This is a genomic window from Glaciecola sp. XM2 (assembly GCF_018595715.1).
Taxonomy (GTDB): Bacteria; Pseudomonadota; Gammaproteobacteria; order Enterobacterales; family Alteromonadaceae; genus Glaciecola.
Genome location: NZ_JAHEOJ010000017.1, coordinates 1 through 57,671, shown reverse-complemented (window position 1 = coordinate 57,671; position 57,671 = coordinate 1). Strand labels below are relative to the sequence as shown.

At 44.2% G+C, this 57,671-nt stretch carries 54 protein-coding genes and 1 other annotated feature (1 of these 55 running past the window's edge); of the genes, 39 read left to right on the top strand and 15 right to left on the bottom strand.

Going from position 1 to position 57,671, the window contains the following annotated elements:
• The 5 genes from KJ365_RS03400 to KJ365_RS03380 all read left to right on the top strand — a co-directional run.
• Positions 1 to 610 carry the 3' portion of a vWA domain-containing protein gene (locus KJ365_RS03400; protein WP_214450227.1) on the top strand. The gene continues 431 nt to the left of window position 1, outside the view, so only the last 610 of its 1,041 coding nucleotides appear in the window; the start codon falls outside the window, past its left edge; it ends in the stop codon at positions 608 to 610.
• Complete coding sequence (locus KJ365_RS03395) at positions 603 to 2,528, top strand: VWA domain-containing protein (protein ID WP_214450226.1); 1,926 nt, start codon at positions 603 to 605, stop codon at positions 2,526 to 2,528. The genes KJ365_RS03400 and KJ365_RS03395 overlap by 8 nt, the downstream gene beginning before the upstream one ends.
• The gene (locus tag KJ365_RS03390; RefSeq protein ID WP_214450225.1) at positions 2,528 to 4,243 is read left to right on the top strand and encodes a BatD family protein; all 1,716 of its coding nucleotides are present in this window, start codon (positions 2,528 to 2,530) and stop codon (positions 4,241 to 4,243) included. Before KJ365_RS03395 ends, KJ365_RS03390 begins: the two co-directional genes overlap by 1 nt.
• 19 nt (positions 4,244 to 4,262) lie before the next feature.
• Complete coding sequence (locus tag KJ365_RS03385; RefSeq protein ID WP_214450224.1) at positions 4,263 to 6,122, top strand: DUF885 domain-containing protein; 1,860 nt, start codon at positions 4,263 to 4,265, stop codon at positions 6,120 to 6,122.
• A gap of 385 nt (positions 6,123 to 6,507) precedes the next feature.
• Positions 6,508 to 7,557 (top strand): PLP-dependent cysteine synthase family protein, encoded by a 1,050-nt coding sequence (locus KJ365_RS03380; protein ID WP_214450223.1) that lies wholly within the window; start codon positions 6,508 to 6,510, stop codon positions 7,555 to 7,557.
• Between the two features lie 35 nt (positions 7,558 to 7,592).
• Here the strand turns inward: KJ365_RS03380 and KJ365_RS03375 are convergent, their stop codons facing one another.
• A complete protein-coding gene (locus tag KJ365_RS03375; RefSeq protein ID WP_214450222.1) occupies positions 7,593 to 8,999 on the bottom strand; it encodes an NAD(P)/FAD-dependent oxidoreductase in 1,407 nt (468 codons plus the stop codon).
• Positions 9,000 to 9,262: 263 nt separating this feature from the next.
• Between KJ365_RS03375 and KJ365_RS03370 the strand changes: the two genes are divergently transcribed.
• From KJ365_RS03370 to KJ365_RS03335, 8 genes are all read left to right on the top strand, one after another.
• The gene (locus KJ365_RS03370) at positions 9,263 to 9,817 is read left to right on the top strand and encodes a sigma-70 family RNA polymerase sigma factor (RefSeq protein WP_214450261.1); all 555 of its coding nucleotides are present in this window, start codon (positions 9,263 to 9,265) and stop codon (positions 9,815 to 9,817) included.
• Complete coding sequence (locus tag KJ365_RS03365) at positions 9,810 to 10,511, top strand: DUF3379 family protein (RefSeq protein ID WP_214450221.1); 702 nt, start codon at positions 9,810 to 9,812, stop codon at positions 10,509 to 10,511. The genes KJ365_RS03370 and KJ365_RS03365 overlap by 8 nt, the downstream gene beginning before the upstream one ends.
• 187 nt (positions 10,512 to 10,698) lie before the next feature.
• Positions 10,699 to 12,225, top strand: a complete 1,527-nt coding sequence (gene putP / locus KJ365_RS03360; RefSeq protein ID WP_214450220.1) for a sodium/proline symporter PutP — start codon at positions 10,699 to 10,701, stop codon at positions 12,223 to 12,225.
• 8 nt (positions 12,226 to 12,233) lie between these two features.
• Positions 12,234 to 13,457: an EAL and HDOD domain-containing protein gene (locus tag KJ365_RS03355; RefSeq protein ID WP_214450219.1), complete on the top strand. Its 1,224-nt coding sequence runs from the start codon at positions 12,234 to 12,236 to the stop codon at positions 13,455 to 13,457.
• A gap of 215 nt (positions 13,458 to 13,672) precedes the next feature.
• Entirely contained in the window at positions 13,673 to 14,269 is a 597-nt protein-coding gene (gene cysC / locus KJ365_RS03350) for an adenylyl-sulfate kinase (RefSeq protein ID WP_214450218.1), read from the top strand.
• Positions 14,266 to 15,063, top strand: a complete 798-nt coding sequence (gene cysQ / locus KJ365_RS03345; RefSeq protein WP_214450217.1) for a 3'(2'),5'-bisphosphate nucleotidase CysQ — start codon at positions 14,266 to 14,268, stop codon at positions 15,061 to 15,063. Before cysC ends, cysQ begins: the two co-directional genes overlap by 4 nt.
• 1 nt (position 15,064) lies before the next feature.
• Positions 15,065 to 16,474 carry a sulfate adenylyltransferase subunit CysN gene (cysN, locus tag KJ365_RS03340; RefSeq protein ID WP_214450216.1) on the top strand — a complete coding sequence of 470 codons (1,410 nt, stop codon included), beginning with the start codon at positions 15,065 to 15,067 and terminating at the stop codon, positions 16,472 to 16,474.
• A 128-nt stretch (positions 16,475 to 16,602) separates the two neighbouring features.
• On the top strand, positions 16,603 to 18,327 hold the full coding sequence (locus KJ365_RS03335) for an SLC13 family permease (protein WP_214450215.1): 1,725 nt from the start codon (positions 16,603 to 16,605) through the stop codon (positions 18,325 to 18,327).
• A 35-nt stretch (positions 18,328 to 18,362) separates the two neighbouring features.
• On the opposite strand, the gene KJ365_RS03330 is transcribed toward KJ365_RS03335, so the two are convergent.
• Together KJ365_RS03330 and KJ365_RS03325 are read right to left on the bottom strand one after the other, a co-directional pair.
• Positions 18,363 to 18,830 (bottom strand): hypothetical protein, encoded by a 468-nt coding sequence (locus KJ365_RS03330; protein WP_214450214.1) that lies wholly within the window; start codon positions 18,828 to 18,830, stop codon positions 18,363 to 18,365.
• A gap of 2 nt (positions 18,831 to 18,832) precedes the next feature.
• Positions 18,833 to 19,063 carry a hypothetical protein gene (locus KJ365_RS03325; protein ID WP_214450213.1) on the bottom strand — a complete coding sequence of 77 codons (231 nt, stop codon included), beginning with the start codon at positions 19,061 to 19,063 and terminating at the stop codon, positions 18,833 to 18,835.
• A 292-nt stretch (positions 19,064 to 19,355) separates the two neighbouring features.
• Positions 19,356 to 19,476: a sequence feature (His leader region), on the top strand.
• A gap of 75 nt (positions 19,477 to 19,551) precedes the next feature.
• On the opposite strand from KJ365_RS03325, the gene hisG reads away from it, so the two are divergent.
• Genes hisG through hisF form a run of 7 tightly spaced genes read left to right on the top strand, consistent with a single transcriptional unit; the run spans position 19,552 to position 26,073 of the window.
• The gene (hisG, locus tag KJ365_RS03320; protein WP_214450212.1) at positions 19,552 to 20,451 is read left to right on the top strand and encodes an ATP phosphoribosyltransferase; all 900 of its coding nucleotides are present in this window, start codon (positions 19,552 to 19,554) and stop codon (positions 20,449 to 20,451) included.
• Positions 20,452 to 20,468: 17 nt separating this feature from the next.
• On the top strand, positions 20,469 to 21,773 hold the full coding sequence (gene hisD / locus KJ365_RS03315) for a histidinol dehydrogenase (RefSeq protein WP_214450260.1): 1,305 nt from the start codon (positions 20,469 to 20,471) through the stop codon (positions 21,771 to 21,773).
• Positions 21,766 to 22,875: a histidinol-phosphate transaminase gene (gene hisC / locus KJ365_RS03310; RefSeq protein WP_214450211.1), complete on the top strand. Its 1,110-nt coding sequence runs from the start codon at positions 21,766 to 21,768 to the stop codon at positions 22,873 to 22,875. Before hisD ends, hisC begins: the two co-directional genes overlap by 8 nt.
• Positions 22,872 to 23,942 (top strand): bifunctional histidinol-phosphatase/imidazoleglycerol-phosphate dehydratase HisB, encoded by a 1,071-nt coding sequence (gene hisB / locus KJ365_RS03305; protein WP_214450210.1) that lies wholly within the window; start codon positions 22,872 to 22,874, stop codon positions 23,940 to 23,942. The genes hisC and hisB overlap by 4 nt, the downstream gene beginning before the upstream one ends.
• A 2-nt stretch (positions 23,943 to 23,944) precedes the next feature.
• On the top strand, positions 23,945 to 24,565 hold the full coding sequence (gene hisH, locus KJ365_RS03300; RefSeq protein ID WP_214450209.1) for an imidazole glycerol phosphate synthase subunit HisH: 621 nt from the start codon (positions 23,945 to 23,947) through the stop codon (positions 24,563 to 24,565).
• Positions 24,566 to 24,580: 15 nt separating this feature from the next.
• Positions 24,581 to 25,318, top strand: a complete 738-nt coding sequence (hisA, locus tag KJ365_RS03295; RefSeq protein WP_214450208.1) for a 1-(5-phosphoribosyl)-5-[(5-phosphoribosylamino)methylideneamino]imidazole-4-carboxamide isomerase — start codon at positions 24,581 to 24,583, stop codon at positions 25,316 to 25,318.
• Positions 25,300 to 26,073, top strand: a complete 774-nt coding sequence (gene hisF, locus KJ365_RS03290) for an imidazole glycerol phosphate synthase subunit HisF (protein ID WP_214450207.1) — start codon at positions 25,300 to 25,302, stop codon at positions 26,071 to 26,073. Before hisA ends, hisF begins: the two co-directional genes overlap by 19 nt.
• Before the next feature lie 52 nt (positions 26,074 to 26,125).
• On the opposite strand, the gene KJ365_RS03285 is transcribed toward hisF, so the two are convergent.
• Positions 26,126 to 27,553: a diguanylate cyclase gene (locus tag KJ365_RS03285; protein ID WP_214450206.1), complete on the bottom strand. Its 1,428-nt coding sequence runs from the start codon at positions 27,551 to 27,553 to the stop codon at positions 26,126 to 26,128.
• Between the two features lie 381 nt (positions 27,554 to 27,934).
• On the opposite strand from KJ365_RS03285, the gene hisIE reads away from it, so the two are divergent.
• The 12 genes from hisIE to KJ365_RS03225 all read left to right on the top strand — a co-directional run bounded on the left by hisIE (position 27,935) and on the right by KJ365_RS03225 (position 36,936).
• Complete coding sequence (hisIE, locus tag KJ365_RS03280) at positions 27,935 to 28,555, top strand: bifunctional phosphoribosyl-AMP cyclohydrolase/phosphoribosyl-ATP diphosphatase HisIE (RefSeq protein WP_214450205.1); 621 nt, start codon at positions 27,935 to 27,937, stop codon at positions 28,553 to 28,555.
• Positions 28,556 to 28,694: 139 nt separating this feature from the next.
• Positions 28,695 to 29,141 carry an Hsp20 family protein gene (locus KJ365_RS03275; protein ID WP_214450259.1) on the top strand — a complete coding sequence of 149 codons (447 nt, stop codon included), beginning with the start codon at positions 28,695 to 28,697 and terminating at the stop codon, positions 29,139 to 29,141.
• 325 nt (positions 29,142 to 29,466) lie between these two features.
• The gene (locus KJ365_RS03270; protein WP_214450204.1) at positions 29,467 to 29,961 is read left to right on the top strand and encodes a Na+/H+ antiporter subunit E; all 495 of its coding nucleotides are present in this window, start codon (positions 29,467 to 29,469) and stop codon (positions 29,959 to 29,961) included.
• Positions 29,958 to 30,287 carry an MrpF/PhaF family protein gene (locus KJ365_RS03265; protein WP_250884000.1) on the top strand — a complete coding sequence of 110 codons (330 nt, stop codon included), beginning with the start codon at positions 29,958 to 29,960 and terminating at the stop codon, positions 30,285 to 30,287. The genes KJ365_RS03270 and KJ365_RS03265 overlap by 4 nt, the downstream gene beginning before the upstream one ends.
• Positions 30,287 to 30,613, top strand: coding sequence for a monovalent cation/H(+) antiporter subunit G (gene mnhG, locus KJ365_RS03260; RefSeq protein ID WP_214450203.1), 327 nt, complete (start codon positions 30,287 to 30,289; stop codon positions 30,611 to 30,613). Before KJ365_RS03265 ends, mnhG begins: the two co-directional genes overlap by 1 nt.
• Positions 30,610 to 31,176 (top strand): DUF4040 domain-containing protein, encoded by a 567-nt coding sequence (locus KJ365_RS03255; protein ID WP_214450202.1) that lies wholly within the window; start codon positions 30,610 to 30,612, stop codon positions 31,174 to 31,176. Before mnhG ends, KJ365_RS03255 begins: the two co-directional genes overlap by 4 nt.
• Positions 31,166 to 31,588, top strand: a complete 423-nt coding sequence (locus KJ365_RS03250; protein ID WP_214450201.1) for a Na(+)/H(+) antiporter subunit B — start codon at positions 31,166 to 31,168, stop codon at positions 31,586 to 31,588. The genes KJ365_RS03255 and KJ365_RS03250 overlap by 11 nt, the downstream gene beginning before the upstream one ends.
• Positions 31,585 to 31,944 (top strand): cation:proton antiporter subunit C, encoded by a 360-nt coding sequence (locus KJ365_RS03245; protein ID WP_214450200.1) that lies wholly within the window; start codon positions 31,585 to 31,587, stop codon positions 31,942 to 31,944. Before KJ365_RS03250 ends, KJ365_RS03245 begins: the two co-directional genes overlap by 4 nt.
• Positions 31,941 to 33,434, top strand: a complete 1,494-nt coding sequence (locus tag KJ365_RS03240) for a monovalent cation/H+ antiporter subunit D family protein (protein ID WP_214450199.1) — start codon at positions 31,941 to 31,943, stop codon at positions 33,432 to 33,434. Before KJ365_RS03245 ends, KJ365_RS03240 begins: the two co-directional genes overlap by 4 nt.
• An 8-nt stretch (positions 33,435 to 33,442) precedes the next feature.
• Positions 33,443 to 34,912 carry a proton-conducting transporter transmembrane domain-containing protein gene (locus tag KJ365_RS03235; RefSeq protein ID WP_214450198.1) on the top strand — a complete coding sequence of 490 codons (1,470 nt, stop codon included), beginning with the start codon at positions 33,443 to 33,445 and terminating at the stop codon, positions 34,910 to 34,912.
• Positions 34,913 to 34,924: 12 nt separating this feature from the next.
• Positions 34,925 to 35,248: a hypothetical protein gene (locus tag KJ365_RS03230; RefSeq protein ID WP_214450197.1), complete on the top strand. Its 324-nt coding sequence runs from the start codon at positions 34,925 to 34,927 to the stop codon at positions 35,246 to 35,248.
• Positions 35,248 to 36,936, top strand: coding sequence for a Na(+)/H(+) antiporter subunit D (locus tag KJ365_RS03225; protein WP_214450196.1), 1,689 nt, complete (start codon positions 35,248 to 35,250; stop codon positions 36,934 to 36,936). The genes KJ365_RS03230 and KJ365_RS03225 overlap by 1 nt, the downstream gene beginning before the upstream one ends.
• Before the next feature lie 54 nt (positions 36,937 to 36,990).
• Here KJ365_RS03225 and KJ365_RS03220 read toward each other — a convergent pair whose 3' ends face one another.
• The 3 genes from KJ365_RS03220 to KJ365_RS03210 form a co-directional block, all read right to left on the bottom strand.
• Positions 36,991 to 38,136 (bottom strand): hypothetical protein, encoded by a 1,146-nt coding sequence (locus KJ365_RS03220; protein WP_214450195.1) that lies wholly within the window; start codon positions 38,134 to 38,136, stop codon positions 36,991 to 36,993.
• Positions 38,137 to 38,354: 218 nt separating this feature from the next.
• Positions 38,355 to 39,470: a cystathionine gamma-lyase gene (locus KJ365_RS03215; RefSeq protein ID WP_214450194.1), complete on the bottom strand. Its 1,116-nt coding sequence runs from the start codon at positions 39,468 to 39,470 to the stop codon at positions 38,355 to 38,357.
• Positions 39,471 to 39,532: 62 nt separating this feature from the next.
• Entirely contained in the window at positions 39,533 to 39,757 is a 225-nt protein-coding gene (locus tag KJ365_RS03210; protein ID WP_214450193.1) for a hypothetical protein, read from the bottom strand.
• Between the two features lie 243 nt (positions 39,758 to 40,000).
• On the opposite strand from KJ365_RS03210, the gene KJ365_RS03205 reads away from it, so the two are divergent.
• The 3 genes from KJ365_RS03205 to KJ365_RS03195 all read left to right on the top strand — a co-directional run bounded on the left by KJ365_RS03205 (position 40,001) and on the right by KJ365_RS03195 (position 42,508).
• Entirely contained in the window at positions 40,001 to 40,495 is a 495-nt protein-coding gene (locus KJ365_RS03205) for a DUF2244 domain-containing protein (protein WP_214450192.1), read from the top strand.
• 72 nt (positions 40,496 to 40,567) lie between these two features.
• Positions 40,568 to 40,816, top strand: a complete 249-nt coding sequence (locus tag KJ365_RS03200) for a DUF6482 family protein (RefSeq protein ID WP_214450191.1) — start codon at positions 40,568 to 40,570, stop codon at positions 40,814 to 40,816.
• 84 nt (positions 40,817 to 40,900) lie between these two features.
• Positions 40,901 to 42,508: a GMC family oxidoreductase gene (locus KJ365_RS03195; protein WP_214450190.1), complete on the top strand. Its 1,608-nt coding sequence runs from the start codon at positions 40,901 to 40,903 to the stop codon at positions 42,506 to 42,508.
• 85 nt (positions 42,509 to 42,593) lie between these two features.
• On the opposite strand, the gene adk is transcribed toward KJ365_RS03195, so the two are convergent.
• The 8 genes from adk to KJ365_RS16885 form a co-directional block, all read right to left on the bottom strand.
• Complete coding sequence (gene adk / locus KJ365_RS03190) at positions 42,594 to 43,241, bottom strand: adenylate kinase (RefSeq protein WP_214450189.1); 648 nt, start codon at positions 43,239 to 43,241, stop codon at positions 42,594 to 42,596.
• Between the two features lie 161 nt (positions 43,242 to 43,402).
• Positions 43,403 to 45,325, bottom strand: coding sequence for a molecular chaperone HtpG (htpG, locus tag KJ365_RS03185; protein ID WP_214450188.1), 1,923 nt, complete (start codon positions 45,323 to 45,325; stop codon positions 43,403 to 43,405).
• 139 nt (positions 45,326 to 45,464) lie between these two features.
• The gene (gene recR, locus KJ365_RS03180; protein ID WP_214450187.1) at positions 45,465 to 46,064 is read right to left on the bottom strand and encodes a recombination mediator RecR; all 600 of its coding nucleotides are present in this window, start codon (positions 46,062 to 46,064) and stop codon (positions 45,465 to 45,467) included.
• A gap of 181 nt (positions 46,065 to 46,245) precedes the next feature.
• On the bottom strand, positions 46,246 to 47,064 hold the full coding sequence (locus tag KJ365_RS03175; protein WP_214450186.1) for a class I SAM-dependent methyltransferase: 819 nt from the start codon (positions 47,062 to 47,064) through the stop codon (positions 46,246 to 46,248).
• Between the two features lie 97 nt (positions 47,065 to 47,161).
• On the bottom strand, positions 47,162 to 47,488 hold the full coding sequence (locus tag KJ365_RS03170; RefSeq protein ID WP_214450185.1) for a YbaB/EbfC family nucleoid-associated protein: 327 nt from the start codon (positions 47,486 to 47,488) through the stop codon (positions 47,162 to 47,164).
• 46 nt (positions 47,489 to 47,534) lie between these two features.
• Complete coding sequence (gene dnaX, locus KJ365_RS03165; RefSeq protein ID WP_214450184.1) at positions 47,535 to 49,739, bottom strand: DNA polymerase III subunit gamma/tau; 2,205 nt, start codon at positions 49,737 to 49,739, stop codon at positions 47,535 to 47,537.
• 6 nt (positions 49,740 to 49,745) lie between these two features.
• Positions 49,746 to 50,282 (bottom strand): adenine phosphoribosyltransferase, encoded by a 537-nt coding sequence (gene apt, locus KJ365_RS03160; RefSeq protein WP_214450183.1) that lies wholly within the window; start codon positions 50,280 to 50,282, stop codon positions 49,746 to 49,748.
• A gap of 30 nt (positions 50,283 to 50,312) precedes the next feature.
• Positions 50,313 to 50,441 (bottom strand): hypothetical protein, encoded by a 129-nt coding sequence (locus KJ365_RS16885; protein WP_284731244.1) that lies wholly within the window; start codon positions 50,439 to 50,441, stop codon positions 50,313 to 50,315.
• 645 nt (positions 50,442 to 51,086) lie between these two features.
• Between KJ365_RS16885 and KJ365_RS03155 the strand changes: the two genes are divergently transcribed.
• The 4 genes from KJ365_RS03155 to KJ365_RS03140 all read left to right on the top strand — a co-directional run bounded on the left by KJ365_RS03155 (position 51,087) and on the right by KJ365_RS03140 (position 57,420).
• A complete protein-coding gene (locus KJ365_RS03155) occupies positions 51,087 to 52,772 on the top strand; it encodes a two-component system response regulator (RefSeq protein ID WP_214450182.1) in 1,686 nt (561 codons plus the stop codon).
• 108 nt (positions 52,773 to 52,880) lie between these two features.
• Positions 52,881 to 55,241 (top strand): sensor histidine kinase, encoded by a 2,361-nt coding sequence (locus KJ365_RS03150; protein ID WP_214450181.1) that lies wholly within the window; start codon positions 52,881 to 52,883, stop codon positions 55,239 to 55,241.
• On the top strand, positions 55,228 to 55,650 hold the full coding sequence (locus KJ365_RS03145) for a response regulator (RefSeq protein WP_214450180.1): 423 nt from the start codon (positions 55,228 to 55,230) through the stop codon (positions 55,648 to 55,650). The genes KJ365_RS03150 and KJ365_RS03145 overlap by 14 nt, the downstream gene beginning before the upstream one ends.
• Before the next feature lie 30 nt (positions 55,651 to 55,680).
• Entirely contained in the window at positions 55,681 to 57,420 is a 1,740-nt protein-coding gene (locus KJ365_RS03140; protein WP_214450179.1) for a putative bifunctional diguanylate cyclase/phosphodiesterase, read from the top strand.
• Positions 57,421 to 57,671: the final 251 nt, after the last annotated feature.

The following is a 57,671-nucleotide window of genomic DNA, read 5'->3' as shown; positions in this document are numbered from 1 at the left end:
TTTACAAGCACCGCTGACCTTTGACCGCAGCACCGTGCAAACGCTGCTAGATGAATCAGCCATAGGGCTAGTGGGTGAGCGCACAGCCATTGGCGATGCTATAGGACTTGCGGTAAAACGTTTTAGTGAAAAAGAAGAGTCTAACCGCGTATTAGTGCTTCTAACCGATGGCCAAAACACCGCTGGCAATATCACACCAGAACAATCCTTGCAGTTAGCCAAAGCGAATAAAGTCACCATATACACAATTGGTGTCGGCGCCGACGAACAAGTGGTAAATAGCTTTTTTGGGCAGCGTACGATTAACCCCTCGCAAGAGTTGGATGAGAGATTACTGAGTTCGCTGGCCAGAGAAACCGGTGGGCAATATTTTAGAGCAAGAGATACACAAGAGCTCTTTAATATCTATCAATTGCTCGATACGCTCGAACCTATCGAGGGAAATTCTCAAAAAATGCGCCCGCAAAGCGCACTATTTTATTACCCATTAGCGCTGGCCATGGGACTAAGTGCACTCATGCTGATAGTAGGCATCGGTAAATCACTTTTACAGCATAAACGTCAAAGGCAAACGAATATCTCTGATACAAGAGGAGCACAAGATGTTTGAAACCTTTCATTTTTTGCGCCCGCTAGTATTACTGTTAATTCCAGTATTCATCATACTCGGTATTTTTTGGATGCGAGCCTCGTTTAAACGTAGCGAATGGCGCCAAATTTTGCCAATGCACTTGCATCAGCATTTGGTAGTGTCAAATGGCCAAACACAAAGCAAGCAGGCTTACATTTGGCTAATTTTAGCCTTCATCATTGCATGTTTCGCGTTGGCCGGGCCTACCTGGGAGAAGCTTCCCCAGCCCGTTTATCAAACAGATTCAGGCCGTGTATTGGTAATGGATATGTCACTTTCGATGCGCGCTACTGATGTGACGCCAAGTCGTCTCGCCAGAGCGAACTTTAAAGCCATAGACCTGATCAAAGAAATCAATGATGGTGAGGTCGGTTTGGTAGCTTATGCAGGAGATGCATTTACCATCAGCCCGTTGACCGAAGATATTGCAACGCTAGAAAACTTAATTCCAAGCTTACGCCCTGAAATTATGCCCTCTATGGGCAGCAACCCTGAATTAGGACTGTTGGAAGCCATACAACTGCTAGACAATGCAGGGTATCAGCATGGCCATATTTACTGGATAACCGATGGCATTAACTACAAAGATATCGCGCCAATACGCGCGTTAATTAATGAAAGCAGATACGAATTCTCCGTGCTCACTATTGGTACACAAGATGGCGCGCCTATTCAGTTAACTGACGGCACGCTGCTAAAAGATAACAGTGGTAATATCGTTATCCCTAAGCTAAATACCGACTATATAAACCAAGGTGTAAACGCATCAAATGCGAGAAGCACCCGAATGACCATTGATGACAGCGATATTCAGTCAATGTTGCTTAATAGCAATCGCTTAGATCAAATTAGGCAGCAAAGCAGTGAGCAAAGCACCGGCGATGCATGGCGCGATATGGGAGCTCTTTTATTAGTGGCTGCATTGCCAATTGTGGCCTTGTTATTTCGCAAAGGGGTTTTATTCAGTTTTGCATTTATCGCTGTCTTATCGTTTCCTGTGAGCAAACCGGCTATGGCTCAAAACTTATCGAGCGACGACGTTTCTCAGCAGCCTACTCCAAGTCAGGGGGGTGATGGTTTATCAAATCTATTTCTTAATGATAATCAAAAAGGTCAACGGGCGTTTGAGAATGGCGAGTTTGAGCAAGCTCAAAACATTTTTAATGATATCAACTGGCGCGCTGCCTCAGCTTATAAAGCCGGTGACTATCAAACGGCTTTAGAGCTATTTCAGCAAGGAGACGGTCTTCACAGCATCTATAATCAAGGCAACGCGCTTGCAAAACTAGGGCAATTGCAAGATGCCATTGATGCCTATGAAAAGGTATTACAAATTGACAGCGAGCACGAGCGTGCCGCGGCTAACAAAGCCTTGTTAGAAGAGTTGCTTGAGCAGCAAGAGCAACAAGACAACGAGAACCAAGAGCAAGACTCTCAACAAGACCAGCAACAATCTGAAAACAGCGACTCGCAACAAGAAGGTGACGCAGAGCAGTCTGAGCAAGAACAGTCACAAGATCAGCAGGGCGAAGGTTCACAGAATCAACAAAACAGTGATCCTGCACCAAGTGACAATTCTCAAGAGCAAAGCGATGAGCAAAACGACGCTCAGCAAGAACAGCAAAATGAACAAGGCGATGAGCAATCACAACAGCAAGACGCACAGTCCTTGGAGCAAGAGCAACAAGGTCAAAGCGATGAAAACGAACAACAACCTGTTCAGGCGATAAATCAAAGCGACTTAACACCGCAAGAACGAGAGGAATTACAACGTCTGCAAACCTTAATGAATAAAGTACCTGACGACCCAGCTTATTTGCTACAACGCAAAATGCTGATGGAAGCACAAAAACGCAGACAGTTCGCCCCACCACGTAACCAAGAGCAACAATGGTAATGAGATATTTTTATTGGTTTTTTCTGACTTTATGTTTAAGCGCCAGCCCCATCGTTGCGGCTGATGTCACGGAGCTAACCGCGACGGTAGATAAAAATCCAATATTAGTGGATGAATCTGTTTTATTGCAGGTTACCGCTGTTGGTGGTGCCGACCGCGACGATATTGACTTCACTGTGTTAACGCAAGACTTTCGTGTCAGCCAGCCATCGGTAAGTCAGTCTACGCAAATTATCAACTTTGACCGAACCACTACAACGACTTGGTCTTTGCAGCTATTCCCGCGGGCAACAGGGCAATTTACCATTCCTAGTTTTACGATTGATGGGCAAACCAGTAACGAGATTAACCTTACCGTTTTACCGGTAACGGAGGCAGCGCGCACCCAGCCAAGAGAGTTTTTCGTCACCGCCGAGGTAAGCGATGAAGTCGTCTATTTGCAACAACAGGTGCAATACACGGTTAAAATATTTCTCGCAGGCGATATTCAGCGCGGCAGCCTATCGGAGCCAGTGCTTGACGGCGCGGTAATTGAACAGCTAGGTGACGACAAAGAATATCAAGAATTGGTCAATGGCGTGCGCTACCGAGTGATTGAACGCAACTTTGCAGTATTACCGCAAGCGAGTGGCGCATACACCATCGACGGGCCCGTGTTTCAAGCAGAAGTACTCACCGCCACAAGACAAAGCTTTGCATACTTTAATCGCAGCAAAAGCATCAGTCGCGTCGCCCCTGTGCAAACCATTACCGTCTTACCTATCCCAGACAATTACCCATACACTTGGCTCCCAAGTGAGCAGGTACAAATTAGCGAAGAGTGGCCAAATGATATTGACGAGTTGATACAAGGCGAGCCAGTGACACGCATCGTCACCCTCACCGCACTTGGCCTAATAGAAGAGCAATTGCCGAGGATCGATGCCGTTTATCATCCGGATTTTAAAACCTACCCAGAACAACCTGTAAAGGCCACCATCAACCGCGATAGCAACCTCATTGCCCAAGTCGTGCAAAGCACCGCAATCATTCCAAGCCAGACGGGAAATTATGTACTGCCAGAAATACGTATCCCTTGGTTTGATGTAAATAGTGCAGAGACAAGATATGCGGTATTACCGGCGAGATCGGTTCGCGTTATTCCGCCTTTACAGCAAACAAATAGCGAGCAAGCGTTAGGCAATACTCCACAATCTAGTGCAGACGACGTTGCTCTATCGAAAGATGAAGCATCCTCATCTGCTCAAACAAGCTCTCGGTTTATACATGTTGCCTGGGGCTTGGATATCTTGCACATGGTGTTATTTTGCTTGGTTATATTCATGGGTGTCATGCTGTGGCTTAAACGTAAATTACCCCAAACACCAAATAGCGCGTCAAACGAGCATCAAGTGCCTGTCATCAATAGTGAAAACGAAGCATGGCAAGCGCTGGAATATGCAATTGAGCATAAAAATGTAAGCGAACTTCAGAAGTCTCTGAAAGTATGGTTAAACACAATAAGTGCAACGAAAGTTGGCTCAATTACCAACGCGCTAAACGCAATGGATGCGCAGGATGTTACACAAGCGTTTAATCAATTGTTAGCGCAAAGCTATGCTCATAATACCGAGAGCAGTGACTTTGCGCCGTTGAAACAAGCGCTACAGCAACTCCGACAGCAGCAATTTGAGCAGTATCAAGTGCGCACTCGTAGTAGTATGTACCCGATTTAGTCTTTCTTAAGGAACTCTTATGATTCGAAACCCTATTGTTTTGCTACCTTCACTGTTTGTCGGATTAGCGCTTTTTGCCTGCAGCCCTGCACCAAAAAAAGGTGATGGCGCCAGTGAAAGCGAAGCGTCAGGTACATCGTTAGTACAAACAGAGGCGCAACGTTTGGCGCAATTTTTTGCCGATTCGTATCAGCGAGACCTAGAATTATCTCCCATGCGCCAAAGCCGGTTAGGATTAAAATGGGACTATGATAAGTGGGATGATGCATCACCTGAAGCCTTGCAGGCAAATCGTGAGTTACTCGAGCAACGTCTGGCACAAAGCAATACTTTCGATATTGCTCAACTCAATGAACAAGAGCAATCAAGCCTCAGGCTTTATCAAGAAGATATTACACGCAAGCTTGCCAACGATGAGTTTAGATTTCATAGCTATATCCTCAATCAATTTCGTGGCCCGCACACCTCGGTACCTAGCTTTTTAATCAACATTCATAAAGTATCTTCAGTAGAAGATGCACAAGCCTATATTGCTCGCTTAAATGGCGTGAAGCCATATTTTGACCAAATAATAGAACAGTTAAAACTGCGCGAAGAAGCGGGTATTTTTCCGCCTCGCTGGGCATATGATCAAATGATTCAAGCCTCTGCTAACGTGATTAATGGCAATCCATTTTCAGAAGGCCGAGAAGATTCGACTATTTACGCTGACTTTGTATCAAAGCTAGATGCACTTGGTTTAAGCAATTCAGAAAAAGGTGGCTTGCTTGCGGATGCCCGTCAAGCGCTGACGCAGAGTGTCTTACCAGCGTATAGAGCTTTAATGACAGAGCTAGCTCGTCAACAAGAGTTGAGCCCGCCTGGCGACGGTGTATGGCGCTTGCCAAATGGCGATAAATGGTATGAAAACCGATTGTCGTGGTATACCACAACCGATTTAACCGCACAGCAAGTCCATGACTTAGGGCTTGAGCACGTGCAGCGCATTCATGGACTTATGCGCGATATCATGACGCAAGTCAACTTTGAGGGCGACCTGCAAGCGTTCTTCAAATTCATGCGAGAGGATCCGCAGTTTTACTATGAAAATACCGAAGAAGGCCGTCAGCGTTACCTCACTGAAGCGAAAGCATACATTGATGTAATGGAAGAAAAGCTCCCTGAATACTTCGGCTTGGTACCTAAAGCCGACATGATTGTAAAACGTGTTGAACCGTTTAGAGAGCAGTCTGCCGGCAAAGCCTTTTATCAGTCGCCCGCGCGCGATGGTTCACGACCCGGAACTTATTTTGCAAACCTGTTTGATATGAACAGCATGCCTATCTATCAAATGGAGGCGCTTGCCTATCATGAAGGGATTCCAGGTCATCATATGCAGCGCGCCATTGCACAAGAATTGGAAGGCATTCCTGAGTTTCAAAAGTATGTATCATTCACCGTATATACCGAGGGCTGGGGCTTGTATACCGAAACCTTAGCAAAGGATATGGGATTCTATGCAGACCCTTACTCTGACTTCGGACGTCTAGCGATGGAGCTGTGGCGCGCCTGCCGTTTGGTTGTAGACACTGGCCTGCACAGCATGCAATGGTCACGTCAAGAAGCAATTGATTACCTAATTGCAAACACCCCTAACCCACAAAACGACGCAGTAAAAGCCATTGAGCGTTACATTGCCCTTCCCGGTCAAGCAACCGCTTATACCATTGGTAAACTCAAAATTTTAGAGCTAAGAGCACAAGCAAAAGAAGCCCTAGGCGATAACTTTAGCTATGCTGGCTTTCACGATGAAGTGCTAAAACATGGTCCTTTACCTTTGAACATGCTGGAAGAAAAGATTGATGCTTGGGTCGCTAGAGAATCGGCCCCGAACGCTTAAGGATGACCCGCTCAGTTTAATTTGTGCCTATATCAAAGCGCATATAATGAAGAAATAAAAAAAGCCCACAGTTTGAAGTGACCCCATAAAGTTGGACTCATTTCTAAGCGGCAACCAAGGCCTGATTTCGATATTGTATCGGACTCAGGCCTTTTAGTTTCAGATGTTGCTGATATTGTTTATTTTGATATTGCCACCCTTGGTCTGAGTGTATACGTGGTTTCTCGTGTTTGAGTAGTTTGCTTCGACGTAGCCTGAGTCAGAACTTCCCCAACCAGATGCTGCAACGGCATAGTACATAAAAGTGGAAGATTGAATCAAAAGTAGTCACGGCTGAATTTTTATCAGATACTATTTGCTAGATGAAAGAAACAAAGAGAAGCGAATGGCAAGAGACTGGGTCAAATCTTCATTAAACAAAATTCAAGCTGACTTTCAAAGAAGCGCCGATACGCATCTAATTAAGCTAGACATGCTTACATTTCCCGATATTGATATCTATCTAAAAGACGAAAGTATCCATCCATCGGGCAGTCTTAAACATCGCCTGGCGCGCTCGCTATATCTGCATGCACTCATCAGCGGGTGGATTGGACCAGACACACCTGTTATAGAAAGCTCTTCTGGCAGCACTGCGGTTTCTGAAGCGTATTTTGCCAAGCTCTTAGGGTTAACATTTATCGCGGTGATGCCCAAAAGCACGGCCAAAAGTAAAATAAAACAAATTGAGTTTTACGGTGGGCAATGCCACTTTGTGGAACATACTCATCAAATTTATGAAGAAGCAGAAAACCTTGCGAGTGCGTTAAATGGTCATTACATGGATCAGTTTACCTTTGCAGAGCGCGCGACAGATTGGCGGGGAAACAACAATATTGCCAGTAGTATTTTTTCACAAATGGAAAAAGAAAAACATCCCATTCCCAACTGGGTAGTAATGAGCGCTGGTACCGGCGGTACAAGCGCAACAATAGGGCGATATATTCGCTACAAAGGTGTTGATACCAAATTACTGGTAGTCGACCCAGACAATTCAGCCTTCTATCCACACTTTAATAAGGAGAAAATTAACACCAATGCACCAGGAAGCAGAATAGAAGGCATTGGTCGGCCTAGGGTAGAGCCTTCTTTTATCCCGTCGGTTATTGACGAAATGCAGCACGTTCCCGACACCACAAGCATTGCGACCATGTTAATGTTAGAAGGCGTGCTTGGACGAAAAGTCGGCCCTAGTACAGGTACAAACGTGTACGGCGCACTTAGTAAAGCCATAGAGATGCGCGCAAATAATCAATCAGGGAGCATTGTGACTTTGTTATGTGACAGCGGTGAGCGCTATCTAGATACCTATTACAACACTGACTGGGTAACACAAAACATTGGCGACATTTCGATGGCACAACACGCATTACAAGCCCTGCTTGGCGATGTGTAAAACCTGCACCTAGGGGTAACTTGTGCGCTTAAGGTTTAAGGCTTATGCATTTGCAGTAGTTTCTGCGCATTACCTAACGCAGGCCTAATCAGTTCGGCAATCCCCTTTAACAACTGTGCATTTGCGGGGTCGGCCATCGCATTATCTTTAAATGCGGCATAGCTTGGGTTTAATCTGCAGGCATTTAACCAGGCGCGCAGGTCTTTATCTTGATTCCATTTATGTTGATTCATCATGTTTTGAGACGTGGAGATCAGCCATTCCATAGGGGAGTCTGCAAGTTGTACAGGCATGCACAGGGCATTTTTTTGCTCAATATCATCATAGTTTGCTTCAACAAACGCGATTATCGCTGCACTGTAAGTCACCAAAGGTGCATACGTGGCTTGCAGGATAAGTCTGTCCTCACTGAACACAGGCTGAGTTCTTTGCCCCGTAAAAACTGCAGCCGTCGCAGTGCAGTCGATATATAAGGTATTCTCTGGCATAGCATGAGTGGCATTGTTCGTCATGGTCATGCCCGCTTCTGATAACGCGGCAACGCGTTCATTTCGAATAATATGCTTGATGTTCGATAAGTGCTCAAGCTCACCTTCAGATATTGTCGCGTAATGAAACATAGTAGGCATGACACTTTTGTCTACACGCAACATATTCCCAGCTTCCTCAAGCTTTAAGAAAACATCTTCTACCGACTGAGCGTCTATCATCGCCTGAAATTGCTTTGCTACCGCACCTGCCGTACGTTTAAAAAAGTAACCGCCAGGTTGGGTTGTTGCGCGATTAATTAACCATGAATCACGTGGACACACCCAAGTAAGGGCATCACTAGACGCATTATGCGTTAACAACCAAACGGCAGCATCCATCGCGGTCTTACCGCCGCCCAAAATGACATAGTGAGAGAATTGATGAGCAATTTTAGGTAGCTCGTTAGGTGCTATGCATGTCACGTTTTGAGCAACGTCATACTTACGCGTGTGTGTTGAAGGTACGGAAGTGTTGAAGAATGTGCCATCCACCAACTTTTTGCGGATAGTGACTTGATATTCCTCTATACCAAGCAGTGACCGTACTTTTCCTGCTTGTGTGTATTCATGCATTGGCAAGTAGGTCACTCGGCCTGAGGCAAGCAAACGTTCTGTCATGACTTTTTCAAAATACGCCGATATTTCGGGCCCAGAGGCTAACTCTAAATAGCCCTTGTTTGGGCCACTCTCATCAATCCTGCCTGAGCCCAACTCAGTGGATGCCACGCCGTAAAGTGCAGAAGGTTGATGGAGTCTGACAAAAGAATAGGCGTCATTCCAATGCCCGCCTGGCATATGGTGTTTATCGACAATCACAAAGGTCGCATCGCTTTGGTCAAGCATGGTATCAACAAACGCCATGCTTATTGCGCCACTGCCGATTACCAAATAGTCCGTTTCTAATCTCTGCATTACCAGCCCTTATTCACAAATCACTCAATAGTAATAAATTTACGTGAATGCTGGTCGAAAAGCATCACTTTTGTCTATCACGACTAAACAATGCTCTACATATATTGTAAATTATCCATCCACTTAACAAATCCAGAAAAAAGCGAAATCTCTCCTATACTTATACTGCAGACAAAAAACATGAAAAACACATGCCTAACGATGTAGGCCGCATAAATATTGATTATTCTGCATTCATTTCCAAAAAAGTGAGATTTTTGCCCATGCTCGGAAAGAAAAGTGAAGAGTCCTCGGTCTCTATAGATATGATGACAAAACAAAGAAGATATGAGGCCTTAGTGAAAGCATTACATGCTGATGTATTTCGCTATGCTGTATGGCTGATAAAAGACCGGACCATTGCCGAAGATGTGGTACAAGAGACCTTCCTTCGCGCATGGAAATCATTAGACTCACTACAGGATGAAGCAGCAGCAAAATCATGGCTCATTACGATTTTACGTCGTGAAAACGCCCGTCGCTTTGAGCGCAAACAATTTGATTTGGTCGATATTGACGATGTCAGCGTAGCAGACCCTGTTGCGCCATCTGATGGCAATGTTGAGAATCGGGATTTGCGTCGAGCCATCGCATCATTAAGCGATGAGTATAGAGAGCCGATTGTGCTACAAGTCTTGATGGGCTTTAGCGGTGATGAAATTGCCGAACAATTGGGCTTAAACAAAAATACAGTGATGACGCGATTGTTTAGAGCGCGCAGTCAGATCAAAGAAATAATGACGAAAGATCATGAGTTGGGAGTATCCATAAATGGATGATATTACGTTTAGACGCATCATTTATACCGACCCTTTTACTACCGACAAAGAAGTGGTTGAAGCGGCAAAAAACGACCCTAAAAAGCAGGCTTTTTGGGAAGAGATTAGAGCGATGGAAAGTGCCATGCAAGAAGCGATGGACATTCCTGTACCAGAAGATTTAGCGGATAAGCTGATATTACGTCAATCGATGAATGACTTTAAACAGAAAAAGAAGCAGCGTCCATGGTATTTAGCCTTAGCCGCATCTGTTGTATTCGCTAGCGTGTTAACTATTGGCTTAATCGGTTCATCATCGCAAGGTCTAGCGTCAGATGTCTTTGCACACATGAGTCACATGGAATACGAAATTAACAAGTATGGTCCGACTGATCTTGCTTCTGTAAATAGCAAGCTAGCAACCTATAATGGTCAGATAAAAGAAGGATTTGGTGAAATAGTATCCGCAAACTACTGTTACCTCGATTCGATTAAAAGTCTGCATCTGATTATTAAGGGTGAAAAAGGTCTCACGTCACTTTTCGTTGTGCCATCTCAACTCGCAGAGCCCTTAGACGAAAGCTTTAGCAATGACGTTTATACAGGTTCGGCATTTCTATTGGAGTCAGCAAAAGTGATAGTTGTGAGTGAAGACCCTTCTCAAGTCAGTGCTATTACACAAAAAGCAAAAGAGTTTTTAAGCTTCTCGATTTAAACTATTTTCCATCCAATCAAATCATCTAGCAGGCCAACATTTGGCCTGCTTTTTTTGCACGAATTTTATTATTTTATCACGCATTCAAGACCATCGGTGCGTGCTGGTGTTACTTATTAAATAATCACTAGGGTATAGAATTTATCTCCAAACTGTTACCATATGCAAAAATTAACAAGAGGTATTCATGGAATTTGGTACATACATTTCACTCGGTCTTTATTTTGTCGCAATGCTAGGAATAGGTCTATACGCCTATAGAACAAACGAAGAAAGTGCCTCGGGTTACCTACTCGGCGGACGCAAGTTATCAGCCCCTGTAACGGCTCTTTCTGCCGGCGCGTCTGATATGAGTGGATGGATGTTAATGGGCGTGCCCGGAGCGATGTATGTGTCTGGTGCATCCTCACTATGGATTGTGTTTGGACTGTGCATTGGCGCTTGGTTCAACTACTTGTTAATTGCGCCGCGTTTACGCGTATTTACCGAAGTAGCCAACGACGCAATTACCTTGCCCGACTTTTTTGAAAATCGCTTTTTTGATAACAGTCACGTCTTAAGGATTGTGGCATCAGTTGTGATCATCATATTTTTTACCATTTACACCTCCTCAGGTGTCGTAGCGGGTGGAAAGCTATTCGAATCTTCTTTTGGCCTGAGCTATCATTGGGGCGTGCTCATCACCGCCGGCGTCGTCGTGGCGTATACCTTAGTTGGCGGATTTATGGCCGTTTCACTGACCGACTTCATTCAAGGTTGCATCATGTTCATCGCTTTGATTTTAGTCCCCACCGTGGTCATATTTGAACTAGGTGGCGTGAATCAAACCCTCGGTGCGCTTTCTGATATCAACCCTAACCTGCTTAAACTCTTCACAGATGCTGCTACCGGTGAGGCGCTGGGTATCATCGCAATCATTTCGCTGATGTCGTGGGGTCTCGGGTATTTTGGTCAACCACACATTATAGTGCGTTTTATGGCTATCAATTCGGTTAAACAAATACCTGCTGCCCGCCGCATCGGTATGACTTGGATGGTGGTATCGTTGTTTGGCGCGGCAATGACTGGGCTGTTTGGTTTAGCCTACGTCACGCAAACAAATGCAGCGATTGAAGACGGTGAGACTATTTTCATTATTTTATCCCAGCTATTGTTTCACCCGCTTATTGGTGGTTTTTTACTTGCAGCCATTTTAGCCGCAATTATGAGTACAATCTCTTCGCAACTGCTTGTAACGTCGAGCTCATTAACTCGCGATATATATGTCAGCTTTTTACACAAAGACGCCAGCGAAAAGCATCAGGTGCTAATCGGTAGAGTTTCAGTTTTGGTGGTCGCCATTGTTGCTGTCCTGCTTGCGTTTGGCGAAAACAAAACGATATTATCGTTGGTGAGTAATGCTTGGGCCGGTTTTGGTGCTGCATTCGGACCGCTAATCTTATTTACATTGTTTTGGCAGGGTATGACGCAAAAAGCAGCAATTGCAGGTATTTTATCAGGGGCAATCACCGTATTAATTTGGATTTATGCCCCACTTGGTGAAAATGGTGCAAGCCTTTCTGCGACATTATACGAAATCATTCCAGGCTTTATTATCTCATCGATAGTGATTATGACTGTAGGGAAACTGACAGCGGCCGAAAACAAAGATATAACCACGCTCTTTGATGAATATAAGCGTCAGTTGAAAAACACTGACTTTGGGAATGAGTAATCGCATAGATGGCTTTTTTTGCTGCTAGGCAGCCAATTTTAGATACAGATAAAGAATTGTTTGGGTACGAGCTTTTATATCGCAACAGTATGGAAAACGTTTTTCCTATGGTTGACGAAGAAAAGGCCACTTCCAATATGATTGAAAATTTGCATCTAAATCTCGGTCTCGACCGCATCGCTGCCGATAAGCAAGCTTTTATTAATTTTACTAAAGCCTCCATATTAAGTGGGCAGGCAAAGTTGTTGCCGCCGGATCAAATCGTGGTGGAAGTGCTTGAAAGTGTCAAACCAACCGCCGATATATATCAAGCAGTACATGCATTATTCGACCTCGGGTATACCATTGCCCTTGATGATTTTATTCACCACAGAGATTGGGAAAAATTTTACCCCTTATGTAAAATCATCAAAGTTGACTGCATGGACATTTCACAAGAGCAATTGCTTGACGTTGTGGATGTTACAAAGCGTCATCCCCACATACGCTTGTTAGCTGAAAAAGTAGAAACTGCAGAAGAGTTTGCCCATTATAAAGGGTTGGGCTTTACGCTGTTTCAAGGATATTTTTTCAGCAAGCCTGAAGTGGTGAAAAGCGTTGCCTTATCCACCTCACAATCGTTATTGAGTAGCCTGCTTAATGAAGTATCCAAAGAAAATACTGATATTTCTCAAATTGTGAAACTTATTGAGCTAGATGCTGCATTATCTTTTAAGCTGCTTCGCTACACCCAATCACCATTATTTAAGCGCCGAAATAAAATAGAAAGTATAAAACAGGCGGTTGTCGTGCTTGGTAAAGCGGAGCTTGAACGCTTTGTGATGCTCTTGTTTGCCGCAACCTTCTCTGAACAAAAACCCACAGAGTTAATGAAACTGTCTTTGCAGCGCGCTAAGTTTTGCGAAGCCTTCGCGAAAGCCACCGTGCATAGCGACAAGCTATCTTCTGCATTTCTGGTTGGGATGCTTTCTTTGCTAGATGCAATGCTAGATTCAAACCTTGCTGCCGTGATAAGCCAATTACCGCTGTCCACCGAACTTAAACTCGCGCTAGTTAGGCAGCAAGGTTGGTTAGCTGACTGTATTGAACTTAGCAAAGCGTTTGAAAAAGCTGACTGGGATGAAATTGCAAAACGGTGCGATGAGTATGCCGTTGACTTAGATACCATGGTACTTGCTTACGATGAAGCCATCGTATGGTCAGAACAACGTTCTGCCGTTTTTAAGAGCTAACCCCCCTTTACCGCCCCCTATTGAATAAGTTATCAATTAGTAATTACCAAGACCGAATTGTCATACTTGCTTTAATTTAAATATGCTAAAGTTCTATGTATATAGAGTTTTGATATATGTCTGTGAGAGCAATTCATGCGTATGACGCACACTTTGTTTCCACACAGTTCTCGCTGACATTTTCATTGAAAATGAAAAATAAAGGCTTATCTTGTATGACTAGCAACATAAAATGGCATGAAACCACAATCGATAAAGAACATAGGGCAAAGGCCCTAGGCCAAAAACCAAGTGTCATTTGGCTCACTGGCTTGTCTGGTTCGGGTAAGTCAACGATAGCCAATTTACTTGAGAAAAAGCTATATGAGCAATCCCATCACACCTATCTGCTTGACGGTGACAACGTGCGTCATGGTTTGTGTGGCGACCTTGGGTTTGACGACAAAGCACGTGTTGAAAATATTCGCCGCATTAGCGAATTATCAAAGCTATTTGTAGATTCTGGGCTGATTGTCATCACCGCGTTTATATCGCCTTTTAAAGACGACAGAGACTATTGCCGTTCGTTATTGCAGGCAGGTGAGTTTGTTGAGGTGTTCGTCGATACGCCCCTTGCAGTTTGTGAGCAAAGAGACCCCAAGGGACTATATAAAAAAGCACGTCAGGGTGATATTAAACATTTTACCGGCATTGATTCAGCTTATCAGGCACCGACCGCACCAGAGATTCACCTTAACTTTATGGATGAACCGCCCACCGCAACCGCACAAAGACTGTACGAACTATTAAAACAAAAAGGGTATGTGTCATGAGTATATTTGAAGTCAACCAAACGTTGGTAGATGAAATTATTCGCATAAGCCAAGAAGCCGGCGATAAAATTCTTGAGATTTACGAAAAGGATTTTGCCATTTATGAAAAAAATGATGCATCGCCACTTACAGAAGCTGACTTAGCCGCGCATTTACACATTATCGAAAGCCTTGCCAATATTACTGACATCCCCATTTTATCGGAAGAGTCGGCTGATATAAGCTGGGAAACGCGAAAATCTTGGAGTCGATACTGGCTGGTAGACCCGCTAGATGGTACGAAAGAGTTTATTAAGAAAAACGGTGAATTTACCGTCAATATTGCGCTTATTGAATACGGCGAACCCACTCTCGGTGTAGTGCATGCACCGGTGCTTAAATCGACCTATGTTGGATGGGTGGATAACGAAGCTTACAAACTTCATGATGGGAAGCGTAGCGTGCTTAAAACGCAAAAGCACAAAGAGGGGGATGTGTGGAAGGTGGTTGGTAGCCGCTCACATCAAAGTCCAGAAATCAATACTGTACTCTCTGCGCTTGGCGGCGAGAACGAATTAATCGCCATGGGAAGCTCATTAAAGTTATGCTGCGTAGCAGAGGGCACGGCCCATGTGTATCCGCGCGTAGGCCCCACCAGTGAGTGGGATACAGCCGCAGCTCATGCTGTTGTGCTAGCTGCAGGGGGAAAGGTAACCGTTCTGGAAACCAAAGACCCGTTAAGCCCCGACGCTCATCCACTTCGATATAATCAAAAAGATTCAATTTTAAACCCCTTTTTCATGGTAATTGCCTGATATGAACGACGAGACCACACTTTTGCAAACCGACATTACTGAGTATTTAGAGCAACACGAGAAAAAAGACCTTCTTCGGTTTTTAACCTGCGGTAGCGTAGATGATGGCAAAAGTACTTTGATTGGCCGCTTGTTACATGATTCAAAAATGATTTATGAAGATCAACTCGCCGCTATCACGCAAGACAGTAAAAAGGTAGGGACAACTGGCGAGAAAGTTGATTTGGCTCTGCTGGTAGATGGTCTGCAGTCAGAACGCGAGCAAGGCATCACCATTGATGTTGCTTATCGCTATTTTAGCACCGACAAACGTAAATTCATCATCGCCGACACACCCGGACACGAGCAGTATACAAGAAATATGGTTACGGGTGCCTCTACGTGCGACCTGGCAATTATCTTAATTGATGCAAGAGCGGGTGTAAAAACGCAAACTAAACGTCATTCTTTTTTAGCGTCTTTACTGGGCATTAAGCACGTCATCGTCGCGGTCAATAAAATGGACTTAATGGACTACAAAGAAGACGTGTACAAAGCCATTAAAAAAGACTACCTAGAATTTGCGAAGGCATTAAACATTCCCGACATCCGTTTTGTGCCACTGTCGGCGCTAGAGGGTGATAACGTGGTCAACCGCAGTGAAAAAACGCCTTGGTTTGAGGGCGAATTACTTATGGAACTGCTAGAAGGTATTACCATTACCGACCAAAACGATGAAGATTTCAGGTTTCCTGTGCAATATGTTAATCGTCCTCATCTGAACTTTCGGGGGTTTGCAGGCACTATTTTATCTGGCGCCATAAGCGTCGGTGAAGAGCTCACCGTCTTGCCCTCTGGTAAACGCTCTAAAGTAAAAACCATCACCACTTTCGACGGGGATTTAGCAGAAAGTGAAGCCCCTAACGCGGTCACCATTACCCTTGAAGATGAAATAGACATCTCTCGTGGCGACATGATGGTAAAGGCCAACAGCATGCCTCTGCACGGTAATTTATTTAAAAGCCATATGGTATGGATGTCTGAAGACGCCATGATCCCCAATAAGCAATACAACTTTAAGTTTGCAACTAAACAAGTAAGCGGCAGCATTGCCAATATTGATCATAAAATTGACGTTAACACCATGGCTCATAGCGAAGCGCTACACTTGAATCTCAATGAAATTGGTGTGGTAGATATTCGCTTAACGCAAAGCGTCGCTTGTGATGCGTATACCGATAACCGAGCTACAGGCGCGTTTATTGTGATTGACCGACTAACAAACGGTACGGTGGGTGCAGGTATGGTGATTGCTCAAAATGAGTCGACCTATAGCGCATCAAAATACTCAGAATTTGAGTTAGAGTTTAATGCACTTGTCAGAAAACACTTCCCGCATTGGGGTGCTGCAGATATTACGCAGCTCAAATAACAGGCCATATCTTAAAGATGGGTATGTTTATGCCCATCCTTTTTGTTCTAACTCATGACCAAATGCGCCTAGACTAATTGACCAATAGGTCTTAGTCTTAACGCAAATAATAACGACGCTATGCCTAAATGTTAGTAGACCAATTCATTGTTGTTGCCGTTTTCTTCTTCACTATCGCAAGCTTAGTGTTTACGAATCGTCGACCTGCAGGCATCTTCGGCGCATGCACACTGGTGTTATTACTCACACAACAAATTACCTTTGATAACGTTTTAAAAAACGCGACAAACTTAGGCCTTGTGACGCTAATTTTACTGCTATTAGTCAGCCACTCTATTGATAAAACCGCCTTTGTTAAGAGACTAGGCAGAGCGATTATATCTGCCTCATACACGCGCAGCTTTATACGGATGTTTGCGGTGACATTTGGCTCTTCAGCCCTTTTAAATAACACCGCAGTAGTCGCAAGCTTAATAGGGCCAATCAAGCAAAATACCCAGCATGCTCCCTCCAAATTATTAATCCCGCTTTCATACGCGGCGATTCTAGGTGGCACAGTCACACTCATCGGCACCTCGACCAATCTTATTGTAGACAGTTTTTTGATTGAACATGGGCATCCAGGTTTTGCCTTTTTTGACTTCACGCTGTTTGGCTTAACGGCAGGCTTGTTATGTGGAGTTTTATTGTTTTTTATGCACCCGCTTCTACCCGAACTAAAAGGTGCTAAAGATAATTATGCTAGTTACTTGTTGGAGGCGGACGTTGAGGCTGACTCCGAACTGATTGGCAAAACCGTTGAGCAAAATCATCTGCGTAACTTGCCAGAACTGTTTTTGATTGAAGTGGTCAGGCAAAACAAGGTGATTTCGCCTGTCTCGCCCAACTTTACAATCCAGCAAGACGACAAATTGATTTTTACAGGTAATGTACAAAAGCTCGATAATATTGAACACATAAAAGGTTTAACGATGTTTGCTGAAGCCGATGGCCTGCTTCACGACAATCTCACTGAAGTGATCATTTCCAATCGCGCACCCATTATTAACAAGACACTAAAAGAAGTAGGTTTTCGTGCACTGTTTGACGCAGCGGTGGTGGCCATTAGGCGAGACGGTGAGTCTATTTCAGGCAAGATTGGAGAATTGAAGCTTAAAGCTGGGGATTTCTTACTCCTGGCTACGGGTAATGATTTTCAGCAGCGTTCTAATATCTCGAAAAACTTCTTTGTTGTCTCTGAACAAAAGATGACGCGCAAGCTTAAACCTTGGCAAGAGTATTTCACCCTAGCAGGGTTTCTTGGCACGATTGTCTTAGCGGCAATGTCGCTTGTTCCTCTTGCGGTGGGGCTTTTATTCTTGACTGCTGCATTAGTGCTGGCAAACGTGTCGTCCCTAGCCGATATCAAACGCAGTATTCCGCTTAACTTGATGATTGTGATCATTGGCGCCTTATCTCTTGCTGCTGCTCTAGAAAACTCAGGAGTGATAAGCCACTTAACTGAGTCCATTAGCCCTACCCTCGTGCAAATGCACCCGATTTATGCCCTTATCAGCGTCTATTTGTTGACTGTTCTGCTTACTGAGTTTGTCACCAACAATGCGGCAGCGGCACTGATGTTCCCGTTTGCTTATGGCATGGTGATAGCTATGAACCTGCCGGTGATGCCTTTTGCCCTCGCAGTCGCATTTGCTGCCAGCGCGAGCTTTATCTCACCTTATGGATATCAAACTAACTTGCTTGTTTTTAGTGCGTCAGAGTACAAATTTTCTCACTTTATAAAAATGGGACTGCCCATATCTGTGCTCTATTCAAGTGTGGTGCTTACCCTGCTAAATATCGTTTACTTCTGATCAGCGCTAAGCTTATAAAGTAAGCGAAAGGTTGCTCATTGCTTGGGCTTTGAGGGTTTTTTATCAATGATGATATCGGCGTATGTTCTCAGCTTGTCTTTTTCACGCAGGTGCGCAAAGGGGTCATCACTTCTATCTACTTGCTCATCAGATGGGTTGCGCTCACGCTTATTTTGCTCCTCCTCTGGATGCGCTTTTTTCCAACTTAAGATGCGTTGCAAGGTTGAGTTATTATCCTTCACATCCACTTGCGCTTGTTTCTTATTGTTGTGCCAATTGTTCAACGCAAAAAACACAACAACCGCGACTAGCCAAGATAACCATTTGATTGCAAAAGACCAACCCACACTCACCGAGTCGGTGCTTTGTGCGTAACTTAAATAATCTTGGTGCAGTTGACCACTTAGAAAAATAAAAACAATCAACACAAGCAAGCTCACCAATAAAAACTTATAGCGGCGCCACAGTAACCCAGACAAGATGATGTTTATCAGTTTATTCATAACTATCCAAAAATATTCAAGCCGAGCACTGCAAGCACCGCCAACAAGCCTTTTTCTTTAATCGCAGAATAAATCTTACTTTCTTCCTCCTGCACAATTACTTCAAGCTCATCTGGCTCGAAGTCTTCAGGCTTTTTTTGCAGCAATACAATTCGCGTCTTAGCACGCTGTATCGCTTTATCTCTAATGGCTCGTTTTGCTTTTTGATTGAGCGTTTTAAATGGATTGTTCACTCGCACCTCATGTTAAACCCTCTGGGCGTTGCCTCGCTCGACCTTGAGGTCTTCTTGCGCGAAGTCTACTTGCATGTTTTGCGCAGCTGCACAAGACCTCTTCAATATGGCGGCTATATTAGCATATTGCAATTACCTCTTAACATTTGCTTACAAAGTGTGGTGATTCACGATGCCCCAAAACACCACTATGTTATAAGTTATTCAGCCCTAACTATTGATTATACGCCGTGGTTTATATACTATCGCGTCATCAAAGCGCCGGACCATTTATGAACAATACAAATTTCATTCATCATCACCATCACAACACATAACCTTTCAGGTATGTGCCTGGAGGGTTGTATGCCTTCCGGGTCGGCGAATGTAGAAATTTGAAGCCCTCGGAAGGAAACTTTCGGGGGTTTTTCCTTTGTAAAAATGCAAAACCTTCAAACAACTTTCATCCTGCTTTGATTGATATGAATGAAACACTTAAGGGATAACAAATGAGCAACAGCAACAGACTTAGAATAGCCGTTCAAAAATCTGGACGTTTAAGTGATGACAGCATCGCTATGCTAAAAGCCATTGGCATTAAACTTCAAATTCGCGACCGCCTATTAATTGCTCATTCTACTAATCAGCCTATTGATTTATTGCGCGTACGCGATGACGACATCCCAGGCTTGGTAATGGATGGCGTAGTGGATTTGGGCTTTATCGGCGAGAACGAGCTTGAAGAAAAAATGCTCGAGCGCAAAGCCGCAAACAAAAACTATGAATACAAAACACTACGTCGCATGGACTATGGTGGCTGTAGACTTTCTATCGCCGTACCTAGTGAAATGCCTTACTCCTCAATCGCATCGCTTGAAGGTAAAAAAGTCGCCACTACTTATCCATTTTTGCTGGAACGCTTCTTTGCTGAGAAAAACATTCAAGCACAAGCGGTTATGCTCACAGGCTCAGTTGAAGTAGCACCACGTGCTGGCGTTGCTGATGCCATCTGCGATCTTGTGTCCACAGGTGCAACACTTGAAGCAAACGGCCTTAGAGAAGAAGACGTAGTATTTGAGTCAAAGGCCGTTTTCATCCAAAAAAGTGAGCCATTAACGGAAGAAAAACAAGCGTTAGTAAGCCGCCTTCTTCCAAGAATAGATGGTGTAATGCAGGCAAAAGAAAGCAAATACATCATGTTGCATGCGCCTACCGAGTATTTAGAGCAAGTCAAAAGCCTGCTGCCCGGTGCTGAAAACCCCACCGTATTACCATTGTCAGGTGTTGACGGGCGTGTTGCCATTCATGTTGTGAGTTCTGAAACATTGTTTTGGGAAACCATGGAAAAACTCAAAGCACTTGGCTGTAGCTCAATATTAGTGCTACCCATTGAAAAAATGATGGAGTAAATATGAGTATAGGGTCGATGATTAAATGGGCTGATATAAGCGCAGAAGAACAAAGCACTGCGCTCTCCCGCCCGGCTTTAAAAGATAATAAACTGCTTAAAGAAACCGTCAGTACCATTATCCATAAGGTGCTGAGCGACAAAGACGATGCGGTTTTAGCGTATACCAAGGAATTTGATGGCGCTGACTTAAGCTCACTGCGATTACCGGTTGAGCAAATTGCGCAAGCACAACGCAATATTAGCGATAAAGTAAAAGCCGCCATTGACCTTGCTTATAGCAACATTCGTCGCTTTCATGAAGCACAAATGCCCAGCGACATTCGCATTGAGACGCAGCCTGGCGTGGTTTGTGAACAAAAGCATGCACCGATCTCTCGAGTAGGCTTGTATATCCCTGGTGGCAGCGCTCCTTTACCATCAACCGTTTTAATGCTCGGTGTGTGTGCTCAAGTGGCCAAGTGTGAGTTACCTATTTTATGCACACCGCCATCAGCAAGCGGTACTGTTGCTCCCGAAATTTTATATGCTGCCAGTAAGTGCGGCATTGAACATGTGTATTTATGCGGCGGCGCGCAAGCGATAGCGGCGATGGCTTTTGGTACGCAAAGCATTCCTAAAGTTGATAAAATTTACGGCCCCGGTAACAGTTTTGTGACCGAAGCGAAACAGCAGGTCAGTCAGCGCGTAGACGGTGCGGCAATCGACATGCCAGCAGGTCCTTCAGAGGTACTCGTTTTGGCAGATGCCGATGCAAATCCATCGTTTGTCGCATCAGATCTTCTTTCACAAGCTGAGCATGGTCCTGACTCTCAAGCGGTATTGGTGAGTGATAGTGAAGCCTTAATCAAAGCCACTCAACAACAAATTCTACATCAATTAGCGCAGCTTTCACGCAAAGACATTGCTCAGCAAGCGATTGAAAACAGTCGTTTTATATTAACCACTGATATGGCCGAAGCGATTCGCGTGACTAACGCCTATGCCGCAGAGCACTTGATTGTACAAACACAAAACGCAAGGGCCTTACTGCCTGAGCTTGCCAATGCAGGCAGCATCTTTTTAGGTAAATATTCACCCGAATCAGCAGGCGACTATGCCAGTGGCACTAATCACGTACTGCCCACCTATGGCTACGCGAAGAATTATTCCAGTTTAGGCCTTCTTGACTTTATGCGTCGATACACCGTGCAGGAGCTAAGCGCACAAGGCATTCAAAACATTGGTCCTGCAATTATGGATTTAGCTGAGGCTGAAGGACTCGATGCCCACAGGCAAGCCGTGGCATTGAGACTCGCAGAGTTGGAGTCTACCGATGAGTAAGTGGCTCGAGAACATTACCAATGATCATGTTTTAGCATTAACGCCATATGAGTCTGCGCGCCGCTTGTTTTCATCTGAACAAAATCAAAGTGCTGGACAGGTATGGCTGAACGCCAATGAAGCCCCAAGCGCGCAAGATTATCAAATCGATAGCACCTTGTTTAATCGCTACCCTGATTGCCAGCCACTTGAAGTGATTGGTGCTTATGCGAAATATAGCGGCTTAAGCAAACAGCAAATTGTCGCAACTCGCGGTGCTGATGAAGGTATTGAGTTAGTCATTCGCGCCTTCTGTGAGCCTGGAAAAAGCAGCGTGCTTGTTTGCCCTCCTACCTATGGCATGTACGCTATTAGTGCACAGACCTTTAACGTGGGTGTAGAGAGAGCGCCATTAAATCAAGATTTCTCCTTAGATCTGGCAACCATAGAAACATATGTCGGCAAGGTCAATGTTGTGTTTTTATGTTCGCCAAATAACCCTACCGGTACTCGCCTTGCCCAAGCTGATATCATCGCTGTACTAAACATGTACAAAGATAAAGCGCTGGTGGTGCTAGATGAAGCCTATGTAGAATTTGATAGCGACGCCGAACAAACGCAATTGCTTCAGCAATACGATAATTTGCTTATTTTACGCACCCTATCAAAAGCTTTTGCATTAGCGGGAATACGCTGCGGGTTTGCCTTAAGTAGCGCGGAGATTTGTACCACCCTCTTGAAGGTGATTGCGCCCTACCCAGTTCCGGCGCCGGTTGCTCAAGTTGCTAGTGTAGCGCTAAGCGAAAATGGAGTTATTGTGATGCGAGAGCGAGTTGCCTCTTTGCAAACAGGCATCGAACGCATAAAAAGTGAGCTTGCCAACATCCCTAACATCACATTAGTGGGTGACGCCAAAGCCAATTTTGTCTTATTCAAAAGTGACGAAAACCCACAACTTATGCGCTTTTTGGTCGAAAATGGCGTAATCATTCGCGACCAAAGTAAACAGCTAAATTTACAAAATTGTTTGCGTATTACCGTAGGAAGCGACGCTGAAAACACGAAGCTTCTTAGCCTAATTCAACGCTTTTTCGACCAAGCAGCAGTAAGGAATGCATCATGAGTCAGCAAGCCATTTTATTTATCGACCGTGATGGTACCCTCGTAGAAGAGCCGCCAGTAGATAAACAATTAGACAGCTTAGAGAAGCTGGTCTTTGAGCCAAATGTCATCCCCGCGCTGCTCAGTCTTCAGCACGCTGGGTTTCGCTTAGTCATGGTATCTAACCAAGATGGCTTGGGCACCGATAGCTTTCCTCAGGCTGACTTTGACGCTCCGCACAATGCGATGATGTCGGTCTTTACCAGTCAAGGCATACATTTTGATGATGTATTGATTTGTCCTCATTTTGACCATGAAAACTGCAGCTGCCGCAAGCCTAACTTAGGCTTGGTCAAAGACTACTTGCAACAAGGCAAAGTTGATTTTGCTCGCTCATTTGTTATCGGTGATAGACAAACCGACGTACAATTAGCCGAGAATATGGGCATTACCGGCATTTTATACAATCCTACGAGCAACAACTGGGACACCATTGTTACGCAGTTGACTACGCGCCCACGAGTGGCTCGCGTTGAACGCAAAACGTCTGAAACCGATATTTTGGTTGAGGTGAATCTCGACAGTAAAGAGAAGTCGGATATCAGCACCGGCATTGGCTTTTTTGACCACATGCTCGACCAGATTGCCACGCACGGCGGCTTTTACCTCAATCTGCAAGTGAATGGCGATTTGCATATCGATGATCACCACAGCGTTGAAGACACCGCCCTTGCCCTTGGCGAAGCATTGAAAAAAGCATTGGGTGACAAGCGCGGCATTGCACGTTTTGGTTTCGCACTGCCTATGGATGAGTGCAGAGCCGAATGCCTGATGGACATTTCGAACCGCCCTCATCTAAAATTTGAGGGTGAGTTTAGTCGCGATGCAGTAGGCGAGATGGCCACTGAAATGGTGCCTCACTTTTTCTATTCCATTGCGCAATCTATGGGACTGTCTCTGCATTTATCGACCACTGAGGGTAACGCACACCATCAGGTAGAAAGTTTGTTTAAGGTGTTTGGACGTGCCCTACGTCAAGCCATAAGCAAGCAGGGTGATGCGATGCCAAGTTCGAAAGGAACGCTGTAGTTATGTCTGTCAGTGCAAAACATATCACCATTATTAACACCGGTTGTGCCAATATTTCATCGGTACGCTTTGCTTTTGAGCGTCTTGGGGCCAATGTTACGGTGACCGATGATGTAAACACCATTGCAAAAGCTAGCAGAGTGATATTGCCAGGCGTAGGCAGTGCACCAGCTGCCATGAAAAGCATTAAGGCAAAGCAACTGCTTGAGTGTATTAAAAACCTAGAGCAACCGGTTTTAGGTGTGTGCTTAGGCATGCAATTAATGGTTACCTCTTCTGAAGAAAACGATTTGGGCAATGCCAAATCTACTCCCTGTCTAAATCTTATCCCCGGGGAAGTAAAGCGCATGCGAGTAGGTGACTTACGTTTGCCGCACATGGGCTGGAACCAAGTTAGCAGCGTTAAAGCAAACCCGCTGTTTGCCGGAATTGAAGACGGCGCACACTTTTATTTTGTGCATAGCTTTGCGGTAGATAACTATCAATATACGCTAGCGCAATGCGATTATGGCTCAACCTTCTCGGCGGCCATACATAAAGACAACTTCTTTGGCGTACAATTTCACCCCGAGCGCAGTTCAGATGCTGGTGCGCAACTACTGACTAACTTTTTAAATATTTAAGGCAAGAGAGCTTTCATGATTATTCCCGCAATTGACCTTATTGATGGCAAAGTCGTCAGGCTTTATCAGGGTGACTACAACCAAACCACTGAGTACAAGCTTGACCCAATAGATGTGGTCAAACAATATGCCAGCGCAGGCGCTGAAGTTTTGCATATTGTTGATTTAACCGGGGCAAAAGATACCAGCAAACGACAGCTGACCTTAATCAAAAGCATGGTAGCCACAGGTTTGATGCGCTTTCAAAGCGGTGGTGGCATTCGCAGTGAGCAAGACGTGCAAGACTTATTAAGCGCGGGTATTGAGCGTGTCGTGATTGGATCGAAGGCGGTGTCGGATCGTGAAACCGTCGCACAGTGGTTTGAAACCTATGGCGCACAGCATATCGTACTGGCTCTCGACATCAATATAGACGAGCAAGGCAATAAGTTTGTGGCCACCCATGGCTGGCAGCAAGACTCTGGAGTAAGCATTGAAGAACTCATTGCATTTTACGGGCGCGTTGGCCTTAAGCACGTATTGTGCACCGACATTAGTCGAGATGGCACCTTACGTGGCGCAAACGAATCATTATATGCGCAGCTAGTGGTACAATTCCCACAGATTCAGTGGCAGGCTTCTGGCGGTATCGGTTCACTACAAGATATTCAAAACTTGATCCCAACAAAAGTACAAGGCGTGATTTTAGGCAGAGCGTTATTAGAAGGTAAGTTTACCTTGCAGGAGGCAATCGCATGTTGGCAAGACGCATAATTCCTTGTTTGGATGTTCGAGATGGACTGGTCGTAAAAGGCGTTAAGTTTCGTAACCACGAAATTATTGGCGAAATTGTACCCCTGGCGCAAAAATATGCCCAAGCGGGCGCAGATGAATTGGTTTTTTATGACATCACTGCATCTAGCGACCAGCGTGTTGTAGATAAAAGCTGGGTGAGTAAGATTGCGCAAGTTATTGATATTCCGTTTTGTGTCGCAGGCGGCATTAAAACGGTCGAAGATGCAGGCCTCATTCTAGAGATGGGAGCAGATAAAATATCGGTGAATTCACCTGCCCTAGCCAACCCAGAACTCATTACTGCGCTTTACAACACCTTTGGTCAGCAATGCGTAGTAATAGGCATCGATAGCTTTTTTAATGATGAAACGAACACTTACGACGTTTATCAATTTACCGGTGACGAATCACGCACCCAAAAAACACAGTGGCACACAAGAGACTGGGTAAAAGAAGTGCAAAGCAGAGGCGCAGGTGAAATTGTACTGAATTGCATGAACCAAGACGGCGTGCGCCAAGGCTACGATATTGAGCAATTAGCGGCCATACGCGAAGTGTGTCATGTGCCATTAATTGCATCAGGCGGCGCAGGGGAAATGCAGCATTTCGCTGATGTGTTCAAGCAGGCTGATGTAGACGGTGCATTAGCGGCGTCTGTATTTCATAAATCGGTCATCGATATACAAGAGTTGAAGACCTTCTTGCGTCAGCAAAACATAGCGATGCGAGGTTAAGTCAATTCACACCTGAGTAAGCGTTGGGCGAGCTTTGCTAGCAACACGGGCGTTAGTCGATGGCTTTAACGCAATTACGCCCGTCATGTTTTGCTTGGTAAAGGGCTTGGTCAGCGCGCTCAATCCAAGATGCAATGCTTTCACCCTTGCGATATTGCACGACACCAACACTGATGGTCAAAGATAATTGCGATTCAAACTCATGCTTGCGCACGGCTTTCATTAACCTAGCAGCTAAAAACATAGACTGTTCTTTGGTGGCCTTGGGTAGCAAAATCATAAATTCCTCGCCGCCCCACCGTGCAGCGACATCTCCGGATCTTAAGATCCCCGTTAGTATGTTTGAAAACTCCACAAGTACTTTGTCACCTGCGACATGGCCATACTTATCATTAATTTGTTTGAAGTAATCGATATCAATCATCAACATAGCCGACACACTGTCTTGCCGTGAGAGTTGGTTAAAATGGTCCTTTAGCGTCGACATAAAATAGTGACGATTGTATAGCTGTGTTAAATGATCATGAAAAGATAAGTGCTCCAAACGTTCATTGGCTATTAACAGCTCTTCTTTCATTTTCTCTAACTCAGCATTTTTGCCACTTAACGCACTGACGACTCTTACTGAAACCATATGTCGCCATAAAAACACCAAGAGTAAAAAACTTGTGAGCGCAGAAAGATAATAAAAGAGCGTAAAATCGCGCTCTTTAACAATCTGAACATTGCTCCATTTGTTCAATATATCGTTGTGTTGACTGCTTGAGATATCATCAATGGCTTGATTCAAAACCGGAACAATTGCTTCGTGTTTTTTGACAATGCCGATACGCAGCTTATCTTGAATGGATACCCAACCATTAATTTTTAACGATGTGAGGCCAAGCTCTTCAAGTCGAAGATTAATGGAATAAAGCGAACCAATATAAACATCGATGTCGCCATTTTCAACAGCCTCCAAACCCTCTCGTTCTGATGCTACCGTGGTGATGTTTACACCTGGATAATAAACAGGAATCTCCTCTACTAAGCGATACCCAGACACCACACCGATAGTCATATCGCCTACCGAGGTAATATCTTGCATAAATGGCAGGTCACTTTTACTAACAATCACATTTGGCCCGAAAAAATAAGGAATAGTAAAGCTCAAGTAGGTTTCACGCTCTACAGAGCTGTTTAACATGAGACTAAGATCACACTCGCCCGATTTTAACTTTTCAATTGTCTGAGACCATGACGCAGTGGGTATCATATTGTATTGATAGGGAGTAAGTGATTGAAATAGAGCCAAGTAGTCACTCGCAATGCCCGTGTGATTACCCTCAATAACCCCTTCGAACGGCATCCAATCTGGGTCAACGCAAAAATTGAGATTCACGTTGGTGTTTTGCGCCTGAGCGTGAACCGACAGCAGGCAACATAGATAACACAATGCGCGACTGGCTTGTACTAGTTGTGTCAAAGTGGCATTAAACACATATGTTCCTTTACAAAATTCACTAAACGTAGCAGCTCACAACAAAATATAGTATTAACTGAAGGCTACATCCGACTACCTCGGGCGATTTCGTGTGTGCAGGCTTGTAAATAAAGGGCGACTACTTCTGATTATCAGTAATAAGGTGATCACGCACTTGAAGTCTCTCAAACGCTTAAATTTTATACAAGCAATTTTTATATCGGTTATTTTTGATAAATGATAAATGCTAAGTTGTGTGACAAATAATGCGTTACATCGCAGCTTTTATAGGTCTGAACACTATTTCAATACAAGCAAAAAGACATTGTTATCTATTTCTGATAGCATGCGCAGCATATTTCACGCGGATATTGATACCCACCAGCGAATAAGACTCAAATGAAGATAACTCAAGAAAATACCTCGACCTTAGCCTGGGAAAAAGGCGATGGTTTACTCCCTTGTATTGTTCAAGACGCAAGGTCTGGACAATTACTTATGCAAGGCTTTATGAATCAAGAGGCGCTTGAGCATACGCTTAAAGCTAAACAAGTTACTTTTTTCAGTCGCTCTAAAGCACGCTTATGGACTAAAGGCGAAAGCTCAGGCAATACGCTTGATCTCGTTGATATTAGCGCTGATTGTGACCTTGATAGCATTTTAGTTTTAGCTAACGCTAACGGTCCTACTTGCCACAAAGGAACAACCTCGTGCTGGAACGATGCCGAACAAAGCAACTATTCGTTCTTAGCTGAGCTAGAGCGCGTACTTGAGTCGCGCAAAGGTGCAGATCCCGACTCTAGCTACACTGCGTTTTTGTATCAAAAAGGTATTAAACGAATTGCGCAAAAAGTGGGTGAAGAAGGCGTAGAAACCGCGCTTGCGGCTACCGTGCAAGATTTAGATGAGCTTAAAAACGAATCTGCCGACTTGTTGTATCATTTGATTGTGTTACTACAAGCAAGCAACCTATCAATGTCTGATGTAATTGATGTTTTAAAACAAAGACATACAAAATAATTTAACTTTTTTTCTTGAATTTCTATTAAGTAGTCCTACATATATGTTGTCGGCGCCGAAAGGGTCGACAAAGATTGTCGCCGAATAGTCGGGACAAAACTAACTTTTATACATATTGCTTAATAGGAAGGATATGAAAATGCGTACTATCGATCTATCTCCACTTTACCGTTCATTTATTGGTTCTGATCACCTTGCATCTATGATTGATGCGGCAGCTCGCCAAGAAAAACAAACCAGTTATCCGCCATACAACATTGAGTTGACGGGCGAAGACAAATATCGCATTACAATGGCAATCGCCGGCTTTGCAAAAGACGACGTCACTATTGAAGTGCAAGAGAATACTCTTAAAGTTACTGGCGCCAAAGAAGGCGTAGACAACGATGAGGGTGAGAAAAAGTTCCTTCACAAAGGGATTTCAGCGCGAAATTTTGAGCGCAAATTCCAACTCGGTGATAATGTCAAAGTCCTCGCTGCAGATTTGGAGCATGGCCTGTTGCACATTGACCTTGAAAGAGTGATTCCTGAAGCGCAAAAGCCGCGTAAAATTGAAATTGGAAGCAATCTCATTGAGAACAAGTAACTAAAAATCATGTTTCCCTAACATTATGATTTCAAGGCGCTCTAACGAGCGCCTTTTTTGATCATGCACATCAAACTTCCTGTTGTGACATGTGTTACATAAATAACCGATACATTTGTCGTAAATTAGCCCTCAAAAGCCATCAAAATCTAGTCCTTTAGTAGTAATTTTAACAAAACCGCCCGTTTCTAGGGGTTTTGGGCTATTTGGCAGATTGTATTGCCAAAAACTAATTGATACATTAATGAAAGAGCACGTTTTCATTCACAGTGTTTATGGGGCAGTTAATGCTTTTAAAAACAATGACTAACATAAAGGTGGCAGGGTGAATTATAAAATTAGACTCGCCATTGTTTTGGCCTTAATTTGGGTGTTGTTGTCAGGCATGTTTAAACCCTTGATGTTAGGGTTTGGTGCATTTTCTGTGGTATTTGCCGTTTGGATGACATCCAGAATGCAGCATATTGACCATGAACGTTATCGCTTCTTCATTACCCTCAGTTTTATTCCTTTTTTTATAAAACTCGGCATCAAAATAGTACAATCCAACATTGACGTATGCGCACGCATTTTAGGCTTTAGACCTGTCGAGTCGACATTTATCACTATCAAAATGCCCTATAAAGATGACGTTGCGAAAGTCTTGTACGCACATGCAATCACCCTAACACCCGGTTCGTCGAGCATAGCCCTAGATGATAACACCTTGCTGGTCCATACCATCAGTGAGCAAGGTGCAAGAGACCTTGCAAACGGCGATATGTTTGACATTATGCCCAAGCAATACGCATTAAACGATAATGATATTGGGCCGTCATGAATAGTTTTATTATCGCATCTTCTGTCGCCATTATGGTAACCATGTCGATGGCACTTTGCCGAGCCTTGCTAGGCCCCTCGGTTTTTGACCGTATTTTAGCAGTGAATATGTTTGGCACTAAGGCCGTATTGTTAGTTGCCGTGTTCTCATTTTTTACCGGTCGGCACGATATTCTCGACATTGCACTGCTCTACTCATTATTAAACTTTGTTGGTGTTATCGCGGCCCTTAGATTAGTAGAGCGCGGAAAATATTTTGCGAATGACAAGAAGAATATCTCACTGCCAGCTGACGATGAAGCCGTAACATCTGAGGATGCAAAATAATGCTTGATATCCTCAGTATGGTATTCATTGGCGTGGGATGCGCACTTGGTCTAATCGGTGGTATTGGCTTACTGCGCTTACCTGATACATATGCTCGTCTTCATGCGGTTGGCGTAACCGACACGCTATGCACCTTTCTCATTCTGTTAGGGCTCGCTTTTCAAGCTGAGAATTATATTGTCGTTGCAAAGCTTGCGCTTATTTTTATGTTTTTAACCTTTTCAAGCCCTGCATCCTCCTATGCCTTAGCTAATAACGCTTGGCGCTGGGGCTTAAGACACAAGCAAAAAATACATGTACAGTCACTCGATCAGGAGGATACATGAGCCTACTGATTAACTTTGTGTTGCTGATATTTTTACTCGTCATCGCTATTGCCATCTTAAAAACCCGTCACTTGTTTGCTATGGCCATGCTCTTTGGCCTATATAGCCTATTGGTAGCAGGGCTATTTGTTGTGCTAGACGCACCAGATGTCGCCTTTACTGAAGCTGCGGTGGGCACCGGCATCTCCACCGTATTGATGTTGGTCACCCTCGCTGCAATAAAAGATGGCCACGCAGGCAAACGAGAAGGTAAATCGCGCACCGCTCCGTTTTTAATATGCTTCCTAATGGGCGGGTTATTAATTTACGGGACCCACGATATTGCTGAGCTAGGCGATATTAACAGTGCACCAAACCAGCAAGTTGCACTGAGATATGTCGAGCAAGGTCAGGCGGAAACCGGTGTACCAAACTTAGTAACTGCGGTGCTAGCAAGTTACAGAGGGTTTGACACCCTAGGTGAAGTAACCGTTGTGCTAACCGCGGGTATCGGCGTATTGCTGCTTCTAAGCAACCGCAAGAAACATAAACTATCCACAAAAGGAGCCAACGATGGGAAATGATTTGGTGCTGCGCGTGGTTAGCAAATGGCTCTCTCCGATCATTATTTTGTTCGCTTTTTACGTGCAATTTCATGGCGACTATAGCCCCGGCGGCGGCTTTCAGGCCGGCGTAATATTTTCATCCGCAATTTTGCTGTATGCACTCACTTTTGGCATTGATGCCGCCGTAAAACTGATTCCTGAAAAGGCGTTGCGTTTATGCGCAAGCTTTGGGGTGCTCCTTTATGCTGGCGTGGGTGTGCTGTCAATGCTCAAAGGCGGTAACTTTTTAAACTACAGCGTATTGGTTGAAGACCCCCTTTTAGGACAACATATCGGTATCATCGTCATTGAGCTAGGCGTGGGTATTACCGTTGCCTCTGTCATGATTTTATTGTTTTTCACCTTTTCAAGAAGGGTGTCGCCCGAATGATTGAGTACATCCTTGGGCACTTCAACTACTGGCTAATCATCACGGTGATGATGGTCGGGTTGTATACTTTGATCAGTCGCGCAAATTTGATGAAAAAATTGGCCGGGCTGGCCATGTTTCAAACCGCTGTTATCTTGTTTTACGTCAGTTTAGGCAAGGTAACCGGTGGCACAGTGCCCATTGTAGATGATCAATTCACTATCTATTCCAACCCGCTACCACAGGTACTTATGCTCACCGCAATTGTAGTTGGGGTAGCCACGACAGCCCTAGGCTTTGCGCTGGTTATTCGTATTAAAGAGGCTTACGACACTGTCGAAGAGTATGAAATCCAGAAAATGGATAGCGACTCATGACTGAACAAATCACCATACTGTTAGTCATCATCCCGCTTTTGTGCGCGCCGATTACCGCCATCTTTAAATCGCATAAAATAGCTTGGGCAATCACATTTTTCGTGTCCCTTTGTTGTTTGCTAATTTCAAGCTACATATTGCTTCAGGTTATCGACGGCTCACAGGTGATTTATGAATTAGGCGGGTGGCAGCCGCCTTGGGGAATCGAATATAAAATTGACTCGTTAAACGCCTTTGTCGCGCTGATTGTGAGCGTTATGGCTGTGGTTTCTACCGTATTTGCTTATGCAAGCGTGCAGCGCGAAATAGACGATGATTTATATGGCTTATTTTACGCAGCTTTCCAGCTATGCCTATTAGGCTTGCTTGGCATTGCGCTGACCGGCGACATCTTCAACCTCTTCGTCTTTCTAGAAATATCATCGTTATCAAGTTATGCACTCATTAGCATGGGCAGTAACAGAAAAGCGCTTACCGCTGCCTTTTCATACCTGATACTTGGCACTATTGGCGCCACCTTCTTTTTGATTGGCGTTGGTTTTTTGTATGCTGCATCCGGTAGTTTAAACATTTTTGATATTGCATCTCGGTTTGAAACCTACGAAAAAATGCAGTTAGTGACCACCTCGTTCATCTTCATCATCTTAGGTATTGGTCTGAAAGCCGCTATTTTCCCCCTCCACTCTTGGCTGCCAAATGCCTATGGGTACGCACCGTCTGTGATTAGCATATTTTTGGCCGCTACTGCCACAAAGGTCTCTATTTACGTGCTCATTCGCGTGTTATTTGACGTATATCCAATGGAATATTGGAGCAAGCTATTGATACCACAAGTGTTGCTTACCCTTGGCTGCGTTGCTGTGATTTATGGCTCTGTGCGCGCATGGCAACAAAATGAAATTAGGCGCTTGCTGGCCTTTTCAAGTGTGGCGCAAATTGGCTATATCATTATTGGCTTGGCCTTGCTTAGTCATAGCGGGATCACCTCAGCCATCATGCACATGTTCAACCATGCCGTCATAAAGGCGACCTTGTTTATGGCAGCGGGTATGATTTTATACCGCGCTCGCTCGACTACCCTTTCCGACCTAGGCGGTTTTGCCGTTAACATGCCGTGGACGTTTGCCGCGCTATTTATTGCCGGCTTAAGTCTAATTGGTGTGCCAGGTACCGCTGGTTTTGTGAGTAAATGGTATTTATTAGAAGGCGCGGTGGCGCAACAAAAATGGTTTGTTGTTATATCTATCGCCTTAGGCTCAGTGTTTGCTGTTGCCTATCTGTGGAAAATTGTCGATGCAATGTACTTCAGCGCACAACGGAAAATTCATATTACCAAGGTCAAAAGTGGTGATATCAGTTTAGCTGTCGCTCCTAAAAGCATGTCCGTTGCGCTATGGACTGGGGCCATTGCTTGTATCTACTTTGGCCTTTTCACCAAACTCCCTACAGACGCGGCTAAGTCGGTAGCGACTGCTCTACTAGGCTCATAGGGGGCGTGATGACGATAACCACTGCACTCATCTTCACCCTGGTTATTCCCCTTGTAGGCGCAATCGCTATTTCGCAGCTGAAACGCTATGAAAACCTGCGCGACGGCGCGACCCTAGTGACAGCGCTTTGTCTATTCGCTGTAAATGTCTATTTGTTTGTTAATCGGGACTTAATTACGGATGAGGCCAACTTTACGCTCGTAGAGCCCATCGATGGCCTAGCCATCGCATTTTCACTTAACAGTTTTGGTTTGTTGTTCGCGTTAGTGGCAAGTGGTTTGTGGATTGCGACCTCAATCTATGCCATTGGCTACATGCGAGCGCATCATGAAAAGCATCAGACTCGCTTTTTCACCCTATTTGCTGTGGCAATTTTTGGCGTCATGGCGGTTGCGTATTCTGATAATCTTTTCACGCTTTTCTTATTCTATGAATTTTTAACCGTCTCTACATACCCATTAGTGACGCATTCAGGCACGCAAGCAGCAAAAAGAGGCGGGCGAACCTATATTTTCATTCTCATGGGTACATCTATTTTATTCTTCCTGCCCGCGATGATCATCACATGGTTTACCGCTGGCACGCTGGATTTTGTGCAAGGCGGTATTTTGCAAGGCAAGTTAGATTCAGCCGCGCTATTGCCGCTACTTCTGCTATTCATATTGGGAATAAGTAAAGCGGGTGTTATGCCGTTTCATAAATGGCTACCCGCGGCCATGGTGGCGCCTACGCCTGTAAGCGCCTTACTCCATGCTGTGGCGGTGGTAAAGGCGGGTGTATTTTCAGTCGTGAAAATTGTGGTCTTTATTTTTGGTACAGACTTTATTAACGACGTGCATGCAAACGATTGGCTGATTTACCTGCCTGCCATTACGATTTTAGCCGCTTCATTAATTGCGCTAACCAAAGACAATTTGAAAGAGCGCTTGGCCTACTCTACCGTCAGCCAACTTAGCTATATTGTGCTAGGCGCGATGCTCGCTAACAAGTATGCGATCATCGGGGCCAGCATGCATATCGCCATGCACGCATTCGCCAAAATTGCTTTATTCTTTGCCGCAGGCGCCATCCTCGTCACCATGCATAAAACTAAAGTAAGTGAACTCTCGGGGCTGGGAAAACGCATGCCCTTTACCTTTACAGTTTTCACCATCGGTACCTTGAGCATTATCGGGTTGCCATTTTTTGGTGGTATGTGGAGTAAGTGGTACTTGCTTTCGGGTGCACTCGACTATCAGAGTATTTCTATCACCTACTGGTTTGTACTGAGTACCTTAGCAATAAGCTCCATGCTCAATATCTATTACTTGTTGAGTATTCCAATGAAAGGATTTTTTGGCGCATCTGACGGCAATACCAGCATCCAAGAAGCGCCAACCGCATGTTTAATTGGTATGGCAATACCTACGCTATTCACCCTTTATTTATTTTTCGACCCTAGCATATTTTATGTGCTCAGTGCAGCTATAGCGCCATAATGGGAGCATGATATGACCACGCCAAACCCATCACCTAAGCAAACAAGCACTCCCTCATTTTTTGATAACCCCAAAAATGTTAGATGGATCCTGCGTATTTTTTACCTGTTGTGCATTGTTTTGGTGGCGCTCGATTTTATCGTTCACCGTCATATTTATCTGTCTTTTGAAGAAATACCTGCTTTTTATGCTATTTACGGGTTTATTGCATGCGTCGTACTCGTGGTACTGGCCAAGCTTATGCGCCTAGTGTTAATGCGAGATGAGCACTACTACGATAAACAAGACGGTAACAACGATGACTTAGCATCGACCTCTAAAGAAGGTGAAAGCTAATGTTGACCTATAGTATTCCTGCTTTCTTACCCTTCTTTGCCGCTGCAGCACTTGCGCTAGTGTTGCCCCATCGTTTGCGCTACCTGCTTATTTTAGTGCCGCTTATAAACGGCGTATTGCTGTATGCAAGTGGGCTGCAAACCACCGAGTTTACTGTAAGCCTACACACGCTTAACTTGTTGTTAGTCAATGTAGATAAACTCAGCTTAATGTTTGCGTACCTTTTTCATATTGCATGCTTTATTTGCCTGATTTACGCCATGCATTTAAAAGACAGATTGCAGCTGGTAGCCGGTTTAACCTATGCCGGTAGCGCGGTTGGGGCCGTTTTTGCCGGGGATTACCTTACCCTCTTTGTCTTTTGGGAGCTGTTGGCATTAACCTCCGCCTTTTTAGTGTTTGCTAGGCGCACCGCATCTGCCCAAGCAACAGGGCTTCGCTACTTGATGATTCAAGTACTCTCAGGCGTTGCGCTGCTTGTCGCTGCAATTATGTATTTTAAGCAAAGCGGCTCGCTCGAAATAACCACCATTGAGCTAAAAACAACTGCCTCATATATATTCTTGTTTGCCTTTGGCATAAAGGCGGCGTTTCCGTTTTTGCATACGTGGCTCACCGATGCCTATCCGCAAGCAACGCCTGTTGGTACCGTTTTTCTATCGGCGTTTACCACAAAGGTGGCCATTTACATGCTCGCGCGCACCTTCCCGGGCGAAGAGTTACTAGTGTACATTGGTGCGGCAATGACCTGCTTTCCAATCTTCTATGCGGTAATTGAAAATGACCTGCGTAAGGTACTCGCATACAGCCTTATCAACCAACTGGGTTTTATGGTGTGTGGCATAGGCATTGGCACTGCCCTAGCGCTAAATGGCGCTGTTGCACATGCCTTTAACGACGTTATTTTTAAAGGGCTACTGTTTATGACCATGGGCGCAGTACTTACTCGCGTAGGGCATGTGAATGGCTCTGACTTAGGTGGCCTACATAAAACCATGCCCAAAACAACGCTATTTTGTATAGTAGGGGCGGCCTCCATATCGGCCTTCCCGTTGTTTAGCGGCTTTGTCAGCAAGAGTATGGTCATGGCGGCAATGATTGAAGCGGGTCATGAGTATTTATGGCTTATGCTGCTATTTGCATCTGCCGGGGTATTTCATCATGCCGGTATCAAAATTCCATTTTTCGCATTTTTTGCACATGACTCAGGATTACGTCCAAAAGAAGCCCCCACCAATATGCTTATTGCGATGGGCATTGCATCGATACTGTGTATTGCCATTGGCAGCTACCCAGCCATTGTTTATCATTTACTACCGTGGGATAACAGCTACCAACCCTACGATCTGACCCACACGTTAACCCAATTACAATTGTTGTTCTTCTCTGCGCTGGCCTTTGTTTGGCTCAACAAACAAGGGCTATATCCGCCTGAGCTTAGGTCGGTCAATATTGATGTTGAATGGATATATCGAAAGGCAATTCCGAACTTAGGAGCCGCTATGTTCGCGTTATCAAACGCGGTGCTGAGTGTCGCAAAAAGTGGCTTTATTGCCGCAAAAGCGCTTATCCCCAACAAAGGCAAAGATGCCGATGCTAGCGCCGCGACTATGACCTATAGAATGGTATTAGGCTTTGTTTTACTTGCGATTGTTGCATTTGTTAGCGAGTTGGCGTCAACGTTATAAGTCATACGAGTAAAGCAAGCGGTCTCACATTTGAATAGACATCGAGAAAATCTTCTATTTGCCACAGTATGCTTGCCCAATGTAACGTGAAACCTTTCTCGCCTCATCTATGAGTGCTTGAGTCGCTGCACTCTCTCCCATACTGTCGATATTTACCAACCATTGCCGCATTCTTTTTTCATCGTTCATCAGAAGGTCAAAGGTCTTTGCTGAATCATCAGGTTCGTACATATTTCTAATGGATGTTGAACGTTGCTCTAACTGTTCAATTGCTTCAAAATTTTGCTCTGCCTCATACACAAACCGTTGTATAGCAATACCAATAAGTTTAAAGATTGCTTCTTTTCCCCTGCTCTCCATATTCCTACCCAAACTTAAACAAGCTGAGGCCTTTTGCACTTCATTCGCCCCCTCTTTACACCAGTTTGTGATGGGTGCAAAACCTAAAGTACGCGCGGCTTCAATGCCAAGGCCATGCATGAGATTGCGTGCAAAATGAGAAGCAGGCGACGCTGATAACGCGTCTACAAAGACGGTAATTCTTTCACCACGCCGCTCATTAAATACATTCGCCTTTTCAATACCTGCAATCATCTCAAATACGCCGTCATCATTGCCTTTAGATGCGTGTAGCAATGCTGCATTGAACCACATTGCGCCATTCTGATAATCTGCTGATATCGCATATTCAACAAACTCATCCGTGCATTCGGGGCGCAGACTTGTAGCGCATATGTTTAGCGCATCCATAAGCACCAAAGGCGTCTGTGGAAAGGATTTATCAAAGTTAATCAACAAGGGAAAGCGGTCAGCTTCGTTTGCGAGCGTTTGATAATCACCAAAAAGTGTGTAGGCTAGTTTTTGTTCATACATCACCGCATTATCAAGCGCGTTCAAATAGTCTGCGACCATTACATGATAAGCTTCATCTTGCTGCTGTGGCTCGATGCCGCACACTAAAATATCTTGGCTAGCTTCTATTTCTACTTGGGTGTGAGCCTCTGGAGCAGGCTTTGCACTATTCTTTGTGAGTTCGTTGGCAGGTCCGTCAGAGGCATCATCCGAGCTTTGCTCCTGCTCGATGATTTCAGCCTTGCCTGGACGCGTTTGGTTCAGGGCGTGAGTGCTCAGTTTATACACGAGTAAAAGCACAATTATGATTATGCTACTTACTACAAAAATGAGCTTTGCTTTGGGCATCGTGCGTCCGTTCCATTTTCAGGTTCAAAGTCATGCTGCAAATAAGTAATATATATTTAATCATGCATCAATCTATCGGCTATGCAGATTACTTATCGCGCTTCAGTATTTGCTAATGGAGATGTTGCACGGAGCAGCACTATTAGTAAGTGTTGAGGATTCTGATGGCAGTGCTTATACGCAAACAATAGAGATAGCGTATGAGGCTAAAAGTATATTTACAAAATCTCAGCGAGCGCACGCTCAATATCTGCTAGCAAATCTTCAATATGCTCACATCCCACACTTAGTCGTACAAGGCCAGGCGAGACATCATCTGTTCCCCATCTCGCCCTGCGCTCTGCCATTGTGTGCACGCCGCCAAAGCTCGTGGCTTGAAAAATTAGGTTGGCATGCTCTAAAAATAATTGAGCCGATGTTTCATTGCCTAAATCAAAACTCACAATGAAACCAAAATTATACATTTGTTTGCACGCAATCTCATGTGATGGGTCATCTTCTAAACCTGGGTATCTCACCATTTTCACTGCTCGATGCGCTGACAACATTTGTGCAACCTGCATGGCGTTTTTGGTCATGCGCTCTAATCGCACATCGAGTGTGGCAAGACCTCTGTGTACCAACCATGTTTCCATGGGGCCTGGAATATTGCCAGCCAACTTACGCCACAGCCTTACACGTTCAATAAGGACTGCGTCTAAACATGACACATGACCAAACACCACATCACTGTGGCCGTTAAGAGCTTTGGTGTCGGCGCTCATAGAAATATCTGCGCCAAGCGAAAGCGGCCTTTGCCCAAGCACGGTGAGCGTTGTGTTATCAATCGCTAATAAACCGCCCTTGGCGTGCACTTTTTGGGCTAGCGCTGAAATATCGACCACATCTAGCAATGGGTTACTCGGCGACTCTACAAAAACCAAGCGTACATCGGTATAGTCGTATTCAAGCAGTGCATTGGTGGGTACTAGTTCGAGCACGATGCCGTTTGGCACTAAAAAGGTGTCGGCATAAGCGCGTGTTGCGTAGTAGCCGTCGGCAGGTACTACTATTTTCTCCCCCGACTTCACCAAGCTGCTCATAATCGCTGCGGTTGCCGCCATACCTGATGGGAAAATCACCGTTTCACCACCTTCAAGCTCTGCAATCCCCTCTTCTAAGGCTGTCCATGTAGGGTTGCCAAACCTTGCATATTGATATTCAGCGCTATCGATATTGCCTTGCAAATGAAAAGTACTCGCAAAGGTAGGTCCATCCATAAAGGGCCCACCTGGTTTGGCTTTTGGTAAACCCGCATGAACGGCTTTTGTCGCTAACTTTGATGGCTTGGACATGTTTTGCTCTTATATAAAAGTAATAAAGTAATGACGCTACCTGACTATAAACTTAATTTACGCTAAGCGTCTATCTCAACGCCGCCGTATTGCCCCGCTAAATCATCAAGAGTCGACAACGTGCTATCAAATTGTTGGGATTGCTCAAGCTTGTACACAATGCGCACCTTGTCTCTATCAAACAGCTTGGCTCGTGCATCTTGAAGCGCATCGTTGGCGTTTACATCGTTCATAAAACGATTTGCAGTGGGAGCATCATTAAACCCATACACGATTGATAACTGCACTGACTTCTCCTGCCTTGGTTTTCACCAAATTAAACTTAAGCTGCCTACGGCGCGTAAGCAACTATGTTTTGCGACTTCACACTCAATGGGCACTCTTTAATACGCGTTTGCTGAGCAAATGACTACTGTGTGCGTGTGCAAGCATTGATTAACGCGCTGATTAGCGCTAACAATGACCTAATAGCAAATGCGACGAAATGATGCCTCTAGGCTGTCGTGCGATTATACATAAGGTTACCTAAGATGGTAGTAACTGAGACACAATCTGACGCCACAATTATTACGCTATCTCCGAACCGCTCGGCGACATGGCAACATACAAAAATTGTGATTTGTGTGATGGTATTTATTGTCATGGTGATTGCACTGGCCTGGAGCTTTGTAGGCGCATGGCTAATCTTACCGTTTGCGGGACTTGAAGTCGGCCTATTCGCTTTATTGATGTATAAGGTGTCAAAATTTACTTACAGCCGCCAAGTAATAAACATCGAAAAAGAGCAAATTACCATTTCTTGGGGGCAACGACGTTTGTTACAAACCCATCAACTGAGCCGGCAAGACCTATACGTCTATTATTGGGAGGCAGACGAAGGGTGGCATTTACCCCGAATATCGTTAAGTGAAGCAAGCAAGCATGTAGAAATTGGCGACTTTTTAAACCAAGAAGACAGAGAGTTGCTTAAAAATGAATTAGAGCAAGCTGGCTTGATTGTTTGCAGAAACAAATGGTGGCAATGACTAACAGGTTGATCCTTTTCATCACGGGCGCGTTCCAATGTATATATTTTGTACAATTTAAGGAAGCGCAACGTGAATTTATTTATAGAATCAATTGAAGGTGGCACTTACATCGCAGGGATAGGTGATACCCAAGCCACGCAGTATTTGCGCGACGAATACAGAGGTAGTCGACAGTTTCAATCTATTTCTGATTTAAAAACGCAAGTGTCGGGCCAGCAATTCGATAAGGTTTGGCTCAAGCAAAATACCCCATATGACGAAATGTGTGGCAGCGATATGCATGATGACAAACTCATGATTGAGCTGAATTGGCGATAATATAGGATCCAGACGCATTTCCATGATGCATATGCCGCTTTGATATATTAATATGTGAGCTTAATTGGGGCATGGAAGGAATAAATGGAAAGTTTTGATGTTGTCATCGTGGGCGCTGGGTCTGCAGGCTGTGTGCTCGCAAATCGTTTGTCACAGAACCCGAATGTATCTGTATGTTTGTTAGAAGCTGGGCCTGAAGATAAAAATCCGGCCATTCATATTCCATTTGGTTTAGCCGCAATAAACCACTTCTCTTCCATAAACTGGCAACTTGAAACTGCGCCAGAAAAGCACCTTGATAATCGACCACTATATTGGCCAAGAGGCAAAACATTGGGCGGGTCGAGCTCTGTAAATGCCATGATATATACCCGTGGCCATGCCAAAAATTATGACCAGTGGGCTGAACTGGGCGCAACCGGTTGGGATTTCAACTCAGTCCTCCCCTATTTTCGTAAGAGCGAAAACAACTCCCGTGGTATTTCTAGATTACACGGCAGCGATGGCCTTCAGTTTGTTAGCGACCTAAAACACATCAATCCACTGACCAGAGAATTTGTAGAGTCTGCTAAACGAATTGGCACACCAGAAAACCCTGACTTTAACGGTATCTCACAAGAAGGCGTGGGCATCTATCAAGTAACGCATAAAAACGGTTCGCGCTGCAGCACAGCGAAGGGCTTTTTAACGCCTGAAGTAAAGGCCCGTAAAAACCTTCAAATCTACACCAACGCATTGGCCAAAAAGCTGATCATTGAGAATAAAAAAGCAAAAGGCGTTGAAGTTGAGATAAGTGGGAAGCTTACCCAAATTATTGCTAATACGCGTGTTTTCGTATGCTCCGGTGCCGTGCACTCACCGGCATTGTTACTCGCATCAGGCATTGGTGCGAAAGAAGAGCTTGAAGCGATTAACGTGCCGGTCGAACATGAACTACCCGGTGTCGGCAAAAACCTCCAGGACCATTTAGACGCTACAATCATGTATCGTCAAAGCCGGAGCACGTCTTATGGCTTGTCGGTGAGAGGTTTACTGAAAAATGCGCTTGCGCCATTTAAATACTGGCACTCCAAAACCGGTATGTTCACTTCGAACATTGCGGAAGGCGGCGCATTTTTAAAATCCAGTCCGAGTGAAGAGATACCCGATATTCAGATTCACTTTTTACCTGCACTTTTAATTGACCATGGCCGAAGTAAACTCTGGGGGCATGGCTTTACTGTGCACTTTTGTACGCTATATCCAAAGAGTCGCGGTGAGGTAAGACTTAAACGTGGTGCAGATGGCAATCTGGTGCTTGATATTCACGGTAACTATTTATCGAACGAAGACGACCTTTTGCCGATGGTAGCGGGCTTCAAGTGGGCTCGCAAAGTTGCTCAGGCAAAACCGCTAAGCCATACCAGTTGGGAAGAAATTCCTGGCAAAGACGTAGAAACCGATGAAGAAATAGTAGAATTTATTCGCAGCAATGCTGAAACTATTTACCACCCAGTAGGAACCTGCAAAATGGGCAGCGTAGATGACCCGATGGCCGTTGTAGATCCAGAGCTTGCAGTCATTGGCATGGACAATCTAAGCGTTGTTGACGCATCCATAATGCCAACGCTCATTGGCGGCAATACAAACTCACCAACCATTATGATTGCAGAGCGTGCCGCTGATTTCTTTATTAATAAACAGCACCCCTAAGCTGAACAGAAATACTCAGTGTAAAATAAGAAAACGAGGCTGATATAGCCTCGTTTTTTTTATTCTAAATGCGTAATGCTTGCCCTTACTGTGTTAGTAAAGATTCCAGCTCAGCACTCACTGTATCGACCGCCTTAGTGCCGTCCAATTTAAAATATTCACACTCACCGGCTGCTGCAGATGCCGAATAGTAGTCAACGAGTGGCTTCGTCTGCTCATGATATACACCTAGACGACTGCGAACCGTATCTTCTTGGTCGTCATCACGGATAATTAAATCATCGCCAGTGACGTCATCTTTACCTTCTACTTTTGGTGGGTTATATGCGACATGGTATACACGACCAGATGCGGGATGAACTCGACGCCCGCCCATACGATCTACAATCACATCGTCTGGTACGTCGAACTCAATGCAGTAGTCGACTTTAATACTCGCTTCTTTCATCGCATCCGCTTGAGGGATGGTTCGCGGGAAGCCGTCTAGTAAAAAGCCGTTTTCGCAGTCATCTTGTGCGATGCGTTCTTTTACAAGACCAATAATGATTTCATCGGAAACAAGCTGCCCTGCGTCCATTACTTTTTTAGCTGCTAAGCCCATTTCAGTGCCCGCTTTAATTGCACTGCGAAGCATATCGCCGGTTGAGATTTGAGGGATGCCAAATTTATTCATCAAAAATTGGGCTTGAGTTCCCTTCCCTGCGCCTGGAGCACCAAGAAGAATAATACGCATTGAGCGTCCTCCAATGTGTTAAATTCAAATTCGAACAAACTGTACAACGTAGGTTTGTGCATCACAAGCGATATTCCCTCAGATTGGTCAGACTTTAGGCTAATGCACAAAAAAAAGGCTAAGAATCACTTCTTAGCCTTTGATAGCAATCGCTTTTTTGACTATTTAACCAGCTTTGCTAGCAAACTGTTTAAGTTACTGACAAAGGATGCTGGCTCTTTCAAGCTACCTTGTTCACTTAACTTCGCTTGATCGAACAAGACTTCAGCCCATTGCTGGAACAACGCTTCGTCTTGCACATCAGCCACCAACTTCACTAGCTGATGCTCTGGGTTCAATTCGAAGTTATATGTGGGCTCAGGCACTTCTTGACCAGCAGACTGCATGAGTTTTGCCATCTGCGTTGTCATACCATTTTCTGATGCCACAATACACGCAGGGGAATCGGTTAAGCGGTCGGTAAACTTCACATCTTCTACCTTATCGCCTAACGCAGTCTTCATGCGCTCAATTACGCCTTCTACTGCTTTTTTCGCTTCTTCTTTTGCTTGTTTAGTCGCATCATCATCTAAGTCGCTCAAATCTACCTTTGCGCTGGCAACAGATTGGAATGACTTTTCTTCAAACTCAGTAAGATGAGACATTAACCACTCATCAATCCGCTCACCCATCAACAACACTTCAATGCCTTTCTTACGGAACACTTCTAAATGGGGGCTGGTGCGAGCCGCTTGATAAGAATCCGCGGTGACGTAGTAAATCTTGTCTTGCCCTTCTTTCATGCGCGAAATGTAGTCTGCTAACGAAACAGTCTGTTCGTTTGTATCGTTATGAGTCGAGGCAAAACGAAGGAGTCCAGCAATCTTATCTTTGTTGGCAAAGTCTTCTGCTGGGCCTTCTTTGAGCACGTTACCAAACTCTGCATAAAACTTTTTGTAGTTCTCGGCATCGTTTTTCGCCATCTTTTCAAGCATGCCAAGCACTCGCTTAGAGCAGCCTTGTCTGATGGTTTGCGTAATTTTATTATCTTGTAAAATTTCGCGCGATACGTTGAGTGGTAGGTCGTTAGAATCCAACAAACCTTTCACAAAACGCAGGTAAGTTGGCATAAATTGCTCGGCATCATCCATAATAAATACACGCTGAACATACAGTTTCAGACCGTTCTTTTGGTCACGGTTCCACATATCGAAAGGCGCCTTACTTGGAATATACAGCAATGAAGTATACTCCGTTTTACCTTCCACTTTATTATGAGACCACGTTAGTGGGTCAACAAAATCATGAGAAACATGCTTGTAAAACTCATTGTATTCTTCATCTGATATCTCAGATTTATCGCGCGTCCACAATGCAGTTGCTTTATTTATAGACTCCCAATGGCCTGGCTCGGCAGGGATTTTCTCGCCATCTGGACCATCACGCTCAGGCACTTCGTCTTTAAATAACTGAACAGGAATACTAATATGATCCGAGTATTTGGTGATAATCGAGCGCAAACGCCAGCTGTCTAAAAATTCTTTTTCATCTTCTTTAAGCTTAAGAATGATCTCAGTTCCACGGTCGGCTTTTTCAATTTCTGCTACCTCAAAATCGCCTTCGCCCTGAGATACCCACTGCACGCCTGCTGATTTATCAGCACCTGCAACACGCGTTTTTACCGTGACTTCATCGGCAACGATAAAAGCTGAATAAAAGCCGACACCAAATTGACCAATAAGCTGCGAATCTTTAGCTTGATCCCCCGATAGCTGACTAAAGAAGTCTTTGGTACCCGACTTTGCAATCGTACCAAGGTTAGAAATAACATCTTCTTTACTCATACCAATGCCGTTATCAGCAATTGTGAGTGTTCCTGCGTCGGCATCTACACTTACTTTTACGTGTAAATCACCATCGCCTTCAAAAAGAGTGTTATCTGAAAGGGCTTTGAATCTTAGTTTGTCAGCCGCATCAGCTGCGTTTGATACTAGTTCGCGTAAAAAGATTTCTTTGTTTGAATATAGAGAATGGATCATGAGCTGAAGCAGTTGTTTTACTTCAGTTTGAAAACCATGCTTCTCAGGTTGGACAGTCTCAGCCATTGCCAAGGTTCTCCTTAATATATAGGTTGTGACAAGTAATTTCGTATCGCAGTAGATGTGAGGACAATGACATAAAAATCAATGCAAAAAGCAATATTTAATTGATGTTTAGAGCGTTTTCGGGTTGATGGAATGGCGTTTAAAAAGGACGTCGACCGCTAAATGCATGGGTTAGGGTGTTTCCGTCTATATACTCTAGTTCGCCGCCAACCGGAACACCATGTGCAATGCGCGTTGTTTGAATATTATGCTTTTTGCACATTTGGCCAATGTAGTGAGCTGTTGCCTCACCTTCTACCGTTGGGTTGGTTGCCAAAATGACTTCTTCTATCGACTCTTGTTGCAATCGAGTTTGCAAAATATCGAGCCCTAATTCGCTCGGGCCAATGCCGTCGATGGGAGAAAGATGGCCCATCAATACAAAGTACTTCCCTTTGTATTGCGAGATTTGTTCAATGGCTAAAATGTCTTGAGGCGACTCAACTATGCATATTTGCGCACTTTCTGCTCGTGAGGGGTTTGCACATAAGGCGCAAATTGAACTCTCTGTAAAAGTACGACATTGCTCACAGTTTTTAACGTGCTCCATTGCATCATGCAATGCCTGACTGAGCGTCATAGCGCCATCTCGATTGCGCTCTAGTAACGTAAACGCCATGCGCTGCGCACTCTTTGCGCCTACACCAGGTAAACACTTTAGCGCGGTAATGAGTTGACTAATGAGCGGGCTAAATGACACTGAGAAGTAAAATCCTATAAGTAATGTTAATGGCGTTTGTGATGCGTAAAATTTAATTACGCAAGAGTCTTATTCATCAAAAGCATAGACTGCCAATGAGCATGCTGTTTTGCTTAAAAATAAGCGCTATATGTCATTATCGAGGTGATGAATGATAACGTCATATAGCGCATTGAGCACGTTATTGTTTAGCAAACTTCAGCGTAAAACGATCGCTTTCACCAATTTTTTGATTGCGTTCTTTAAGTGCAGCATCATCCACATTTAAAGAGGGTGGTAAAGACCACACGCCGTTTTCATGGTCGACTGGATCAGCAGGGTTCGCATTAATTTCTGACGCCTCAACTAATACAAAACCGTTTGCTTGCGCCTGTTCAATCACCCAGCTTTGTTTAACATAGCCGGTAAAGACCGTATCGTCGCCATCTTCAGGAAGACGGTGTCCAACAATCCCGAAAGTTCCGCCAGGCTTAAGCACTGAGTGAACCGACGATAAAACATCTGTAAAGACACCGTCTCGCTTCCAGCCGTGAACACTTCTAAATGACAGTACGACGTCTGCTGAGTTTGCTTCGCCTAAATTACCCAACAACGGTGGGTCGAATGGAAGAATATCTATCGTGCCAAAACGCTCGGCATCTTCAATACGCTCCAAATAAGCCGCCATGGCGCGAGGAAAGTAGGCAGGAGCGTTCTCCCGCTCCATGTTGAAATGCCCAGCAACTAGTTTACCCTCTTTGGCTAAGTATGGGCCTAAAATCTCAGTGTACCAGCCGCCGCTAGGTGCTAACTCAACCACTGTCATGTTAGGTTCTACACCAAAAAACGTTAAGGTTTCATAAGGATTTCGATATGTATCGCGTACCGCTTCATCCGCTCGCTCTTGCGCTTCAACAGCGGCCTTTAATTGAGTATTGGCGGCAGCGGTATGGGTAATACTCGCACTCACTGCAACTGCTAGAAAAATTGTGACCACTGATTTAATAGATGTCTTAAACATAGCCTTACCTTTTATCATGTTGTGTTGTTTATCCAAACACTGCACTTATAAAGCAATCATTATAGGCTGCCTAGCCTCAAATATGCTAAATCAGCCCCTAAAACGGCATCTTAAAGCCCGGCGGAAGGTTCATCCCACCAGTCACGCCAGCCATTTTCTCTTGAGATGCTTCTTGTACTCTACGTACAGCATCATTGATTGCTGCCGCCACGAGATCTTCTAACATCTCTTTGTCGTCTTGCATAAGTGAATCTTCCACATCCACTCGTTTGACGTTGTGATTACACGTCATTGTGACCTTAACCATGCCTGCGCCAGACTCGCCGGTAACTTCAAGGGTGGCAAGCTCATCTTGCGCTCGCTTCATCTTTTCCTGCATTTGCTGGGCTTGCTTCATCATGTTACCCATGCCGCCTTTAAACATATTAACCTCGTTCTCTATGTATTAATCCTGCCGCAGAGCAAACGCTCTAACGGGCCTTTATCGATTCCTCAATCACGCTTGCCTCAAAGGCTTGAGTGAGCTCTTGAATAGCCGCATCTTGATTGATGATTTGTTTTGCATGCGTTAATCGCATCGCGTCTATACTTTGTTGCAGTTCATAAGGTGTATCAGCAACCTCTGCATATTCAACAATGACTTCTATATCTTGTTGAAATTTATCTTTTAAAGCCTCTCGGATCGTTTCTACGCTTCGTGGCTCATTTAAGTGCTGATGCGCTTCACTTATTTGTAGTTTCAATTGACGATTGACGATCCCATTGCAGCGCCCATGAATAAGTAACTGGCGCGATAAACCTCGTACGTCAAGCGCATCAACAAAAGCACTCCATTTATCGATTTGAGCAGCATCGGTAAGTTTATCGCCATTTGCCAAATGCGAAGTAATCTTGAGGTTTTCACTACCCATGAAAGGTGCTGTCGCGTCAATATTAGCCTCATCGACTATTGGCGGTGCTGTGTCGCTTTGTGGTGCATCATTTTTTTCATTGCTGTCGTTTTCAAGAGGCTCCGAAAAGGTTTCAGCTAACGATTCAGGTAACGTATGAGCAACCGAAACAGCCTTGGGCGTCTCGGTAGCAGTGATGTCAGACTTTTTTCCGGTGTCGTTGTCCACCACCTGCTTTTCATAAGATTCGCAGTCCTCTTCCATATCAAACAGGTCTTGCAAAAGTGATACGCTGTCTGGCTCTTCAGCTTCACTCGGGGCCTTAGCTTCCGTGGTATGAACATCGTGCTCTGGCATCTCATCGTAATTTGCATCAGCTTGTTGCGCCGCTAGCATCTCATCTTGGAGCTCATCATGGCTTGGCAACTCTTCAGGTTCGCGATCAACATGGGTATCGGGCGCTTGTCGCTCAACAACACTCTCGTGTTGATGGTGTTGCTCAGTTTGTTCCACTGGCGCAGCGGGCTCAGCGTTTGCATCTGGTTGAGGCACAGGTGCATTCTGTTCATTTTGAAGCACCAACCTCTGCGCTTGTTCATCGTTTTTTGTTTCAATCGGCGGGTTGTTGTCAACGGGGCTAGGCGCACTATCAGAAGGTGCGCCCTGCGCAGCTAAATCATTTACGTCGAGCGGCACAGTTTGCGCTGGCGAAAAAGCGAGCATGCGCATGATGGTCATTTGCAAACCCGTTAGTGGGTCTGGTGCAAATGGTAGGTCTCGCTTCCCGTTTAATCCTATTTGATAGAGTAGCTGAATATGCTCGCTACTGATGGATTTAGAAAGCGTATAAATGGGTTTAGCTACGGTTGTGTCTAGCTTACATATATCGGGCACAATCTGCGTTAAGGCAATTTGATGCAACAACGCTAAAAGCTGAGACAGGACTTGGGCATAATCTGGCGAATCGGCACAAATTTCATCAAGCTGCGCCATCGCGTTTGCATGGTCTCGCTCAGCAATGTATTTGGCTAATCGTAATACTTGATTTTTGTCCAACAAACCAAGCATCTGCACAACCGCATTTGGCATGACCGTATTGTTGCCCTGAGCAATAGCTTGGTCGGTCAAACTCAGTGCATCTCTCATACTGCCGGCAGCGGCGCGCGCTAACTGCGCAAGCGCTGAGGGTTCAAACTGAATGTTTTCAGCACTAAGAATATGTGACAACTGGCCTTGTATTTGTTCAGCACTCAAGGCCTTTAAGCTAAATTGCAAACAACGGGATAAAATCGTAACAGGAAGCTTTTGAGGATCGGTCGTCGCAAGTAAAAACTTTACGTGCTCTGGGGGCTCTTCTAAGGTCTTCAGTAATGCGTTGAAGCTATGCTTAGAAAGCATATGTACTTCATCAATCAGATAGACTTTATATTTGCCACGCGTAGGCTTGTATTGCACATTGTCTAAAAGCTCTCTGGTGTCTTCTACCTTGGTGCGAGATGCCGCGTCTATCTCAAGCAAATCAACGTAACGCCCATCGCTAATGTCTTGGCACGTTGCGCATTTACCACACGGGTTAGCGCTTTGCCCCTCTTCGCAATTTAGTGATTTTGAGAAGATACGAGCGATGGTGGTCTTGCCTACCCCTCTTGTACCGGTAAAAAGATAAGCGTGATGCAATTTATCGTTATCAAGTGCATTAGTAATGGCATCAACAACATGCTGTTGACCCACCAATTCTGAAAAGGTTTGAGGGCGCCATTTACGTGCTAGAACTTGATAACTCATTACCGACTAATCACCCTCAAATTCACAGATGCAGTATGGCGTGATACCGGCTTCAATTAGCTTTTTCTCGCCACCGATATCAGGCAAAGAAATGACAAAGCCCGCATAATCCGCTTTACCGCCAAGGCGACGAATCAAATTTGCTGTGGCAATCATAGTGCCGCCTGTCGCTAACAAATCATCTATCATCAAGACGTTGTCACCCGGACTAATGGCGTCTTTATGAATTTCAAGCTCATCGGTGCCATATTCAAGCTCATAGGACTCAGAGATTGTTGCTCGCGGCAACTTTTTGGGCTTTCTAACCGGCACAAAGCCGACACCTAACGCAAGTGCAAGGGGCGCCCCAAAAAGAAACCCTCTAGCTTCAGTACCGACTATTTTATCAAAGGTTTGCCCGGAATAGTTTTGTTTAAGCATATCAATACATGCCTGAAATGCGGTGTGTTGCTGGAGCACACTCGTCACATCTCGAAATAAAATTCCAGGTTTTGGGTAATCAGTTATTGTGGTTACAGCTTGTTTGATGAGCTCGGTTGTCACGAAAATCCCTTGTGATGTCTTGGTTACGCTTTAATTGCTAAAAAAGAATACATACCAACCCGCTAAAATATGTACCAGCGGAAAAGATACGAGGGCTAGTACAATACCTAAAAAGTACCACCAGTTAAACACTTCTTTGAAGCCTTTGTCATTTGCCATGGATAGATTCCTACTACAGTAAAAAAAGAAGCGCGGATACTACTGTAAATATGATGAAAAAAACAGGTCTCGGGCCCCGAAACACCTGCAGTAGATGGGTATATTTATTGCCACTGCTGGCAACTCAGTAATATTAACTTGGTGACAGACGAAAATTGCATATTTAATAGCCAATAATTAGTCACTAAAAAAGATTAAAACAACGACAACAGACGCTTGATAACCCGTTGTTGCGCTATTTAACATGACATAGAACAAACTTTTGTGATTTTAGCTAAGCACTCTTTTGTAGCTGTAAGTGTCCCTCTCAATAAAAGCATCAAACCGCATCATCAAAAATCGTTTAATAAACACACAATAACGATTACATACAGTCACTTAGCTCGTTTTTTTATGTGTAAAGGAGTCACGATCATAAGGGTGAAGCGCTACATCAAAGCACTTATATTTTGGAGAAAAAGCACAACACCCTGCTATTCTCTAGCCCTTTACTGACAAAGACTTACAACAATTTTCCCTATTATTTTTACATCCTTAGCTTTTTCTTTAATAAGGTCTATATTTAATATATGAACATGTAGCACGTGTCGCTAATAAAGCTAAAAATAAACGCTTCACGCCCTTTTTAAGGCAATGAGTAGCATAATGCGTATTTTAGTAGTAGACGACAACCTCGCAGATCGAATGATCGCCAATCGAATGCTTTGTGAAAGCAACCCAAACTGGGTTGTAGAAGAGGCCGACTCTGTCACAAATGCCAAAGAGCTCCTTAGTAAATTCCACTTTGATGTTGTTTTATTAGATTACTTAATGCCTGAAGCACGAGGCACTGAGCACATTACCACGCTCAGAGCCGAAGCGCATTTAGGTGTCGGCGCAATTGTCATGATGAGCACGGTAAACAGTGAACCGGTAATTCAAAGGTGCTTAAAAGCTGGCGCGCAAGACTTCATTGTCAAAACAGAATTAGACAGCAAGCGTATGGAGCGGATTTTTTTACACGCTAAGAAAAACTATGAAACTGAGCGTGAATTGCTTAGTAGCCATGAGCACGTCAAGTATGTAAGTGAGCGTGATCCCCTTACTGGTTTACTCAATCGATATCATTTTATTAAACGTCTAGAAAACGACGTTTTAATGCGCAGCAATAAAACCAAGCCTTCCGCTCTGTTGTTACTAGACATCAACAAATTCCGATTTATCAATGATGATTTTGGGCATCATTTTGGCGACGAACTGATTTTGACTGTTGTGCGCAAGCTCTTGCAAGAGTGCGAACAGACTCAAACTTTATGTCGTTTGCATGCAGATTGCTTTGGCATCGCTATGCCACATTACAGCTCTCAAAATGAGATTAATCGTTTTGCGCAAAAACTCTTAACGGCGGTCAATGCCCCATTGCTAGTTAATGGAATTCAAGTGCGCTTGACTGTAAGTATGGGCATAGCGGTTTATCCGAATGACGCCAGCAAAGCAACAGAATTAATTCAACGCGCAGAAATTGCAATGTACCGCGCTAAGAACCTTGGAACCAATACCATCTGTTACTTTGAAAGTAACATGCAAAACGAGTTCTCGTGGTCATTCAAGATAGAAAGTTCTATTGCCGAACTAATTGCTGATAACAAATTTAATGTTAATTATCAGCCTATCTACAACTGCAAAACTAAGGACATTTTAGGATACGAAGCGCTCTTAAGATGGCCTACTGATTGCGGCGAGTATGAACCTGATGAATTCATTCCCATAGCAGAACAAAGTAAGCTCATTATACCTTTGGGTAAATGGGCCGCTGAGCGCGCAATAGCGGATCTGAAAACCTTACAACTACATAGTGAACTCAAGCTTTCCATGTCGATTAACGTGTCGCCTTTGCAGCTGATCTCAGAAGGCTTCTCAGAAATGATTAAATCGGCATTACGCAAACACGAGATACCTTACGATCAATTGATTGTAGAAATCACCGAAACCGCATTGATGTACAACAATAGTGATATTCAATCGGTATTACGAGAGCTATCCGCTGCCGGCATTAAGATCGCCCTCGATGATTTTGGCACAGGGTTTTCATCTATTTCGCATTTAATGAACTTTCCCGTCAATATCGTAAAGGTAGATAAGAGCCTATTTCAGCTTGAAAACGGACAGCTTAAGCACATGTCGCTACTCAGGGGATTAGTGATCATGTTACAAGGTCTTGACTTACTTGTAATTGCTGAGGGTGTTGAACACCATCATCAACACGTATTTTGTGAAGAGCTCAAGCTAGATAAATTACAAGGCTTTCTGTTTGGCAAGCCCGTGCCGCTTAGTCGCTTGACAGACGCATAAAGACCAATGCAATACATCACAGCCCTATGTTTTTTGCTCTTGTCATTAAGCGTGTTTCGTTCATTTAAACAGTACGACCTCTTTACTCTTTTATGTAACGCTCTAGTGATGCTTATTGGAATAAGCACCGTCGTTGCATATACCCTTTCTGGTGACGCAGAATTAACCACTGACAATATCCTAGTATCGCTTTTAGTGGGGCAGCTATTTCCAGGTGGTGAGGCTATGACAAGCATCACTGCTTTGTGCTTCACCGCTCTGAGTGGCCCCATGCTTGTCCGTCAGTTTAAGCCTAACTACTACTTTGTTTCACTACTTGCGAGCATGCCAGCAGGGTTGAGCATAGTCTCCATTATTGGATACTTTAGCGGCATTGACCATGCACAGACATGGGGTGACTCGCACATGGCGATTCATACTGCGATTGCGATGATGCTTTTGTCAGTAACAGTTATCGCTAGTTGCACAATGATGCAACAAAAAAATACTGGCACCAGAGATATCTGGATAGCCGTTGCAATTTCAATCACGCTATTAGTGATATTTGTGGATTTATTTAGAGCGTTAATTGCTTGGGAAGAACAAAACCTTAACCGGCGTACTCAAGAAGATTACCAAGTTTTTAGTAATGCCTTAAACAAGCGCTTTGAATTACTGGAGAACTCTTTCGATAATCTTAGTAGTAATCTGAGTATTTCCAATAGTAATACCTTTCCTGCTTGGGAAAGAGATAATCAGCAAGTTCTTGCAAATATGGACAGCTTCCAAGCCTTTGCCATCATCAATAAACAAAACCAAATCGTTTGGTCTCAAATTTCACCTAAGAACAAATCAATCACCGAACAGTGGCTCAAAGACGCAGCGACTGGCGAACATGGTAATCTATTCTCTCGCCGAGCGGGCTTATCAAAAGCAAATCCTAGTTTATCTTTGATTGAGTTGAGTACTCCGGTATTAATGCAAGATGAAGACGTTGTGTATTACAAGGGCATCATTGACCTAGAAAGCTTAGTTTTGCTAGTAAAAGAAGCGCTGGCCTTAGAGCAACAATATAAAATTACCCTCGTAGACGCCGAATCAAACCTTTTGTATGAAGATGCTAGTGTGAACAATAGTGTAAATTTAGCATTTGAACAGCGTCAAACACTACTAGTTAATGGTGATATAAAAATCGATATCGCCTTTACTCCCTATGCCGACTTTATACAGAATCAGCGAACTCCACTGCCTCTTATCATGCTCTTAGGTGGATTGTTGATGCTGGGGTTGCTGGTATACCTATTTCGATTGAGAACCATAACGGAAAGCAAAGCACGCTCTTTAGAGCAAGAGATAAATGAGCATCATCGCACACGAAATGAATTACAAAAACAACAAACTCGCTTGCAAACCACCTTAGACAACATGGCTGAAGCACTCATTCTCCTTGATGCAAACAAGAAGATATTGAGTTTCAATAATGCCGCCCAAACACTGCTTGGTTATAGTGAATCTGACGCGCTAGGTTTATCTGTTAGTGACTTAATACCTTCATTTACCTCTGAGTTTAATGCAGACCACCTAGACTCAGTCGATGAAGATGAGCCTCTCTCTTCTAAGTCGCTTGAAACCATTGCGATAAAGTTAAATGGACAGGCGGTACCCATTGAGATGTCTGTGTCTAGGTTCATTCACAACAACGAACATTTCTTCTCAGCCACGATAAAGAATATTGCTCATCGTCAAGCACAAGAAGAACTTAAGAATCGCTATACTCAACAGCTTCTGAGGAGCAACAAAGAACTCGACGAGTTTGCCTACGTTGCTTCGCATGATTTGCGCTCGCCGTTAAGAGCGATCACGCAACTGGCAAGTTGGGTAGAGTCAGATATTGAAGGCTTTGCTAGCAAAGAAACAAGTGGTTATTTACAACTTATGCAAAGCCGAATCACCCGTCTAGACAGACTACTTGATGACTTACTGACATACGCAAAAGCTGGAAGGAAAAACGGTGAGTTTTCGCTGTTTAATACTACCAACGTATGCGAAAACGTCTTTAATTTGCTCGAGCATCCTCAGTCGTTCGCATTGAAACTTGATAAGGATTTACCGACATTTACTACCCTATCTACTCCCTTAGAGCTCATATTTAGAAACTTAATTAACAACGCAATTAAGCACAACAACAATGACCAGGGATGGGTGAAAGTGAGCGCCTCAGACAATGGGCGCAGTTATACATTTATCATATCCGACAATGGACCAGGGATAGCACCGGTAGATCAAACTCGAATATTCCAACTATTTCAGACACTCAAATCGAGAGATGAAGTAGAAGGCAGTGGCATGGGATTAGCAATGGTAAAGAAAATAATCGATCGTTTTGAAGGAAAAATTGTGGTGGAGTCAGACGGTCGTTTCGGGACGTCAATAAGCTTTACTTGGCCTAAACAGCAACACTTAGAGAAAATGCTCAATGAAATTAAATGAAATAACGGGCTTAAATGTATTGTTAATAGACGACGATGACGTTGATGTCATTGGCATGAAAAGAGCATTTAACCGAAGCTCGCACCTTTTTAAGATATTCAGGGCTCGTAATGGCGCAGAAGGCTTAGAAATGTTGAAGGGCAAGGTGCAACGTCCTTATATTGTTGTACTTGACATCAATATGCCAAAAATGAATGGCCTGGAGATGCTAGATGAACTTAGGCAGGATAAAGCCTTAAACGACAGTATTGTTTTTGTGATGACTACCTCAAAAGATGAAGAGGATAAAATGGCTGCGTATGAACAGCATGTAGCGGGTTATGTTGCTAAGTCTTCATCAGATCCTGAATTCAAAGGGCTAATGAACTTATTGAACAGTTATTACGAGATAAACGAATTTCCAGAATAGTCACAATACATCCATAACGGAGCACTTTTTATGAGTGAGCAGTTAAAGATCCTCATCATAGACGATGACATTGTTGATAGGATGTCGATTAAGCGCGCAATCAAAAAATCACAGTTAGATGCGGTGATTGTTGAAGCTGAGAATGCACTTCAAGGTGAAGAATTCATTGCAAGTGCGAGCTACGACATTATCTTATTAGATTTACATATGCCATGTATGAATGGATTGGAATTACTTGAAAAGCTTTCGAATCAACAAACTTCGTTTACCGCGGTCATTGTTTTAAGTCATATTCAAGATGAAGATATGGCGCTGATGTGCATAAAAGCTGGCGCACAAGACTTTATACCAAAACATGAAGTTAACGATACAAGGCTGCTGCGCGCTATTTTGCATGCACAGGAACGATATGCAATTCAATTAAACTTGACGCAGAGTAGAGACTCTCTCGAAAAGTTAGCTAAAAAAGACACCCTCACAGGCCTAGCCAACCGATACTGGTTCGATACCATTATACAAAGCGCACTACCGAGTGCATTGCGTACTGAAACATATTTAGGCTTAGTGTTGCTTGATCTTGATAACTTCAAAGCAGTGAATGACACATATGGACATGATATTGGCGATGCACTGCTGCAGCGCTTTGCACAAAAGCTAAAATCTCAGGTAAGGGAGGGTGATGAGATCTGCCGTTTAGGCGGCGACGAATTCGCAATTATTGTTAATAATCTCACCTCAATTGAAGAAATTTTGTTTTTGGTAGACCGTATTTATGGGTCTCTAAAATCGCCAGTCCTTCTAAACAATATCTCCTTGGAAATTAAAACCAGCATGGGTATTTCCTGTTACCCTGACAATGCTAATAGTCCCGAGGAGCTGCTCAAGACCGCTGATATTGCGCTATATAAAGCAAAAGCTCAGGGGCGAAATCAGTATCACTTTTTCTCACCAACAACGCAGGCAAAAATATCTGCTCACGCAACTTACGAACTCAGACTCCTACAAGCGGCTGAAAAAAAAGCCTTTGAGTTGTTTTACCAACCACAGATAAATCATAATGAAGCATCCCTATCAGGGGTCGAAGTATCCATTCGCTGGCGTAATGACGGTGGCCAGTTTGAACAGCCTAGTGTGTTTATGCCAATGCTTTCGCAACTCAAACTGATGCCACAAATAGGCCTATGGGCATTTGAAACGGCGTGTTCCCAACTTTCCCTATGGCGTAAAAAGGTACCCGGTTTAGTATTACGTTTCTCTTTAGCAATCCCTGTAACGTCAATAGAAGTATGCAGCGACACCTACCTAGATAAAATTCTAAGTATACTTAAAGTCAACGACCTGAATAGCGACGCTATAGAATTAGAAATTACGGAAGACACGATCAGCCAAATGCAAGAGCCGCAACAATGGCTCGGTGCGTTAACAGATGCTGGCTTCAAAATAGTACTCGATGGGTTTGATGCGCATCAGGGGTCACTTCATAGACTGCAAGCATGTAAAGCAAGCGCACTAAAAATTGATTCTCGCTTTATTCAGGAAAGCCTAGATTCTGTTGACGACTATAATTTCTTGCGCGCCATAGTCGCATTCGCCAGAACACTAGACATAGAAATCATTGCCAAAGGTATCGAAACAGACGCACAATTTGCCCTATGCAAATCCTTAAATTTTAGCCGTCTTCAGGGTAAATACTACGATAGCGCTTTGCCATGCGAGGGCTTTGAGAGTAGGTGGCTTGATGTGAAATCAAAATATTCTCGAGTAGGTTAGACGTGAGCTAATCCTCCTTGTACTTGTTTAATTTATTTGGCCTTTAATAAATGCAGCGTATTTTCATAACGCTCGATAAACCCTCTACAAACACTCTTTTCTACCCCATTAGCTAACTTAAATCTAACAGGCAGTGCACAAGGTTTTAAAAAACCTATATTACAGGCAATAAAAAAGCCCCAGCATAATGCTAGGGCTTGGTATGGGAGTCTGGCGATGTGCTACTCTCACATGGGGAATCCCCACACTAC

Coding starts and splice junctions, on each gene's coding strand:
- KJ365_RS03395 (WP_214450226.1), top strand. CDS start 603: ATGTTTGAAACCTTTCATTTTTTGCGCCCGCTAGTATTACTGTTAATT.
- KJ365_RS03390 (WP_214450225.1), top strand. CDS start 2,528: ATGAGATATTTTTATTGGTTTTTTCTGACTTTATGTTTAAGCGCCAGC.
- KJ365_RS03385 (WP_214450224.1), top strand. CDS start 4,263: ATGATTCGAAACCCTATTGTTTTGCTACCTTCACTGTTTGTCGGATTA.
- KJ365_RS03380 (WP_214450223.1), top strand. CDS start 6,508: ATGGCAAGAGACTGGGTCAAATCTTCATTAAACAAAATTCAAGCTGAC.
- KJ365_RS03375 (WP_214450222.1), bottom strand. CDS start 8,999: ATGCAGAGATTAGAAACGGACTATTTGGTAATCGGCAGTGGCGCAATA.
- KJ365_RS03370 (WP_214450261.1), top strand. CDS start 9,263: ATGCTCGGAAAGAAAAGTGAAGAGTCCTCGGTCTCTATAGATATGATG.
- KJ365_RS03365 (WP_214450221.1), top strand. CDS start 9,810: ATGGATGATATTACGTTTAGACGCATCATTTATACCGACCCTTTTACT.
- putP (WP_214450220.1), top strand. CDS start 10,699: ATGGAATTTGGTACATACATTTCACTCGGTCTTTATTTTGTCGCAATG.
- KJ365_RS03355 (WP_214450219.1), top strand. CDS start 12,234: ATGGCTTTTTTTGCTGCTAGGCAGCCAATTTTAGATACAGATAAAGAA.
- cysC (WP_214450218.1), top strand. CDS start 13,673: ATGACTAGCAACATAAAATGGCATGAAACCACAATCGATAAAGAACAT.
- cysQ (WP_214450217.1), top strand. CDS start 14,266: ATGAGTATATTTGAAGTCAACCAAACGTTGGTAGATGAAATTATTCGC.
- cysN (WP_214450216.1), top strand. CDS start 15,065: ATGAACGACGAGACCACACTTTTGCAAACCGACATTACTGAGTATTTA.
- KJ365_RS03335 (WP_214450215.1), top strand. CDS start 16,603: ATGTTAGTAGACCAATTCATTGTTGTTGCCGTTTTCTTCTTCACTATC.
- KJ365_RS03330 (WP_214450214.1), bottom strand. CDS start 18,830: ATGAATAAACTGATAAACATCATCTTGTCTGGGTTACTGTGGCGCCGC.
- hisG (WP_214450212.1), top strand. CDS start 19,552: ATGAGCAACAGCAACAGACTTAGAATAGCCGTTCAAAAATCTGGACGT.
- hisD (WP_214450260.1), top strand. CDS start 20,469: ATGATTAAATGGGCTGATATAAGCGCAGAAGAACAAAGCACTGCGCTC.
- hisC (WP_214450211.1), top strand. CDS start 21,766: ATGAGTAAGTGGCTCGAGAACATTACCAATGATCATGTTTTAGCATTA.
- hisB (WP_214450210.1), top strand. CDS start 22,872: ATGAGTCAGCAAGCCATTTTATTTATCGACCGTGATGGTACCCTCGTA.
- hisH (WP_214450209.1), top strand. CDS start 23,945: ATGTCTGTCAGTGCAAAACATATCACCATTATTAACACCGGTTGTGCC.
- hisA (WP_214450208.1), top strand. CDS start 24,581: ATGATTATTCCCGCAATTGACCTTATTGATGGCAAAGTCGTCAGGCTT.
- hisF (WP_214450207.1), top strand. CDS start 25,300: ATGTTGGCAAGACGCATAATTCCTTGTTTGGATGTTCGAGATGGACTG.
- hisIE (WP_214450205.1), top strand. CDS start 27,935: ATGAAGATAACTCAAGAAAATACCTCGACCTTAGCCTGGGAAAAAGGC.
- KJ365_RS03275 (WP_214450259.1), top strand. CDS start 28,695: ATGCGTACTATCGATCTATCTCCACTTTACCGTTCATTTATTGGTTCT.
- KJ365_RS03265 (WP_250884000.1), top strand. CDS start 29,958: ATGAATAGTTTTATTATCGCATCTTCTGTCGCCATTATGGTAACCATG.
- mnhG (WP_214450203.1), top strand. CDS start 30,287: ATGCTTGATATCCTCAGTATGGTATTCATTGGCGTGGGATGCGCACTT.
- KJ365_RS03255 (WP_214450202.1), top strand. CDS start 30,610: ATGAGCCTACTGATTAACTTTGTGTTGCTGATATTTTTACTCGTCATC.
- KJ365_RS03250 (WP_214450201.1), top strand. CDS start 31,166: ATGGGAAATGATTTGGTGCTGCGCGTGGTTAGCAAATGGCTCTCTCCG.
- KJ365_RS03245 (WP_214450200.1), top strand. CDS start 31,585: ATGATTGAGTACATCCTTGGGCACTTCAACTACTGGCTAATCATCACG.
- KJ365_RS03240 (WP_214450199.1), top strand. CDS start 31,941: ATGACTGAACAAATCACCATACTGTTAGTCATCATCCCGCTTTTGTGC.
- KJ365_RS03235 (WP_214450198.1), top strand. CDS start 33,443: ATGACGATAACCACTGCACTCATCTTCACCCTGGTTATTCCCCTTGTA.
- KJ365_RS03230 (WP_214450197.1), top strand. CDS start 34,925: ATGACCACGCCAAACCCATCACCTAAGCAAACAAGCACTCCCTCATTT.
- KJ365_RS03225 (WP_214450196.1), top strand. CDS start 35,248: ATGTTGACCTATAGTATTCCTGCTTTCTTACCCTTCTTTGCCGCTGCA.
- KJ365_RS03220 (WP_214450195.1), bottom strand. CDS start 38,136: ATGCCCAAAGCAAAGCTCATTTTTGTAGTAAGTAGCATAATCATAATT.
- KJ365_RS03215 (WP_214450194.1), bottom strand. CDS start 39,470: ATGTCCAAGCCATCAAAGTTAGCGACAAAAGCCGTTCATGCGGGTTTA.
- KJ365_RS03205 (WP_214450192.1), top strand. CDS start 40,001: ATGGTAGTAACTGAGACACAATCTGACGCCACAATTATTACGCTATCT.
- KJ365_RS03195 (WP_214450190.1), top strand. CDS start 40,901: ATGGAAAGTTTTGATGTTGTCATCGTGGGCGCTGGGTCTGCAGGCTGT.
- adk (WP_214450189.1), bottom strand. CDS start 43,241: ATGCGTATTATTCTTCTTGGTGCTCCAGGCGCAGGGAAGGGAACTCAA.
- htpG (WP_214450188.1), bottom strand. CDS start 45,325: ATGGCTGAGACTGTCCAACCTGAGAAGCATGGTTTTCAAACTGAAGTA.
- KJ365_RS03175 (WP_214450186.1), bottom strand. CDS start 47,064: ATGTTTAAGACATCTATTAAATCAGTGGTCACAATTTTTCTAGCAGTT.
- KJ365_RS03170 (WP_214450185.1), bottom strand. CDS start 47,488: ATGTTTAAAGGCGGCATGGGTAACATGATGAAGCAAGCCCAGCAAATG.
- dnaX (WP_214450184.1), bottom strand. CDS start 49,739: ATGAGTTATCAAGTTCTAGCACGTAAATGGCGCCCTCAAACCTTTTCA.
- KJ365_RS16885 (WP_284731244.1), bottom strand. CDS start 50,441: ATGGCAAATGACAAAGGCTTCAAAGAAGTGTTTAACTGGTGGTACTTT.
- KJ365_RS03155 (WP_214450182.1), top strand. CDS start 51,087: ATGCGTATTTTAGTAGTAGACGACAACCTCGCAGATCGAATGATCGCC.
- KJ365_RS03150 (WP_214450181.1), top strand. CDS start 52,881: ATGCTTATTGGAATAAGCACCGTCGTTGCATATACCCTTTCTGGTGAC.
- KJ365_RS03145 (WP_214450180.1), top strand. CDS start 55,228: ATGAAATTAAATGAAATAACGGGCTTAAATGTATTGTTAATAGACGAC.
- KJ365_RS03140 (WP_214450179.1), top strand. CDS start 55,681: ATGAGTGAGCAGTTAAAGATCCTCATCATAGACGATGACATTGTTGAT.